The sequence below is a fragment of the Lentzea sp. NBRC 105346 genome (assembly GCF_030269605.1).
Lineage (GTDB): Bacteria > Actinomycetota > Actinomycetes > Mycobacteriales > Pseudonocardiaceae > Lentzea.
Genome location: NZ_BSTQ01000009.1, coordinates 57,672 through 115,342, shown reverse-complemented (window position 1 = coordinate 115,342; position 57,671 = coordinate 57,672). Strand labels below are relative to the sequence as shown.

47 protein-coding genes (2 of these 47 cut by a window edge) are annotated in these 57,671 nt (G+C 68.9%); 20 read left to right on the top strand and 27 right to left on the bottom strand.

Annotated features, from left to right (window positions below; genetic code table 11):
- Window positions 1-212, bottom strand: the 5' end (the start) of a protein-coding gene (locus tag QSK35_RS20440; RefSeq protein ID WP_285748496.1) for an acyltransferase family protein. It extends 838 nt beyond the left edge of the window; the window shows 212 of its 1,050 coding nt (coding positions 1-212); its start codon is at window positions 210-212; the stop codon falls past the left edge of the window.
- A 131-nt stretch (window positions 213-343) separates the two neighbouring features.
- Between QSK35_RS20440 and QSK35_RS20435 the strand changes: the two genes are divergently transcribed.
- From QSK35_RS20435 to QSK35_RS20425, 3 genes are read left to right on the top strand one after another with little or no spacing between them, the layout of a single operon-like run.
- Window positions 344-1,537, top strand: a complete 1,194-nt coding sequence (locus QSK35_RS20435) for a sensor histidine kinase (protein ID WP_285748488.1) — start codon at window positions 344-346, stop codon at window positions 1,535-1,537.
- Window positions 1,522-2,157 (top strand): response regulator transcription factor, encoded by a 636-nt coding sequence (locus QSK35_RS20430; RefSeq protein ID WP_285748486.1) that lies wholly within the window; start codon window positions 1,522-1,524, stop codon window positions 2,155-2,157. Before QSK35_RS20435 ends, QSK35_RS20430 begins: the two co-directional genes overlap by 16 nt.
- A gap of 5 nt (window positions 2,158-2,162) precedes the next feature.
- The gene (locus QSK35_RS20425) at window positions 2,163-2,783 is read left to right on the top strand and encodes a hypothetical protein (RefSeq protein WP_285748484.1); all 621 of its coding nucleotides are present in this window, start codon (window positions 2,163-2,165) and stop codon (window positions 2,781-2,783) included.
- Window positions 2,784-3,014: 231 nt separating this feature from the next.
- Here the strand turns inward: QSK35_RS20425 and QSK35_RS20420 are convergent, their stop codons facing one another.
- Window positions 3,015-4,241: an HNH endonuclease signature motif containing protein gene (locus QSK35_RS20420; RefSeq protein ID WP_285748482.1), complete on the bottom strand. Its 1,227-nt coding sequence runs from the start codon at window positions 4,239-4,241 to the stop codon at window positions 3,015-3,017.
- A 276-nt stretch (window positions 4,242-4,517) separates the two neighbouring features.
- Window positions 4,518-5,402, bottom strand: coding sequence for a GAF domain-containing protein (locus QSK35_RS20415; protein WP_285748480.1), 885 nt, complete (start codon window positions 5,400-5,402; stop codon window positions 4,518-4,520).
- Window positions 5,403-5,506: 104 nt separating this feature from the next.
- On the opposite strand from QSK35_RS20415, the gene QSK35_RS20410 reads away from it, so the two are divergent.
- The gene (locus QSK35_RS20410) at window positions 5,507-6,445 is read left to right on the top strand and encodes a beta-ketoacyl-ACP synthase III (protein ID WP_285748478.1); all 939 of its coding nucleotides are present in this window, start codon (window positions 5,507-5,509) and stop codon (window positions 6,443-6,445) included.
- Window positions 6,446-6,478: 33 nt separating this feature from the next.
- Complete coding sequence (locus tag QSK35_RS20405) at window positions 6,479-8,053, top strand: hypothetical protein (protein WP_285748476.1); 1,575 nt, start codon at window positions 6,479-6,481, stop codon at window positions 8,051-8,053.
- Here the strand turns inward: QSK35_RS20405 and QSK35_RS20400 are convergent.
- The 3 genes from QSK35_RS20400 to QSK35_RS20390 form a co-directional block, all read right to left on the bottom strand.
- The gene (locus QSK35_RS20400) at window positions 8,011-9,954 is read right to left on the bottom strand and encodes an NB-ARC domain-containing protein (protein WP_285748474.1); all 1,944 of its coding nucleotides are present in this window, start codon (window positions 9,952-9,954) and stop codon (window positions 8,011-8,013) included. The two genes, QSK35_RS20405 and QSK35_RS20400, sit on opposite strands and share 43 nt — an antisense overlap.
- Before the next feature lie 100 nt (window positions 9,955-10,054).
- Entirely contained in the window at window positions 10,055-10,630 is a 576-nt protein-coding gene (locus QSK35_RS20395; protein WP_285748472.1) for a hypothetical protein, read from the bottom strand.
- 117 nt (window positions 10,631-10,747) lie between these two features.
- Window positions 10,748-13,459 carry an nSTAND1 domain-containing NTPase gene (locus QSK35_RS20390; protein ID WP_285748470.1) on the bottom strand — a complete coding sequence of 904 codons (2,712 nt, stop codon included), beginning with the start codon at window positions 13,457-13,459 and terminating at the stop codon, window positions 10,748-10,750.
- Window positions 13,460-13,669: 210 nt separating this feature from the next.
- Between QSK35_RS20390 and QSK35_RS20385 the strand changes: the two genes are divergently transcribed.
- Complete coding sequence (locus tag QSK35_RS20385; protein WP_285748468.1) at window positions 13,670-14,611, top strand: helix-turn-helix transcriptional regulator; 942 nt, start codon at window positions 13,670-13,672, stop codon at window positions 14,609-14,611.
- Here QSK35_RS20385 and QSK35_RS20380 read toward each other — a convergent pair.
- From QSK35_RS20380 to QSK35_RS20365, 4 genes are all read right to left on the bottom strand, one after another.
- Window positions 14,608-16,140, bottom strand: coding sequence for a helix-turn-helix domain-containing protein (locus QSK35_RS20380; protein WP_285748466.1), 1,533 nt, complete (start codon window positions 16,138-16,140; stop codon window positions 14,608-14,610). The genes QSK35_RS20385 and QSK35_RS20380 overlap by 4 nt on opposite strands.
- Window positions 16,137-17,201 carry a DUF917 domain-containing protein gene (locus QSK35_RS20375; RefSeq protein ID WP_285748463.1) on the bottom strand — a complete coding sequence of 355 codons (1,065 nt, stop codon included), beginning with the start codon at window positions 17,199-17,201 and terminating at the stop codon, window positions 16,137-16,139. The genes QSK35_RS20380 and QSK35_RS20375 overlap by 4 nt, the downstream gene beginning before the upstream one ends.
- 152 nt (window positions 17,202-17,353) lie before the next feature.
- Window positions 17,354-18,913, bottom strand: coding sequence for a hydantoinase/oxoprolinase N-terminal domain-containing protein (locus QSK35_RS20370; RefSeq protein ID WP_285748461.1), 1,560 nt, complete (start codon window positions 18,911-18,913; stop codon window positions 17,354-17,356).
- Window positions 18,914-18,923: 10 nt separating this feature from the next.
- Entirely contained in the window at window positions 18,924-20,243 is a 1,320-nt protein-coding gene (locus QSK35_RS20365) for a purine-cytosine permease family protein (RefSeq protein ID WP_285748459.1), read from the bottom strand.
- Between the two features lie 306 nt (window positions 20,244-20,549).
- Here QSK35_RS20365 and QSK35_RS20360 point away from each other — a divergent pair, with 306 nt between their 5' ends.
- A complete protein-coding gene (locus QSK35_RS20360; protein WP_285748457.1) occupies window positions 20,550-22,679 on the top strand; it encodes an ATP-binding protein in 2,130 nt (709 codons plus the stop codon).
- Here QSK35_RS20360 and QSK35_RS20355 read toward each other — a convergent pair.
- Window positions 22,608-22,853 carry a hypothetical protein gene (locus QSK35_RS20355; protein WP_285748456.1) on the bottom strand — a complete coding sequence of 82 codons (246 nt, stop codon included), beginning with the start codon at window positions 22,851-22,853 and terminating at the stop codon, window positions 22,608-22,610. The two genes, QSK35_RS20360 and QSK35_RS20355, sit on opposite strands and share 72 nt — an antisense overlap.
- Complete coding sequence (locus QSK35_RS20350; RefSeq protein ID WP_285748454.1) at window positions 22,850-24,040, bottom strand: CDP-glycerol glycerophosphotransferase family protein; 1,191 nt, start codon at window positions 24,038-24,040, stop codon at window positions 22,850-22,852. Before QSK35_RS20350 ends, QSK35_RS20355 begins: the two co-directional genes overlap by 4 nt.
- A gap of 197 nt (window positions 24,041-24,237) precedes the next feature.
- On the opposite strand from QSK35_RS20350, the gene QSK35_RS20345 reads away from it, so the two are divergent.
- Window positions 24,238-27,216 (top strand): AfsR/SARP family transcriptional regulator, encoded by a 2,979-nt coding sequence (locus tag QSK35_RS20345; RefSeq protein WP_285748453.1) that lies wholly within the window; start codon window positions 24,238-24,240, stop codon window positions 27,214-27,216.
- Between the two features lie 407 nt (window positions 27,217-27,623).
- Here QSK35_RS20345 and QSK35_RS20340 read toward each other — a convergent pair whose 3' ends face one another.
- Both QSK35_RS20340 and QSK35_RS20335 read right to left on the bottom strand, forming a co-directional pair.
- Window positions 27,624-28,259 carry a hypothetical protein gene (locus QSK35_RS20340; protein ID WP_285748452.1) on the bottom strand — a complete coding sequence of 212 codons (636 nt, stop codon included), beginning with the start codon at window positions 28,257-28,259 and terminating at the stop codon, window positions 27,624-27,626.
- Window positions 28,260-28,279: 20 nt separating this feature from the next.
- Window positions 28,280-29,239 (bottom strand): plasmid pRiA4b ORF-3 family protein, encoded by a 960-nt coding sequence (locus QSK35_RS20335; RefSeq protein WP_285748451.1) that lies wholly within the window; start codon window positions 29,237-29,239, stop codon window positions 28,280-28,282.
- Between the two features lie 51 nt (window positions 29,240-29,290).
- Between QSK35_RS20335 and QSK35_RS20330 the strand changes: the two genes are divergently transcribed.
- The gene (locus QSK35_RS20330; RefSeq protein WP_285748450.1) at window positions 29,291-30,289 is read left to right on the top strand and encodes a hypothetical protein; all 999 of its coding nucleotides are present in this window, start codon (window positions 29,291-29,293) and stop codon (window positions 30,287-30,289) included.
- On the opposite strand, the gene QSK35_RS20325 is transcribed toward QSK35_RS20330, so the two are convergent.
- From QSK35_RS20325 to QSK35_RS20300, 6 genes are all read right to left on the bottom strand, one after another.
- Window positions 30,253-30,708 (bottom strand): hypothetical protein, encoded by a 456-nt coding sequence (locus tag QSK35_RS20325; RefSeq protein ID WP_285748449.1) that lies wholly within the window; start codon window positions 30,706-30,708, stop codon window positions 30,253-30,255. The genes QSK35_RS20330 and QSK35_RS20325 overlap by 37 nt on opposite strands.
- Before the next feature lie 10 nt (window positions 30,709-30,718).
- Window positions 30,719-32,971: a fibronectin type III domain-containing protein gene (locus tag QSK35_RS20320; RefSeq protein WP_285748447.1), complete on the bottom strand. Its 2,253-nt coding sequence runs from the start codon at window positions 32,969-32,971 to the stop codon at window positions 30,719-30,721.
- 292 nt (window positions 32,972-33,263) lie between these two features.
- Window positions 33,264-34,208, bottom strand: a complete 945-nt coding sequence (locus tag QSK35_RS20315; RefSeq protein ID WP_285748445.1) for a DUF6346 domain-containing protein — start codon at window positions 34,206-34,208, stop codon at window positions 33,264-33,266.
- Window positions 34,205-35,317 (bottom strand): hypothetical protein, encoded by a 1,113-nt coding sequence (locus tag QSK35_RS20310; RefSeq protein WP_285748443.1) that lies wholly within the window; start codon window positions 35,315-35,317, stop codon window positions 34,205-34,207. Before QSK35_RS20310 ends, QSK35_RS20315 begins: the two co-directional genes overlap by 4 nt.
- The gene (locus tag QSK35_RS20305) at window positions 35,314-35,616 is read right to left on the bottom strand and encodes a hypothetical protein (RefSeq protein ID WP_285748441.1); all 303 of its coding nucleotides are present in this window, start codon (window positions 35,614-35,616) and stop codon (window positions 35,314-35,316) included. The genes QSK35_RS20310 and QSK35_RS20305 overlap by 4 nt, the downstream gene beginning before the upstream one ends.
- Window positions 35,613-36,134, bottom strand: a complete 522-nt coding sequence (locus QSK35_RS20300; protein WP_285748439.1) for a YbaB/EbfC family nucleoid-associated protein — start codon at window positions 36,132-36,134, stop codon at window positions 35,613-35,615. Before QSK35_RS20300 ends, QSK35_RS20305 begins: the two co-directional genes overlap by 4 nt.
- A 403-nt stretch (window positions 36,135-36,537) precedes the next feature.
- On the opposite strand from QSK35_RS20300, the gene QSK35_RS20295 reads away from it, so the two are divergent.
- From QSK35_RS20295 to QSK35_RS20280, 4 genes are all read left to right on the top strand, one after another.
- Window positions 36,538-36,723, top strand: coding sequence for a hypothetical protein (locus QSK35_RS20295; RefSeq protein ID WP_285748437.1), 186 nt, complete (start codon window positions 36,538-36,540; stop codon window positions 36,721-36,723).
- A gap of 276 nt (window positions 36,724-36,999) precedes the next feature.
- Window positions 37,000-37,524, top strand: coding sequence for a DUF2397 family protein (locus QSK35_RS20290; protein ID WP_285748435.1), 525 nt, complete (start codon window positions 37,000-37,002; stop codon window positions 37,522-37,524).
- Complete coding sequence (locus tag QSK35_RS20285) at window positions 37,521-38,342, top strand: DUF2398 family protein (RefSeq protein WP_285748433.1); 822 nt, start codon at window positions 37,521-37,523, stop codon at window positions 38,340-38,342. The genes QSK35_RS20290 and QSK35_RS20285 overlap by 4 nt, the downstream gene beginning before the upstream one ends.
- Window positions 38,339-41,596, top strand: a complete 3,258-nt coding sequence (locus QSK35_RS20280) for an SbcC/MukB-like Walker B domain-containing protein (RefSeq protein WP_285748431.1) — start codon at window positions 38,339-38,341, stop codon at window positions 41,594-41,596. Before QSK35_RS20285 ends, QSK35_RS20280 begins: the two co-directional genes overlap by 4 nt.
- On the opposite strand, the gene QSK35_RS20275 is transcribed toward QSK35_RS20280, so the two are convergent.
- Both QSK35_RS20275 and QSK35_RS20270 read right to left on the bottom strand, forming a co-directional pair.
- On the bottom strand, window positions 41,574-42,500 hold the full coding sequence (locus tag QSK35_RS20275) for an alpha/beta fold hydrolase (protein WP_285748429.1): 927 nt from the start codon (window positions 42,498-42,500) through the stop codon (window positions 41,574-41,576). The two genes, QSK35_RS20280 and QSK35_RS20275, sit on opposite strands and share 23 nt — an antisense overlap.
- Before the next feature lie 35 nt (window positions 42,501-42,535).
- Window positions 42,536-44,833, bottom strand: a complete 2,298-nt coding sequence (locus QSK35_RS20270; protein WP_285748426.1) for a LuxR C-terminal-related transcriptional regulator — start codon at window positions 44,831-44,833, stop codon at window positions 42,536-42,538.
- A gap of 85 nt (window positions 44,834-44,918) precedes the next feature.
- On the opposite strand from QSK35_RS20270, the gene QSK35_RS20265 reads away from it, so the two are divergent.
- Window positions 44,919-46,013, top strand: a complete 1,095-nt coding sequence (locus QSK35_RS20265; protein WP_285748424.1) for a cytochrome P450 family protein — start codon at window positions 44,919-44,921, stop codon at window positions 46,011-46,013.
- On the opposite strand, the gene QSK35_RS20260 is transcribed toward QSK35_RS20265, so the two are convergent.
- The 3 genes from QSK35_RS20260 to folP are packed head-to-tail and all read right to left on the bottom strand — an operon-like array spanning window position 45,970 to window position 48,062.
- Complete coding sequence (locus QSK35_RS20260) at window positions 45,970-46,254, bottom strand: hypothetical protein (RefSeq protein ID WP_285748422.1); 285 nt, start codon at window positions 46,252-46,254, stop codon at window positions 45,970-45,972. The two genes, QSK35_RS20265 and QSK35_RS20260, sit on opposite strands and share 44 nt — an antisense overlap.
- A 48-nt stretch (window positions 46,255-46,302) precedes the next feature.
- A complete protein-coding gene (locus QSK35_RS20255; RefSeq protein ID WP_285748420.1) occupies window positions 46,303-47,232 on the bottom strand; it encodes a hypothetical protein in 930 nt (309 codons plus the stop codon).
- A complete protein-coding gene (gene folP, locus QSK35_RS20250; protein WP_285748416.1) occupies window positions 47,229-48,062 on the bottom strand; it encodes a dihydropteroate synthase in 834 nt (277 codons plus the stop codon). The genes QSK35_RS20255 and folP overlap by 4 nt, the downstream gene beginning before the upstream one ends.
- Before the next feature lie 85 nt (window positions 48,063-48,147).
- On the opposite strand from folP, the gene QSK35_RS20245 reads away from it, so the two are divergent.
- The 4 genes from QSK35_RS20245 (at window position 48,148) to QSK35_RS20230 (ending at window position 51,313) form a co-directional block, all read left to right on the top strand.
- Entirely contained in the window at window positions 48,148-49,188 is a 1,041-nt protein-coding gene (locus QSK35_RS20245; protein ID WP_285748415.1) for a DUF2786 domain-containing protein, read from the top strand.
- 42 nt (window positions 49,189-49,230) lie between these two features.
- A complete protein-coding gene (locus QSK35_RS20240; protein WP_285748414.1) occupies window positions 49,231-50,460 on the top strand; it encodes a TolB family protein in 1,230 nt (409 codons plus the stop codon).
- A gap of 32 nt (window positions 50,461-50,492) precedes the next feature.
- The gene (locus QSK35_RS20235) at window positions 50,493-50,978 is read left to right on the top strand and encodes a hypothetical protein (RefSeq protein WP_285748413.1); all 486 of its coding nucleotides are present in this window, start codon (window positions 50,493-50,495) and stop codon (window positions 50,976-50,978) included.
- A 62-nt stretch (window positions 50,979-51,040) separates the two neighbouring features.
- Complete coding sequence (locus QSK35_RS20230) at window positions 51,041-51,313, top strand: GlsB/YeaQ/YmgE family stress response membrane protein (RefSeq protein WP_285748412.1); 273 nt, start codon at window positions 51,041-51,043, stop codon at window positions 51,311-51,313.
- Window positions 51,314-52,145: 832 nt separating this feature from the next.
- Here QSK35_RS20230 and QSK35_RS20225 read toward each other — a convergent pair.
- Window positions 52,146-52,553, bottom strand: a complete 408-nt coding sequence (locus QSK35_RS20225; RefSeq protein WP_285748411.1) for a MarR family winged helix-turn-helix transcriptional regulator — start codon at window positions 52,551-52,553, stop codon at window positions 52,146-52,148.
- Window positions 52,554-52,651: 98 nt separating this feature from the next.
- Here QSK35_RS20225 and QSK35_RS20220 point away from each other — a divergent pair, with 98 nt between their 5' ends.
- Window positions 52,652-53,635 (top strand): aldo/keto reductase, encoded by a 984-nt coding sequence (locus tag QSK35_RS20220; RefSeq protein WP_285748410.1) that lies wholly within the window; start codon window positions 52,652-52,654, stop codon window positions 53,633-53,635.
- Window positions 53,636-53,649: 14 nt separating this feature from the next.
- Here the strand turns inward: QSK35_RS20220 and QSK35_RS20215 are convergent, their stop codons facing one another.
- Complete coding sequence (locus QSK35_RS20215) at window positions 53,650-55,122, bottom strand: aromatic amino acid ammonia-lyase (RefSeq protein ID WP_285748408.1); 1,473 nt, start codon at window positions 55,120-55,122, stop codon at window positions 53,650-53,652.
- A 70-nt stretch (window positions 55,123-55,192) separates the two neighbouring features.
- Between QSK35_RS20215 and QSK35_RS20210 the strand changes: the two genes are divergently transcribed.
- Window positions 55,193-57,671, top strand: partial view of a DEAD/DEAH box helicase gene (locus tag QSK35_RS20210; protein ID WP_285748406.1) — the 5' portion only. Its footprint extends 503 nt past the window's final position; only the first 2,479 of its 2,982 coding nucleotides appear in the window; the start codon lies at window positions 55,193-55,195; its stop codon lies off the right edge, out of view.

Sequence of the window (57,671 nt, the reverse complement as noted above, 5' to 3'; positions counted from 1 at the left end):
GTGAAGTGGCCGGACAGCAGGAAGAACGCACCCATGAACCACGCCTGGTTCACCAACATGAAGACCGTCAGCAGCAACCCCGTGATCCCGCTGGTGGGTTGCTCGGTGTAGTACCAGGCGGGCAGCCCGCTGTACGTGGCCGCCACGTGGTGCAGAACCACCAGTGCGGTCAGCAAGATCCGCAGGTTGTCGACGAACCACAGCCTTCGCATGTTCCCCTCATTTCGTCCGATGTGGACTCGAAGTTAGGGAGTGCGCCGGTGCGCCGGTACGGGTCTGACCCCACGGAACGGTGTGGCTGGACCCACTGTCCGCAGGCGCCGCATGGTGCACAGTGGACGTCATGAAGTGGCTGAAGAACGCCTGTGTGGGGTTTTGGCGGGCGTGCGTCCTGGCGGTCGTCACGATGCCGGTCCCGGCCGTGTGGGCGGCCGCGATGGCGTTGTGGCTCTGGTGGGGCGGCAACCCGTGGTCGGCGATCGCGCCGCTCGTGTGGGCGTGCATCGGCACGTTCGCCCTGTCTCGTCCGGTGTGCCGGATGATCCGCGCCCTCGTCGCGAGCTGGACCGGCACCGTGATCACCGCCGGATACCGGCAGGCTGTGCCGGTCACCCGGATGTCGACCGGGTACTGGTGGAACGGCTTCTCCTACGAGCGCAGCAGCCGGGACGCGGTGCGCGACCAGCGGATGCGGCTGTGGTTTCGCGATCCCGCCACGTGGCGCGACCTGCGGTTCGTCCTGATCGCGCCGGTGACCATCGGCGTGGCCGCCGCCGTTCCGCCAGCCGCGGTGGCCCTCGCGTTCGTCAACCCGGTGTTCTTGCTGGGGCTCGTGAGTGCTCCGTACGCGTGGCGAGTGGCCGAGCCGGTGGCCGTCCGGTTCCTGCGCGCGTCGCCGGCCATGGTGGTGGGCGAGCTGACGGCCCAGCGCGCGGACACGACGATCGCGCAGGCCGCCGAGATCCGGCGGATCGAACGGGACCTGCACGACGGGGCGCAGGCCCGCCTGGTCGGGCTCGGGCTTTCCCTGGCCACGGCTGAAAAACTGATGGAAACCGACCCGGAGGGGGCCAAGGCGCTGCTGCGGGAGGCGCGGGCCGGCGCCGCCACGTCGTTGAGCGAACTCCGCGACCTGGTCCGCGGCATCAGCCCGCCGGTGCTGACCGAACGCGGGCTCGTCGACGCCGTCCGCGCGCTCGCCCTGGACAGCCCGCTTGCGACCGTCGTCAGCGCCGAGGTCCGGCCCCTTTTGGATCCACCGATCGAGTCCGCGGTGTACTTCGGCATCGCCGAGCTGCTCACCAACGCGGTCAAGCACGCGCACGCTTCTACGGCGCGGATCTCCATCTCCCGCAACGACTCCGGTCTCGCCGTCGAGGTCGAGGACGACGGCCGGGGCGGAGCCGTCCTGCGCGCCGACGGCGGCCTAGCGGGTCTGCGCCGACGTCTCGCGGTCTTCGACGGCACGTGCGAGATCACCAGCCCGGCCGGCGGCCCGACCCGTGCGGTATTGGTGGTGCCATGCGAATCGTGGTAGCCGAGGACCTCTATCTCCTGCGGGACGGCATGGTCCGGCTCCTGGAGGCGTACGGGCACGACGTGGTGGCGACCGCGACCACCGGGCCCGAGACGCTCGACGCGCTGCTGACGTTGCGCCCGGAAGTCTCCATTGTGGACGTCCGCATGCCGCCGACCCAGTCGGACGAGGGTCTGCGCGCCGCGCTGGCCGCCCGCCGCGAGGTGCCCGGACTGCCGGTTCTGGTGCTGTCCCAGCACGTCGAGCAGTTGTACGCCCGCGAGCTGCTGGCCGACGGCGCCGGTGGCATCGGCTACTTCCTCAAGGAAAGCGTTTTCGACGCGGACCAGTTCATGGACGCCCTCGAACGCGTCGCCGGCGGCGGGACCGCGCTGGATCCGGCCGTCGTCACCAAACTGCTCTCCAGCCGGCCCACCGACCGGCTCACCGAGCGGGAGCACGAGGTGCTCGGGCTGATGGCGCAGGGACTGTCCAACCAGGCCATCGGCGAGCGACTCTTCCTGAGCCCGAGCGCCATCAGCAAGTACACCACCTCGTTGTTCGGCAAGCTCGGGATCACCGATGACGAGAACCACAACCGCCGCGTCCTCGCCGTGCTCACCTATCTTGGTAGCGTCTGAAGGTTGTGTCTCAACCGCACTTTCCACCCCAGCAGAATCCACAGCAGTGGCCCCAGCAGCAGTGGCAGCAGCAATGGGCGCCACCTCCGCCGGTCAAGAAGGGGCTGTCCCCCGCGGTCAAGGTCCTGATCGGGTTCGGCGCGCTGCTCCTCGTCGCCGCGGGTGTCGGCATCGCGATCAGGCTGCCCCATCCGGAGAAGCAGGCCGCCCAGCTCAACGTCGGCGACTGCGTGCAGCTGACCGGCGCCGGAGACGACGCGGACGCGGTGAAGACGGGCTGCGACACATCGCCGTACATGGTGTCGATCGCCGGTGTCGACAAGGGCGAGTGGAACTGCTCCGAGGGCTTCTACCGGGTGGCGATCAAGAGCCCGCGGAAGAACAACGTCGCGCTCTGCCTCGCGCTCAACGGCCACGTGGGCGACTGCTTCGACGACATCGACGCCAAGACGCCGCCGAAGCTCGTGGACTGCTCGAAGGCTCGGGTGAAGGTGACGAAGCTGCTCGACAAGGTGAGCGCCACCGGGCAGGAGTGCGGCGACGCCAAGCAGCACCTGTCCTACTTCACCGGCTCCGATGCGCGGTTCAAGCCGCCGGCGACGATCTGCTTCGGCGACCCGTCCTGACCGGTCGGGGCGTCTTGACTTTGTGCTTTAACGCGGCTGCGCCGCGACACGTTGGCATTTTCGTGCGGGCCAGGCGCTAGGGCGCCTGTCCCGCACGAAAATGCCAACGTACCGAGACGGTGGTTGGCCGCCGTCGTGGTCCCGATCCGTTGGCCGGGTTGCGTTTGTTCGGTGCGGTTGCGGGCGTGGTTGGGATGAGCTGGCTGGAGTTGGCACCGTTTTTCCCATGCGTCAGCTCACCATGTGCAGCGGGTTACGTCTCGGCTGCCGTAGCGGATCGAGGAACGCCGGTGGGATGAAGTACGGGATTCCGTTGAGCAGCTTCACTTCCCAGTCGCTGTGGTGGATCAGGTCGTGATGTCGTCGGCAGAGCAGCACGCCGTTGTGCAGGCTGGTTTTGCCGCCGTCGGCCCAGTGTTTGATGTGGTGGCCTTCGCAGTGCCGTGGCGGCCGGTCGCAGCCCGGGAAGGCACAGCCCCTGTCCCGCGCGACCAGCGCTCGGCGTAGGCCACTGTTGAACAACCGCGCCTTGCGGCCGACGTTGAGGGGCTGCGAGCGGCTGCCCATCACGATCGGGATGACGCCTGCCTCGCAGGCGAGTTTGCGCAGCTGCTTGACCGGGATGCGTTCCTGGTTGTCCAGCACCGCGTGACCGGTCTTCGCGGCCAGGTCGTCGTAGGACACGGTCACGGCGAGGGTGACGGTCTCGCCGCCGTGCTCGGGCAGGACGTCGGCGCGCAGCACCAGGTTGATCAGCTCGGCGAAGGCGTCGCCCTGCCGTTCGGCATAGGTGCGCGTGTCGGGGCCGTCCGGGCCGGTGGGGCGGGGCTTGGCCAGCGGGTCCAGCGCGCCCAGGAGCTTGGCGCCGGTCTCCGGGCCGAGATCGAAGCTGCCGCGGCAGCGGCCGCGTTCCATGCGGGCGATCAGCTGGTCACTCGGTGGCGCCGGATCCTTCTCGTCGGGTTCCTCGTCGTTCTGGAACATCCGATAGATGATCTTCTTGCCGAAGTCGCGGATCGCGCCCGGCTCGAACGTCCGGCCGAACTCCGCCAGCTCCCGCTCGACGAACGCCGTCTTGTCAGGCGCGGCATCGGCAGGCACGTTCTTCATCGCCCTGGCGATCGCGTCGACATGCTCCTCGGTCAACGCGCCCTCAGCAAGCGCCTCGGCGGTGGCCGGAAGTTCGGGCTCGATCGTCGCGCCGGACGGGCCCAGCTGATGCGTCAGCAGCCGCGCCCGGCGCAGCTTCGCCTTCGACACGCTCGGATCCCAGTGCACCCGGTCCTTCAACACCCCGACCAAGTCCTTGTAGCCCAGCTCGGCCGCCAGGCCACGCCGGTCCATCTCGGCGATCCAGCGCAGCAGCCGCTCATGACGCGCACGGATCTCACGCTCCATCTCGGCGAAGCCGTCAAGCAGCTCACCGCTGGAGAGGAGGGACAGATCCGTGTCGACCACGTGTTCGACACTACCGCAAGATCACCAGCAAACAGGCCGTGTACCAGCGAAAACAAGCCACACGAACGGGTGAACCTCGTTCAAAAAACGATCAAAACGCAAGCCACCTCATCCCAGCCACGCCCGCAACCACACCGAACGAACGCAAGTCTGGACAGGATCGGGACCACGACGGCAGCCAACCACCGTCTCGGTACGAGGCACGCCGACGAAGGAGGCATGCCTCGTGTCGCGGCCGCAGGCCGCGTCCAAAGCCAACAAGCGACAACACGAAAATCAGCCGCGACCGTCAGGCGAGACGACGCTGAGCGCCTGCGCCGCGGTGCGCGCGACGAGCTCCGGCCGTCCATCGCGCGGGCGCGTCGTGCGGTAGTGGAAGGACAACACGCCCAGCAGTTCGTCGCGGGCATCACGCAGCGGGTACGACCACACGGCCCTCGTGCCCGCCAGCATGAGGGCCTCGAACGTGGCGAGGTCCGCGAAGAGCGGGCTGGCAGCGATGTCGTCGACGAGGACGGATTCCCCGGTCGCGAGGACCGCGCCGCACGCGCTGGGGACGCCGGCGTCGACCGCCGCGAAGAAGTCGAGGAAGGCAGGGGAGAAGCCACGCTGCCGTTCGATGGTCAGCACGCCGGTCTTGGAGTGGTAAAGCTGCAGGTCACAGGCGTCGGCGTCGCCCACGACGACCGCGGCGACGATGATCGCGTCCAGCACGGTCCGCCGGTCGGCGACGCCGAGGAACTCGTCGTGGACCAAGGCCGACGGGTCGCCGCGCAGCCGGTCGCGGACGTCGGCCAGCAGGGCCAGGCGGGTGCTGTTGATCTCGGCGTCGACCACGCGTTGCTGCGCGGCGGACACCTTCATCAGACCGTGGATCTCCTGGTCGGTGTCGATGAGCGAGAACATGCACCCGGCCGCCAGCGCGGCCTGCCGCGCACGCAGCAGCACGCTCAGCGCCTTCGCACCGGCGAGCCCCATGTCACGTGTGTCGACGACCACCTTGCCGCCCCGGCCGGCGCTCTGCACCACGTCGGCCAGCGCCGTGTGCAGCGCCCCGGCGGCGTCGTCGTCGAACGTGCCGGAAAGCACCACGAAACCGGCGGCACCGGGTCTTTCGATCCGGGCCGTCCCCGTGCCGAGCTCATCGGACGTGTGGTTCACGGCCACCACTCCCGCTCGAGTTCCCCCGAGCAGTATCGCACTCCGGCCGCCCGATGAAGATCACCTTCGAGCCCGGCTCGCGCGGACTCTGCCATGCTGTTCCCATGACCGGGTCCCGCGTGCTCGCCGCCGGCCACTACCAGCCGGCGAAGGTGCTGACGAACAACGACATCGCCAAGATCGTCGACACGAGCGACGAGTGGATCCAGAGCCGGGTCGGCATCAAGACCAGACACATCGCCGACCCCACCGAGACGGTCGACTTCATGGCCGCGAAGGCCGCCGAACACGCCCTGAGCGGCTCCGGCCTGACCCCCGCGGACATCGACCTGGTCATCACGGCCACCACCACCGCGATCGACCGCTCCCCCAACGTCGCCGCCCGCGTCGCCGACACCCTCGGCCTCGGCTCCCCGGCCACCATCGACGTCAACGTCGCGTGCTCCGGCTTCTGCCACGCCCTGGCCACCGCCGACCACGCCATCCGCGCCGGCGCCGCCCGCAACGCCATCGTCATCGGCGCCGAACGCCTCACCGACTTCACCGACTGGACCGACCGCACCACCTGCGTCCTGACCGCCGACGGCGCCGGTGCCGTCGTCATCACCGCCGCCGACAAACCCGCCATCAGCCCCGTCGTCTGGGGCTCGGTGCCGTCGCTGGGCAGTGCGGTGCGCATCGAGGGCAACCCCGGCACCTTCGCCCAGGAAGGCCAGGCCGTCTTCCGCTGGGCCACCCAATCCCTGCCCGGCATCGCCCGCGAGGTCTGCAACCGCGCCGGCATCACCCCCGAAGACCTCGGCGCCGTGGTGTTCCACCAGGCCAACCTGCGCATCATCGAACCGCTGGCGCGCAAGCTCGGCGCCGTCAACGCCGTCATCGCCCAGGACGTCGTCACCTCCGGCAACACCTCCGCCGCCAGCGTCCCGCTCGCCCTGTCCAAACTCGCCGCCGACAAGGCCGTCCCGTCGGGCACCCCCACCCTGCTGTTCGGGTTCGGCGGCGGCCTGGCCTACGCCGGCCAGGTCATCGAGTTCCCCTGACAGTCCACTGTGGACAGTCTATGATCATCGTTCGTGTTCGACGCAGGCACGAGACGACCGCAGCGAACCGTGCTCGGCGTCGTGCACAACGTCACGTCGGCCACGCGGCTGCTGGACGTGCTGCCGCTGGTGGCGACCGACCCGCGGGTCGAGGTGGCCGTCACCTGCACGAACTCCTCGCCGTTCACCGCTGACGTCGACCCTTACCTGGCGGCCCACGGCTTCCGCACCGTGCCGTGGGACGAGCCGGGGCACGCCGACCTGGCGATCGCGGCCAGCCACGGCCGCCTGCACGAGCTCGGCACGCCGCTGGTCGTGCTGCCCCACGGGACCGGCTACAACAAGTTCCTGAACGGCTCGGTCTTCGGCATGGAACCGGCCTCGCTGCTGCACAACGGCCGCGTGATCGCGTCGTCGCTCGTGTTCTCACACGACGAGCAACTCGACCGGCTGCGCCGCTCGTGCCCCGAGGCGCTAGGCGCCGCGGTCGTCGCCGGCGACCCGTGCTTCGACCGAATGCTGGCGAGCCGGCCGCTGCGGCACACCTATCGCGACGCGGCGGGCGTGCGCCCCGACCAAAAACTCGTGTTCGTCTCGTCGACGTGGGGCCCGTCGTCGCTGTTCGACGCGACGCCGGACCTGGTCCGAACCCTGCGCGCGGAACTCCCGCTGGACGAGTACGCGATCGCGATCGCCCTGCACCCCAACGTGCAGGCGCTGCACTCACGCTGGCAGGTCGAACGCTGGTTAGACGCCTGCCTACGCGCCGGTGTCGCGCTCATCCCGCGGGCCGAGGGCTGGCGCGCGGGCCTGGTCAGCGCGGACCTCGTGGTCGGCGACCACGGCAGCGTCACGTTCTACGGCGCCGCGCTGGGCACACCGACGCTGCTGGCCACCTGGCCACACGACCGGCTCGACCCCGGATCCCCCGTCGGCCGCTTCGTCGCCGCGGCCGACCGGCTCGACCGCTCCACACCGCTGGAACCGCAGGTCCGCGCGGCGTTGCACGACCAACGCACGCACGACGACATCACCGGCCTCACCACGTCCGTGCCCGGTTCGTCGGCCCGGCTGCTGCGCACCGAGCTGTACCGGCTGCTCGACCTTCCCGAGCCCGCCGACGCCGCCCCCACACACGCCGTCCCGCTGCCCCAGTGGCGAGTCCGGCCGCCAACGGTCGAGGCCGTGCGGATCGAGTACACCGTGTCGGACAACTCCCTGAACGGCACCGTCGTCCGGCACGCCACCGACCCCCGCCCGCTGCCGGCACACACCTATCTCGTCGTGTCGACCGACGAACCCACCGCGACGGCACTGGAACTCGCGGACGCGGTCGTGCACGCCCGGCCCGGCGACGCCCACGCCTGGATCACCGGCACGCTCGCCGCGCTCCCCGGTGCGATGGTCGCGACCGCGCCCATCGACGACACCACGTGGCTCGTCGGCACCCGGACCGGCTGCATCGCGTTCACCTCACCGGACGGCGACGGCCGCGTGTGGGCTCCGCTGGTGCTGGCGTGGCTCGAACGCCACCCGCTCGAGGACTTTCCACACCGGGTGTGGCTTCAGTCCAGCCGCTCCTGGAGGGCCTTCGCGGCCCAGATCTGACCGCGCTCGGTGTAGATCTCCAACGCCTGCCGGTACTCGCCGAGCGCCACGAGGATCTCCGCGCGGTCGAGCTGCCGGTCGAGCTCGGTCATGATCGCGAGCGCCTCCAGCAACAACTCCCGGCGACCGCTCTTACGCCCTTGCCACAGCAGTACCTTCGCGAAGTTCACCGGCTCGGACGACTCGAACTCCGCTTTCGCGCGCTCCAGCAACTCCAGCGCCCGATCAGCCTCTTCGACCTTGGCGAGGTGCAGGCACGCCAATGCGCGGCGCCTCGGATCCTTGATGTCCTCGGCGAGTTCCAGGTTGTGCCGCAACAACCTCTGGGCCTCGGCCTCGTTCCCGGCGTCGAACGCCGCGAGCCCAGCACCCTCCACCGCGGTCGCTTTGAGCTCCGGGTCAACCGCCACCCCGGCAGCCTGCTCGAACAACTCCCGCGCCTCGGCCGGCCGATACCGGAACCTCATCGCGAACCCCTGCTGCACCAGCAACAACGCTTTGAGATCAGGCAGTTCGAGGTGCTCGGCGGCCGTGATCCCGAGCGGGTGCGTCGCGAGCACGTCGTCGGCGTACTTCTCCGACTCCAGCAACCACCACTGCGTCACGCACAGCCGCAGCACCGTTCGAGGCTCGTCCAGGTCGGCGGCCAGCTTCACCGCCGCGCGCAGGTTCAGCCGCTCGTCCCGCATCCACTGCGCCGCCACGTCCTTCGCAGCGAACGGTTCGTCCACAAGGGACTCCGGGAAGTAGCGCTTGCGCCACGGCCGCGCTCCCACAAGAGACTCGTCGGCGGCCACCGCCCTCGCCTCGTACCAGCGCAGCATCATCCGCCGCACCGCGGCGCGCACCTCCGGCGGGTCGACGGCTTCCGCGACCCGCCGGGCGTGCTCGTGCACAAGCTTGTTCACGGTCAGCCGCCCGGACCGCGGAAACTCGACGATCCGCATCACTTCGAGCTCCCGCAATGCCCGCCGATCGGCACCGAGAGCGGCGAGGGGCACATCCTCCCAGCGCGGATGCAGCCCGATGACGCGGTACCACCGCTGCGACTCGGTGCTCAACCGCTCGTAGCCGACGCCGAACACCTGGCCGAGCGATGGCTCGCCACCGACCGTCATGCCGGTGATGCCGACCTCGTCGAGCTCGTCCAAGAGATCCCGCACAGACATGCCCTGCGACTCGGCCAGCACCAGACCCGCCACGCACAGCGCCGCCGGCAGCCCGGCGCACTTCTCCACCAACACGTCCCGGCCCGGCTCGTCCGCCCGGTCGCCGATGATGGTCCGCAGCAGCTCAACCGCCATCTCCGGTTCGAGCGGCGCGATGTCGAGCTGCCGGGCGTTCTCCTGATGCAACGCGGCGAACGCACCGTGCCCGGTCACCAGCACCATCGACCCGCCACGACCAGGCAGCAACGGCCGTACCTGCGCGGGCGTCACCGCGTCGTCCAGCAGAACCTGGAACGACCGGCCGTCGGTCATCGACTTGAACAGTCCGGACCGGGCCCCCAGCCCGGCCGGAATCTGGTCGCGGCCCAGGCCGAGTGCGGCGATGAACTCGGCGAGCACCTCGCTGGGCGCCTCGGCCTCGTCGGTCCACGCGCCGAGATCCGCGTAGAGCTGGCCGTCCGGAAACTGCTCGCGGGTGTCGTCCAGCCACTTCACCGCGACCGTCGACTTCCCGCTGCCACGCTGCCCGCGCAGCACCCGGATCACCGGCTTGTCACCACGCAGGGCCAGCGCCTCGTCGAGTTCGCCCAGCACCCGCTTCTGGTTGACGAGCCGGTCGATCGCGGAGGGCAGCTGATGCGGCTTGGGTAGCTCGACCCCGTGGAAGTGGATCTCGCCGACCGACGCCGCCTGCACGACGTTGCCCGCCTGACCGCTCATCACGTTGTCCACGCCACGCCTCCCCGGCCCTTGATCAGTCGAGCGTATCGGCCGGGTAAAACGTGAAGGACAGCGTTTAACGGAAATCCACAGGCGCGATCACCCGCCTGGGTCAGACCGCCGCGAACTCCTTGGTGTCGTCAGTAGCGAGGTGCCCGTTCAGACTCGGCTCGTGCATCTCGTGCTTGGGCGCCGAAAGATCGGTCTCCGCGGCACTGTTGGCCAGCACACCGGCGAGCACCCCAAGCGTGATCACGCCGAGAATCGCGCCGGCGTTGCGGGCACCGGTGTCCACCGCCGGATAAGCGCCGTCGAACACGGTCGACTGCATCATCATGGCCCAGCACACGAACGCGGCCGGCGGGATGAGCATGCGCATGAAATCGCCTCTGTGGAACAGGTTCTGCCCGACTCTGCCGACGAGGTACACGCCGGACGCGAGCAGCAGCAGCGCCCAGAACACCCAGCCGAGCGTCGCCGCGTTCGCCTGGCTGATCACCGTGACGACCTCGCCCTGCGCGGTCATCGCCTTGGTGGTCAGCATCGGGATGATCAGGGCGTGGGCGGCGAGCACCTCCGCGGGCACGAGCGCCGCGACGGCGTCGAGGACCAGGGCCGGTCGCGACGTCTCGCCGGGTTTGGCGGTATAGCGGCTGACCGTGCGCTGCGCGTAGAGAATCGTGCTCATCGGGACGCCCCTTTCGTACCGGATCGACGCCCCAGAGAGTCCTCCTCCATTTGCGACAAATCGCTAACCCGATCAGGTGATCACAATGGCGTTGCGTTACGGCAAAGGGTGTAACGATCAGCGGCATTCCGTCTGGCGTGGCACACCGGGGAAGAACCGCTTCCACTGCTCGGCGTCCAACGGCCCCGCCCGGCAGACCTCTTCGGCGACCTTCGAGACGTCCGGTGTCCACGTCGTCGCGGTGCCCCGGCCATAGCCGCGAACGGTTCCGTCCGCGGGGAACGTCAGCATCGACATGTCGGCCGCGGACGCCGCCTCCAGCGGTGCGTCCAGGAGCTTGTCGTCTTCGACGCGCCACACCGTGGCGGACCGGTCGCCGTTCAACGCGCCGAGCACGTGCCCGTCCTTGCTGAACGAAGGCGCGTGGTAGCGGCCGGGATTGCGGTTGACCGTCATGAGGTTGCGCACACGCGTGGGATCCTTGGTGTCCCACAGGGAAAGCGTGCCGTCCGGGTTGGTGGTGGCGAACAGACCCGTCGGGCCGAACGCGCCGCCGTTGTCGCCGGTGCTCAGCCCGACGACGGCCACCCGCCGCGGTTCGGCCGGCGATGCCATGTCCCACAACGACACCGGCGACGTCTCGCTGCCGGTCGCGAGGACCGAGCCGTCCCGGTTGAACACCGCCCACTGCGCGTCGTACAGGAACACCTTGAGCTGCTTGGGGTTTCGCGGATCCTCGATGTCCCACAACCGGGTCGACCGGCCGCTCGACACGGCGAGCACGCGGTTGTCCGGCCGCAACGCCACCGCGTCGGCCTTGCCCTCGATCCGGCCGATCTCGCACGGCATCTCGCACGTCGCGTCCCACAGGCGGACGTCGTCTCCCGCGGTGACGATCCGGCGTTCGTCCGCACCGCGGACCACGACCGGATAGGTGCCGGTGAGGCTGAAGAGCTTGTGGTCCGGGTGCACGGCGTCGGCCGGCAACGCCGGCGAGGGCGCTGGGACACCCGGAAGCGGACCCGGTACCGGCAACGACGGCCCGTCCTGAAACCGCGAGTGCGTCGCGTGCGCGTTGACCAAGCCGTTGCGCGCCTCGGGACTCGGCGCGAGCCGGTACGCGGCGAGCGCCACCCGCGCCGCGAGCCGCGGGTCGTCACCGCGCAGGAGATCGGCGTCCTGAATCGCCTTGCGCGCCACGGCGACGTTGCGTTCACGCTCGGCCATCCGTTGCGCGTCGACCGCGACGAACACCGCGACCGCGAGCAGCGCGACAACGACGTTGAGCAGCGCGATGAGCTGCCGCAGCCGCCGCGTCCGCCGGCGTGCCCACGCCTCGTCGGCCTGCTGTTCGGTGAGGCTCGCGTCGAGGAACGCCTGCTCGGAAGCGTTGAGCCCCGTCTCGCATTCGCGCGCGACGGCGAGCCGGGTGCCACGGAACAACAGGCTGGGGTCGCGCCCCAGCGACTCCCACTGCCGCGCCGCCTCGGTGAGCTGCCGGTGTACGCGCAGGCCGTCGCGGTCGGCGTTCAGCCACTCCGTCAGCCGCGGCCACGCCCGGATCAACGCCTCGTGCGTGATCTCGACGCCGTCCTGGTCGCGCACGAGCAGGCGCGCGGACGTCAGGCGGTCCAGGACGACCGCGAGGTCCGGGTCGTCGTCGAGCTCGTCGATCCCGATGCGGCGCTTGGTGTCCTCGGTCCCGTCGCCGGGTGCCGTGAGTCGGCGGAAGAGGTTCCGCGCGAGCAACCGTTGCCGCACATCGAACTCGCCGTACACCGACTCCGCGGTCTTCGCGAGCGCGCCGTCGATGCCACCTGACGCGTGGAAGCCGGCGAGGGTCATCATGGTGCCCTGCCTGCGCCGCCACGTTTCGAGCAAAGCGTGTGACAGCAACGGAAGCACGCCCGCACTGCCGTGCACCTGTGCGACGAGGTGCGCCAGCAACGCGTTCTCCACCTTGCCGCCCGCGCCGAGCGCGGGCTTGGTGATCGCGCGGCGCAGCTCGTCCGGCGACATCGGCCCCACGGTCACGTGCGCGGACTCGACCAGCTCCGCGTACATCGAGCAGTGGGCGAAGAAATCCGCGCGGACCCCCAGGACCACGCGGACGTTCCCGGTCGCGGCGGCGGCGAGCGCGGCGATGAACCGGCCGCGCTCCTCCTCGCCGCACAGCGTGAAGACCTCCTCGAACTGGTCCACGATCAGCACGACCCCGCGGTCGATGGCCGCCTGCCGCAACAACAGGTGCAGGTCGCGCGGATCGTCGAGCTGAGCCTGCGGCAACCCGCTGACGCGTGCGATCTGCTGCGCACACCGTTCGAACGGCCGATCGCCCGGCGTGACGACCACGACCCGGCCGCGCAACCGCGGCGCCAGCCCGGCCCGCAGCAGCGACGACTTGCCTGACCCCGAGGCGCCGAACACCGTGATGAGGGATTCCTTGCGTGCCAGCAGATCCTCGGTCAGCCGCTCGCGGCCGAAGAACCGGTCCGCGTCGCCGGGCCCGAACGGCGCGAGCCCCGTGTACGGCGCGGGAGCGTGGTCGACGGCCGGCGCGGGACTGGCACCGGCCGCGATGGCGTGCCACCGGTTCTCCCACTCATCGGTGTCGCCGTCACACGCGCGCACGAACGCCAGCGTCACGTCGAGGCTCGGCAACCGCTTTCCGCCCGCCGCCTCGGACAACGTCGCCGCCGAGTAACCGGCGCGCCGGCCCAGCTCGCGGTACGGCGGTCCGCCCGCCCGTTGCCGCAACGACCGCAGGTCCGTCGCGAAGCCGCTGAGCGGTGTCCCGTCGTTCGGCAGCGGACGTTCTGACCTGGGCACATCCGCAGCGTGCCAGGCGTGGTGGGGGCGATCACGACGTTTCGCCGATCCTTGCACCATGCCTGTGGACAACTCCGCTCGACGCCCCCGAACTGTCGGTGTCATCTGGGAGAATTGAAATTAGGGGGTCCCCCTGCGCCGGGGACGCCTGTGCGAGCGCGGCCGCATAAGTGCGCAGCCGATGAGCACTTTGACTGCCACACTGGCCGCATGCGTGCTGACCGCCTCGTCGCCATGCTGCTGTACATGCAGACCCGCGACCGGGTCACGGCCGCGGAGCTGGCCGACGAGCTCGAGGTCTCCGTGGCCACGGCCCGCCGCGACCTCGAAGCGCTCTCCGCCGCGGGCGTGCCCGTGTACCCGCAACCCGGCCGCGGCGGCGGCTGGTCGTTGCTCGGCGGAGCCCGCACCGACCTCAGCGGCCTCACCGCGACGGAGGCACAGGCGTTGTTCCTGCTGGCGGGTCCGGCCGCCGCCGTGTCGAAGGAGGCGAAGTCCGCGCTGCGCAAGCTGGTCGGCGCCCTGCCGGGCACCTTCCGTGCGGACGCCGAGGCGGCCGCGGGCGCCGTCGTGATCGACCCCGCCGCGTGGGGCGCGCACACGAAGGACCGTCCGGAGCTCGTCGACGTGCTGCAGACCGCGGTGGTCCGCCGCCGCAAGGTCCGGATCGGCTACACCAACCGCGATCGGCAGACCACGCAACGCCTCGTCGACCCGTGGGGCCTCGTCGACAAGGACGACATCTGGTACTTCCTCGCCGGCACCGACCACGGCCAGCGCACCTTCCGCGTCGACCGCATCGCGACCGCCGACGTCACCGACCTGCCAGCCGAGCGTCCCGGCGACTTCGAGCTCGCGGAGGCGTGGGAACGGACGGTCGCCGAGGTGGAACGCAAGCGCTCGACCGTCGAGGCGACCGTGCTGATCGCGCAGCGGCACGTGTGGGTGCTGCGCGACCAGTTCGGCCGTCAGTGCGAGGTCGGCGAAACCCGGCCGGATGGGCGGGTCGAGGTCAGGCTCGCCGCCCCGGCCCCGGTGATGATCGCGCAGTGGCTCGCGGGCTGGGGCAGTGCGATCGAGGTGGTCGACTCCGAACCCGTGCGCCAAGAACTGGCCCGCATCGCCGGAGAACTCAGCGCGCTGTACGGCTAGTCGTCGGCGGCACGCGCGGCCCGGCAGGCCAGGTGCACCGCCAGCCGCTCGTCGGCGTTCTCCAGACTCACCCCGAGCAACTGCTCCGCCCGGCTGATCCGCTGCGACACCGTGTTCCGGTGCACCCCAAGGCGTGCGGCCGCGGCGGACGTTACCGACTCCTCGTCGAGATACACCGCGAGCGTCCGCAACAGCTGGCCGTCCTCCACCCCGGCCAGCGGGTCGAGCAACCGCGAAGCCTGTTCGACCAGGGCCGGTGTCTCGGCGGCCAGCGACAGCAACCGCCGGACGCCGAGCTCGTCGATGTGCACGACCTGCGCCGGTCCGGCCATCCCGGCGGCTTCCCTTGCCTCGCCGAGGGTTCGGGCGATGCCGCGCGCGCCGGGATGCGGCCGGCCGACACCCGCGACGAGGTCGCACATGGCCACCGCCTGTTGCAGCCGCAGGGTCAGCTCGCGGTGCTGCGACTGCGGCGGTTCGCCGTCGTTGGTGAGCCAGAACGACCAGCCGTCGGCGCCCTCGACGAGCTGACCGTGCAGGCCACGCCGGGCCAGCCCCGCGCGCAGGAACTCGGTTCGGTTGGTGTCCAACGCGATCCGGTGGTCCGGGGTCTGCGGCACCGCGTAGACCCCGGTGTGCCAGCCGTCCAGCCGCCAGCCCGCGAGCACGGCCTGCTGCACGAGGTGCGGCGGCACGTCGTCACCGCACGCCAGCAGCTCGGCGAGCAGGGATCCTCGCGACCGCGCCCGGCGTTCCACGTCGAGCCGCTCCTCGGCGACCCACTTGCCCAGCGCCCACGACGCGACCTGGCTGACCTGCGTGACGGTCTCGATCCACCGGCCGCCACCGGACCGCACGTGCGAGACCAGCCACAGCCGCACGTGCCCGGTCCGGTCGCTCTCGACCGGCACGGCGACGGCCCAGCCCTCGTCGACCTCCGCGGCCCCGGCGACGCTGCCCGCGAGCAGGGACTGCGGCAGTCCCGGCGGGGTGGTGCCCTCGATCGCGGTGCCGTCCGCACTCACGACGGCGGCCGTCACCCCGAGTTCGTCGGCCAGGATCGGCAGCACGGACGCCGGGTCCGGTTTGCGCCGCCGCATCCGCGCGGTCACGGCGTTGAGCAACCGGGCCGCGGACAGGTCGGGGCGGCGGACCGCGGTGCGCAGCGCGTCGGCGACGAGCAACGGATCGCCCGCCTGGGTCTGCAGCAGGGGCACGCCGAGCCGGTTGGCGAACGACAACGTTGCCGCGGACGGCGGCTGGTACGAACCCGCTTCCGGCCGGACGAGCACGACGGCGCGCACGTCCGCGCTGTACGCCCGGCGCAACGCCACCTCGACCAGGTAGGGCGCATGACCGGTGAGGATCACCAGGTCGCCCGCCGAACAGGCCTCGACGGCCCCGATGTCCGCGGCGAGCCGGACGTCGAGCACCTCGGTGTCGATGCCGCGCGCGCCGGCGAGCACCTCGCAGTCCGGGAGTGCCCCGACGCCGAGCAGATCGCGGACGGTCAGCGAGTCGGCCGTCACGACTGTCCAAAGGGGAGGTAGTCGAGGTCGTACCCGAACGCACGCGGGTCGACCCGGCCGAGCATCCGCGGTCGCACCCACTGCGGTGGTGCGGGCAGCGCCACGATGTCGATCACGGTGCCGTAGCTGAGCCGTTCGGTGCCGATGGCCCGGCCCGACTCCGCGTCCAGGCAGCAGATCAGGTCCGGTGTCGTCACCAGCGGCTCGCCGTCGGCCAGCACGACGAGGTACTCGCCCTGCATCTCCAGCCGCACGTACGAGTCGTCCTCGTCGAGTCGCCGCACCGCGACGGTTCCGCGCGGGAACTCGCCGGTCGACTCGCGCCACACCTCGACCACCTTTCCGCGCGCTACCAGGAATCCCCCCGAGGCCTCCGCACGTCCGCGTGTGCCGTGCGACTCCTGCGGCGACGCCCAGATTCCGCCGAGCTCCAACGCTCGGGCCAGGGTTCCCGGAATGCCGGCTTTGGCAGCGTCTCCGATGCGCAACGGCCGGGCGACCATCATCGCCCAGCCGCCGAAGTCGACCATGACCGTGCGCGCGAGCTTCTCGATGGCCGAGGAGTCGAGCAGCGCCCGGTTCCCGCTCGGCTCGGTGATCGCGAGCGGCGTGATCGGCAGGCCGGCGGCGTCGTACGTGGTCTGGTCGATGCGCGGGAACGCGCGGCCCATGCCGTCGACGTCCACGTACGGCAGGCCGAGCTGTGCGGCGAGCAGCAACGGGAACAGGCCGTTGCAGCCACCGATCTCCCAGCCGATCACCGCGCTCACCGGCGGTTCGCCCTCCGGCCGGACGGCCCGCAGCGCCTCGGCGGCCTCGTTCCCGGACGGCAGCTTCTCGATCATCACGGTCGGCGCGCCGATCAGGCCGGCGCGCACGCCGAGCGCGTCCGGGTCGATCTCCTCGACGTCGAGCACGCGGACCGGCCCGTTGGTCCGGATCGCGTGGCGGAGCATGGTCGTGACGACGTGAACGTCCTGCTCACCGCCGCCGCCCCCGCTGCCCAACATGATCACGCCGACCGCCAGCCGGTCGACGTCGTCGGGGGTGATCAGGCGCATGCCGGAGAGGCTAACGGGCGACCGGCACCACGTCATGAGGCACAAATGAGGACGTTTTCGCTGTTCAGCTACCCGCAGGACGCGAAATCCCTTCAGAAACGTGGTCGAACGCCTCGGCCGTTCGGCGCACGACTCGCTACCAACGGTCCGTCTCAGGCGCGCGCCCGTCTCGCCACGTCCTCGAACGCGAGGTCGCCGACGGCCCGCGCGCGGATCCGGCTCGCGTTGCCGGGCAGGTACGCCAGCGGGATCTCCTGCACCTCGACGATCCGCACGGTGTCCGCGCGCGCCCCCGCCGCGACCGCCTTGTCGACGGCCTCCTGTTGTGCCGCGTCAAGGGTTTCGTCACGCCGCCGTGCGTCCACCGGGAAGACGCGGTCGACCTCGCCGCCGACCTGGGCGATGGCCGCGCCGATGGCGTTGGCGACATCGTGCTGGTAGGGCCGCACGATGGTCGTCACGCCGTCCAGTTCGTCGGGCAGCAGCACGCTGCCGCCGCCGACGAGTACGACCGGCAGCGGCTCCGGGCTGGTGCGCATGCGGTCGACGACACCCGCGACGCGACCGGCGATCCGTTTCAGCACCGTCGACGCCAGCGACCGGTCGACGTGCGCGACGCGGCCCGCGTCACCGATGTCCGCGCGACCGGCGGCCACGGCGAGATCGGTGACGGTGAGCGTGTCGCCGCCGAACACCAAAGCCTTGCGCGACAACAGCCTCCCGACGCTGTCCGGCCCGATCACGTCCCCGCGCACGACGCTGCCGCCGCCGAGCGGAAGCGACGTCACGTCGGGCATCCGGAAGTTCGTGCGCACCCCGCCGATCGACACCTCGGACGGCGCCTCGCGCGGGAAGCCGTTGTGCAGAACGCCGATGTCGGTCGTCGTGCCGCCGACGTCCACGACCACGCACTCGTCGAGCCCGGACAGGAAAGCGCCGCCGCGCATGGAGTTCGTCGGCCCCGAGGCGAAGGTGGCGACCGGGTAGCAACGCGCGTACTCGAGGTCCATCAGCGTGCCGTCGTTCTGGCTGAGGTACACCGGCGCGTGGATGCCGTACGACGTCAGCGACGCCACCAGCCCGTCCGCGATCTGCTCGGCCGGCTCGCGCAGCGCGGCGTTGACGATGGTGGCGTTCTCCCGCTCCAGCAAGCCGATCCGGCCGATCTCGTGCGAGAAGCTGACCATCAGGCCGGGCACCTCGGCGGTCAGGATCTCGGCCGCCTGGCGTTCGAAGTCGGAGTTCACCAGCGAGAAGACGGACGAGATCGCGACGCTGCGCACGCCCTGGTCCGCGATGTCCCTGGCGACGCCGCGCAGTTCGTCCTCGTTCAGCGGCGAGATCACCCGGCCGTCGTACTCGTGGCCGCCGTGGCACAGGTAGGCGTGCCCGCCGATGGCGTCCCGCAGCCCGTCGGGCCAGTCGACGAACGGCGGAAGTGCCCCGGTGGCAGGCAGTCCGAGCCGCACGGCGGCCGTGCGCGCCAGCCCGGTGCCGTCGGCGAGCGCGTTGACGAAGTGCGTCGTGCCGATCATCACCGCCCGGATGTCCTCGGGCCGGAAGGCGCGGGTGATCTGCAACTTCTGGATCGCCAGGACGATTCCGCTGGTGACGTCCAGCGTCGTCTCGACCTTGGCCGTCGCGAGCACGCGGCGGCCATCGACGAGCACGGCGTCGGTGTTCGTGCCACCGACGTCGATTCCGATGTGCATGGTCCCTTCCTCAGGCGGCCGTCGGCTCCACCCTGCGGTTGGTCGCCCTCCGGCACCGCATGCGCAGGAGGTCCAGCCGGCCCGCCGAGACGTAGAGCACGAACGCGAGCACCAGCGCGTTGATGCTCGACTGTCCGAACGGAAGTTTCTCACCGACGATCGCGGCCACGGGCCAGATGACGACGGTCACCGGCACCCAGGCCGGCGCGGATCTCGGCACGTGCGGCCGGGTCCCGACGATCTCGCGGCGCCAGCGGCGCACCACGAAGTACTCGGCCAGCATGATGCCGGGCACGGCCGGGAACACGACTCCGAGCATCGACAGGTAGCCGGTGAACTCGGCGAGGATGCCCGCCGCGGCGAGGAACGTGCCCGTCGCGCCGATCAGAATCGACACCTGCGCCCGGCTGACGCGGATGTCGAAGACGGCGTCGAAGAAGTTCACCAGTCCGAGCGACGCCGAGTAGAGGTTCCAGTCGTTGATCTTCATCACGGCGGTGATCACCACGAGCCCGCCCAGCCATCCCGCCTGGTCGGTGACGACGGCAACGATGTCGTTGCTCCGCAACGCGTGCGCGAGCACGATGCCCGAGCAGCCGACGACCCATTCACCGAACGTGATGCCGATGACCGTCTGCTTGACCACGTCCCACGACGACCGGTTGAACCGCGTCATGTCCGGCGCGATCGCCGCCCCGACGATGAACGACCCGGTCACCAACGTGATCGCGGTGAGCATGCTGATCTTCGGTCCCGGCGGCGACTCGCTGAACAGCGTGCCGATCCCGTGGTTGTCGATGACCTTGATGAGGACCCAGGTGGTCACGATCAGGAACAGCGGCACGGCGATGTACGCCGTCCAAGCCATCCACCGGAAGCCGTAGGCCGCGATGATGGTGACAAGCGCCCCGAGCACCACCGACCACACGGCAGGGTGATTGAAGCCGGTGACCCCCGCGAGCGTCGCGCCCGCGAGCCCGGTCTGAATGCCGAACCACCCGGTCGCACTGAGCGCGACGATCAGCCCGAGCATGGCGCTGCCGGCGTGCCCGAACCCGGTCCAGCGGGCGAGCATCGCGGTGGCGAGCCCCTCCCGCTGCCCGATGATGCCGACGGCGATCGCGAGGAGGTCGAGCAGGATCGCGCCGAGGCTGAGCGCGATGAAGGCGTCCCAGAACGTCATGCCGAACCCGAGTGTCGCGCCCAGCAGCAACTGGCTCAGCGCGGACGACTGCCCGAAGCGCTGGGTCGCAACCGACACCCAGGGGTAGCGCGCCTGGTCAGGGACACGCGTGAGGGCTTGGTCGTCATGCCCGAGGAGAGCGGCCATGATCGTCCCTCCGCCTGTGATCGACATATCGGACAGTAACCAAACAAACACGTTCGAGCTACAGCCAAAGTGCACAGTTCGCCGAATCACCACAAGGCGGTTCGCACATACGTTACGGATTGTCGCAATAGGTCCGTCGACCGGTGATCACCCACAAGGGGGTGACTCCCCGTCACGGACCTGGCCGGATCCCGCGGCGGCCTAGGCATCACGGGTGGTTTCGACTCCGAACCGCACTGATGGAGAGCGTCCTTACCGTACGTTTGTCATGTTTACGCAGCTGCGAGCGCACGGCGGGGGTGTGCCATGGACGCGGGGGACTCGAGCACGCCCGGCGAGGTCCGCAACGAGATGGCCGGCACGATCCACGGCGGCGTCGTCCAGGCCGGTGCGGTTCATGGCGACATCCATTTCCACACCGGGATTCCCCAGGCCCCGGTCCCGAGGCAGCTGCTGCCCGCACCCGCGCACTTCACCGATCGTGAGTCGGAGCTCGCGGAGCTCGACGAGCTGGCCCGTTCGGGCGAACGGATGCTCGCGGTGCTCACCGGTCCGGGCGGAGTCGGCAAGACGGCGCTGGCGATGCAGTGGGCGCACCGGGTCCACGACCGATATCCCGACGGGCAGATGTACGTGGACCTCGGCGGGTTCGGCGGCGAGCCGCCGATGAGCCCCCAGGAGGCGCTGGGACTGTTCCTCCGCGGGCTCGGGCTGGCACCTCAGCACGTTCCGGTCGATCTCGCCGAGCAGGCGGCGCTGTACCGCTCGCTCACCGCCCGGAGGTCGCTGATCCTGTTGCTCGACAACGCCTCCGACGCGCTGCAGGTCCGCCCGCTGCTGCCGAACTCGTCGACCAGTGCCGTGGTCGTCACCAGCCGCACGCGCCTGACCGGACTGTTCGCGGACGGCGCTCGCCTGCTCGACATCCGCCCACTGGTGGCGTCATCGGCGGTCGCACTGCTGGCGAAGGCGGTGGGCGATGACCGGATCGGTGCGGAGCCCGACGGCGCCGAAGCTCTGGCCGGGCTGTGCGGCGGGCTGCCGATCGCCGTGCGCATGGCGGCCGCACGGCTCGCCTCACACCCGAAGTGGCCGGTACGCCGAGTCGTCAGCGAACTCGCCGACGAGCAGTTCCGGCTCGCGACGCTGTCGCCGTCCACGGAACTGTCGATCCAGACGACCTTCGACCTTTCCTATCGCGCGCTCGACCACCACGTCGCGACGGCCTATCGAACGCTCGCGCTGCACCCCGGTCAGACGTTCGGCCCCGCGGTGGCCGCCTCGGTGCTGGGATGCGGCCTCGCGGGTGCACGCCGAGTGCTGGATCAGCTGATCGACAACAGTCTGCTGGAGGAGGTGGCCGAAGACCGCTATCGGTACCACGACCTCGTGAAACTGCACGCACGACAACAGATCGAGGACCGCGAGGCACCGCTCAGGCATGTGCTCGAGTGGTACCTGGCCGGTGCCATGGCCGCCGACCGGATCGTGACGCCACATCGGCGGCGGCTCGACTACGCGTTTCACAGCGCCCCCGCGGAACTCCCCCGGTTCGACTCCCGTGAGGACGCGCTGGCCTGGCTCGAGCTGGAACGCGCGAACCTCATCGCGGCCGGGCAGGCCGCGATGGCATCGGGGTGGGCCGAGCTGACCTGGCACCTGTCGGACGTGATGTGGCCGTTGTTGTTGCACCGCAAGCACTATCGTGACCGACTGGCCATCGACCAGCGCGGTGTCGACGCCGCCCGGCGTTGGGGAAACCGGTTCGCCGAGGCGGACATGCTCAAGCGGCTCGGCCGGGTCAGCACGACGCTCGGCCTGCACCACGAGGCCGAACAGCACCTCCGGGCTTCCATGGAGCTCGCCACCGCCAACGGCGACCAGCGAGGTGCCGCCGACGCGCGCGAAGCGCTGGCGTTGTTGTACGCGGAAACCGGCCGGACCGCCGAAGCGGTCACGGAGTTCTCGGCGCTGGTGGACGCCAACCAGATGCTGGGCGCACACCGGAGCCTGGGGTTGAGCCTCATCCACCTCGGCACCGCGATGAGCCACGTCGGCCAGTTCACCGAGGCACAGACCAGCTTGGCGCGTGCGCTGGCCATATTCGACGCACTGCCGGAGCCTGATCCGTACAACCGAGCCAGAGTGCTGGTGACACAGGCGGAAGTGCACTGCCGCGCGCGGGAGTTCGATCGTGCGGACGACATCGCCGGGGAAACGCTCGGGTTGATGCGTGAGCTCGGTTCGCCCGAAGGTGCCGCCCGTTCGCACGAGGTGCTCGCCCTGGTCGCCCGGAACCGCGGTGACGACACCGAGGCGGTGGAACACCTGCGCGCGGCCGCCCACCTGTTCACCTCGCTCGGGTCACCCAGGGCGCGAGCCGTGTCCGACCTGCTCGACAACCTCGTCGGCGCTGACCCGCAGCCGCCCACATGAAGTGCGCGACCCGGCCGCCCGGTGCTCCGCGCACCACACCGGCAAACCGTGTCGCACCAGCAGGTTCAGGTTGAGGCCGGCCGTGACCCAGGCCTGCAGCGACATGGCCACAGAATCGCGCACCTGGTCCGGCGTGCAGCACGCGGCGACGGGATCCTCCCAGTGCACGATCATCGGTCCACCTCCGCGGTGATGGTCACCGGCTCGGGGGCGCGATGCTTCCCAGGGACGGAAAGGCCCAGCAGCCGGTACATGGCCTCCCGGATCAGGGCGGTCGAACGTCCGGGACACGACGTGAGAAGACCCGCGACCAGGTCGCGCAGATCCTCGGCGCGGTCGTGCGCCTCCTCCAGCTGACCGCGCAACGGCCGGTCCATCCGACAGGTGACCGCGTTGCGGCGCAACACGTCCTGCGCCGACCCGCCCGAGGTCACCGCGTGCGGAGCCGGCTCGGCCAGCAGCACGGGCCGGCCGATCGCCGCGGCGTAGACACCTACCGAGCCGTGATCGGCCACGACGTGGTCGGCGGCGACGAGGACCGCCCGCCAGTCGACATGCGGGCCGATCACCTTGAGACCCGCGTCGGCGCTGTCGGCGAGCCACGCCCTGACCTGGCGCTCGCCGTGCCCGAACCACACAGCCGGATGCATCAGTGCGGCCACGCAGTGCCGCGACGGCAACTCGTCGAGCAGCCGCGGGACGAGGTCCGCGAAGCGCGCGAACAAGGACTGCGTCCCCCAGGTCGAACTCACCACCACGAGGTTCTCACCGGGGCCCACACCGAGGTCGGCCCGGTATCGATCGCGGTGCGGCAGGCTGGCGATCATCCGGTCGTAGCAAGGGTCTCCAGCGACGACAGCGGCATCGACCGCTGACGGACACTGCGCGCGCAACACGTCCAGCTGGTGCTCGTGCGACAGAACAACTGCCTCGGCGAGCAGCTTTCCGTTGTGCGTCAGCCGTTGCGCGTCGAGGCCGTAGACGACCGCGCCGTCCCCGCTGGTCTTGCCGTACCCCGCCCCGTGCGGCATCACGACCAACGGCGCGTGGAGTTGCGGCAGTCCGCCGTAAGCGGCCGCGACGGCCAGGTCGAACCGCTCCCGGATCGCCTGTTCCCATGACAGGACAACGCCTTTGGTCGCGTCGAGGAAGTCGTCGACACCGTTGGCGAACACGTCCGGAGCCCTGGTGTAGACGACCTGAACCCTGGCGTCGCGCTCGACGAGCTCGATCGCCTCCAGCAGGCGCTGACCACTGGTGACCGTGTGCACGACCACCAGCACGGTGAGCAGGCCGGGTCGCGTCACCCACCGCGGCGCGTCCAGCCCGACCGGCACCTGCAACCACTCCGCCTTCGTCATGAACGTCCCCCTTGCTCGACTGCCCGATGAGCAAAGGATGGGAACGTTGTTTGCGGTGGACTTGCCACCGGCTTGCTCCCCTCCGCAAGCACCCTCACCACTCACCGAATGGAGCAATTGCGAACAGTTCTCTCCGGGAATTGCGTTCGTAAGGTGCACACTGGAACGCCTGTGGACGGGGAGGACCAGCGAAGGGTGTGACGCTGGTGGTGGAATTCAAGATCTTGGGGCGGACTCGCCTGTTGATCGACGGTGCCGACATCCATCTCGGCACTGCGAAGCAACGTGGCGTTCTCACTTTGCTGTTACACGACGTCGGCCGCCCGGTATCGATTGAACTGATCGTCAGCGAACTCTGGCGCGGAGAAACCTTCAATACCGTACGAGGGCGGCTTCAACCCATCATCAGCAAGATACGCAAGGCGCTCACCGATGCCGGAACCGAAGCCGACCTGGTCAAAGAGGGGGGCTCCTACCGCCTGCAGCTGGACCCGATGCTCGTTGACCTGCACCGCTTCCGCCATCTCGTGACGACCGCGAGGCACGCGTCGCAGGCGGACGACTACTTCCTGGCCAAAACGCTGCTTCAAGAAGCGCTGGCATTATGGCAGGGCACACCCCTCGACGACGTGCAGGGAACCTGGTCGGACCACTGTCGTGCACAAATGGAGCAATTCGATCGCCTTCCCGCCTACTACCTGTTGTTCGACAGTCAGCTCCAGCTCGGCGAATATCACGAGGTAATGAGCGCGGTTGGCCGATTGACGGAGGAGCACGCTACCGAGGAGACGTTCGTCCGCCAGTACATGGAGTCGCTCGACGGAGTGGGAAAGTACCCGAAAGCCCTTGAGGTCTACGAGGACTTCTGCGCTCTTCTCGACCAGGAGCTCGGCGCCGAGCCGGGGCCGGAAATGCGCACGCTTTACCAAGCCATACTGCGCAAGCAGGCGGGCACCGGAGTCGTCGCCAAGGCCGATTTCGAGCCGCCCGAGCTGCAGCAGCGGGATGTCCACAACTTCACCGGCCGCAAGGAGCTGCTCGCCCAGCTCGACGCACTACTCGACACGGCGCGCGGGCAAGTGGTCCTGTTACATGGAATGCCCGGCGCGGGTAAAACGAGTCTCGCCACCCGATGGGCACATTTCCGGAAGAAGCGCTTCCCGGACGGTCAGCTCTTCCTCGATCTTCGCGGTTTCGGACCGGAGAAGCCCATGGCGGCGGAGGACGCCATCGCCATCTTGCTGGCGTCGCTGGGGGTGCGGCTCGCCGCGGTGCCGCAGCCGACGATCGACGAGCAGCGGGTGCGACTGCACAAGTTATTGCGAGACAAGAAGATTCTGCTCATTCTCGACAATGTCCGGGAGACCGCACAGGTGCGCCCCGTGCTTGCCGCGACCGCGGGCTGCTGCTGTCTGGTGACCGCCAGGAGCCAGCTCGCGGGACTCACCATCCGCGAGGGCGTGCAAACGCTCAGGGTCGACCCGATGACCGCCCCCGAGTCGATCGCTCTGCTGCAGGCCGAACTTCTGGGCACGGGACGAAACGACGAGGCCGGCGGGCTCGCCGCCCTGACCCGGATCGCGGCGGGTCTGCCACTCGGACTCAAGATCATCGCGCAACACGTCGTCGAACGGCCCTACACCCCGCTGACGGAACTCGCCGAAGAGTTCCGGCAACGCGGCCTCGACGCGCTCGACGCGCCCCACAGCGACGACGAAGGCGCGACCTTGTCCGGGGTGTTCTCGTGGTCGTTGCAGGCCCTGCCGCCGGCCACCGTGCGGGCCTTCCGCCTGCTGGGCCTGCATCCGGGGGCCGAGTTCGACGTGATAGCCGCGTGCGCAGCGCTCGGCGAGGACTACCGCGGGGGCGCCGACCATCTGCGCGTGCTCGCGAAGGCGAATCTGGTCCGGCAGAGCTCATCCAGCCGCTACCGGCTGCACGATCTCCTGCACGACTACGCCGTGGATCTGGCGCAGCGCAAGGAAAACGAGCACGACCGGGAGTCCGCTCTGCGCCGTTTGCTCGACTGGTACCTGAAGTCGGCGGCCAACGCGGCGTTCCGCGTCACCCCGGACCGAACCCAGGTTCCCGCGTTGAGCGGCATCTCGTCGGTGCACGCGAGGGAGTTCGCGACGTTAGAAGAGGCTCTCGAGTGGTTCGAACTGGAGCAGCCGAATCTCGCCGCAGCCGTCTCCCGCGCCGCCGAGAACGACTTCCACGACCACGCCTGGCGGATCTCGGCGAACATGCACGAGGCTTTCGACCGGCTGGGCTACTACCCGGATCTCCTGTCCAGCCACGAGATCGCCCTGCGGTCGGCCCGCTCGCTGGGCGACCGGGAAGCCCAGTGCGGCACGTTGAACAACATCGGAGTCGTCCAGCACTGGCTCGGCCGGTTCGACGACGCGGAGCAAAGCCTCCGCGCGGGAGCGGCGCTGGCCGACGAGATGGGACACCTGGAACTCAGCGCCGTGTGCCGGCACAACCTGGCGAGCGTGCACCTCCGGATCGGGCAGGCACGCATTGCCATCGAGGTATACGAACAGGTTCTGGAACTGTTAAAAAGAATGAACGACCGCAGCATCGAGGCGTACACGCTGGACCAGATCGCCAATGCGCATCACCGGCTGGAACGGGACGACATCGCACTCCAGTACCACGCTCAGGCCCTCGAGATGCGCAAACAGGTCGGCGATCATCGAGGTCAAGGAAATACGCTCACGGAGCTGGCGCGGATCAACCACGAGCACGGGCAGAGCGCGAAAGCGCTGGAGTGCGCGCGAAACGCACTCGAAGCCCACAGCCACAGCGGCGACAAGGCCGGGATGGGCGATGCGCTGCTGATAATGGCCGAGACCCTGTTCGACCTGGGCTCGTTCACCGAGGCGGCCGAGGCGGCGGAGAAATCGGCGCGGCTTTGCCGCGATCCCCACAAGCGGTCCCGCGGCCTGCACGTGCTCGGCCACACGTTCGCCGTCCAGAACGATCCGGCGGCGGCGGATCGCTGCTGGCAGCAGGCAGTTGCCGAGCTGCGCGCCTCCGGGGCCCACGAGAACGATGTGCTGCTCATCCACCTCCATGACCACGGCGCATCCCATCAGGAAATTCCCGGCCCTCGAACCGACGGAACGATTGCGCGGAGCGCGCCGGATCTACCTGTGCGTGATCAGACTTGATTGAACCTTCACTCGATCGAATGACGCAAACCTCATTCGCGTCGGATGTACATACACAGGCGAGGACAACCCCTCCCCCTTAGAAGGGCTCCACCACCGAGTGGGGTACCGTGCCACGCCATGACGAATAAGCTCACTCTTGCGGTGATGCTCGCCGTGACAGCGCTTTGGGGCGGGCTCATCAATTCGGTCGACTCACACGAGCAGGAGGCGACCTCCTACACCATCACGAGGGACGCAAGCAAGGCTTGACAAAGCACGGCTCACGGGGGAGCTGGGGAAATGGCGAACGTAAACAAACTTAACAAAAACCTGCGCCGCTCACCGATTCGAAATAGTTCGAATCTGAACGTCGAACGGGCGCCATGAACGACGCCGGGTGACCACTTCGCCATGGTCGCCCGGCGTCAGCGCAACGCGAGGCCGATCCGCCGCCTCGCGACCAGCCGGGTGTGGTGCACGTCGACGCTGACACCCAGGCCAGGCCGCCTCTCGAAGCGGTCGTAGCTCCTGCCGAGCAGCCAGTGCGCCGCCTCGGCACTGATCGAGTGCAGCTGCACCTGTTCGGCCAACCGGACCCGCGTGTCCTCGACCTCACGGGTGAGGAAGGCGTGCCGGACGATGCTGCCGCTGATCTCGTCGATCATGAACACCATGGCGTGCGGCTCGTCGTAGGCGTAGGTCGTGAACAGGACGAGGTACCCGGCCTCGACAGACCGGTCGCCGATCCAGCACTCTCCAAAGGTCAGCTTCCCGAGGTCCCATGGCGGCTCGTTGGCGCCGGCCGTGTCGGCCGCGTGCGCGGCCCACTCACTGGGCCGGCCGGGCAACAGTCCCTGCAGCGCCCGCAGCAGCGCCTGGCTGCGCCGGCTGGGCACGGTCGCGAGGTGCCGCACGACGGCGTCCCACAGCTGCTCGTCGGCGGCGAGCTTGTTCAGGCACGCGCTGATGGTCAGCTCGACCTCCAGCGGGTCCTTGAGCTGAGGGAGCGAGCGGCCGGTGTCCACCACCGCCTGCTGGATCGGCGTCAACCTGGTCCGCACGCGCGGGAGGCTGACACGCGTTAGCCCGAACGGCGCAACGCCACGCCGAGGTTGATCTCCAATTCAGGCTTCGGTGTCAGCCAGGCGAGCTCGCGGTTCACGTCGTCGAGGTCGCACGGCGACGCGCTGGCGACGCAGTACGGGTACTGCTGCCCCGGCACCGCCTCCTCGACCCGTTCGAGCGTGATCTCGTGCCGGTACTCGGCACCGAAGTCGTAGACCACGGTCCGCCGCGCCACGGTGAACGCCTCGCCGATGGAGATGTCGTCGTGGCCGGTGGCGTCGAACTGCCTGCGCCCCACGGTGAACACGTGCGGGGCGTCCTCGTCCCACGACATCGCGACCTGGACGATCTGGTGCACGTACCCGAGCGTGAACGTCGCGGGCACCAGGATCTTCCGCCAGCAGCTCGGCCGCACATACCGCAGGGTGATGCGCAGCAGGCAGATCCGGTGCGCGGGCACGAGATCCACCGCGTGGTATGGCATTAAGTGCTCGGCGGCCACGGTGCCCAGCGACGTGAGCCGGGCTTCCTCGTCGATCGCGCCGAAGTCGTGCAGAAGATCGAGCAACGCGGGGTCGAACCGGCACGCCGGCGCCCCGTCGTCCAGCTCGTGGAGTGTCCGCCGGCAGATCCTCGTGGCGTCGTCGCCTTCCTCGTCGTCGAGGAGGTCGCCCGCGACGGCCGCGAGTGCAACGAGCCAGTCGCGCTCGTCGAGCTCGGCGTCGAAGCCGCGGGTCGCCCTGCCCTCGCGAATCCGGATGACGCCCAGCGCGAGCGCGGCGGTCCACGGCGCGTGCAGCTCGGGCAGTTCGGCGGCACTGCGGATCCGCATCGGCACGCCGATCCCGAGGGCGTCCGCGGCCTGGGGCACGTCCGCGGGCCGCAGGACCGCACGAGCGGTCACCGCTCTGCCCGCCCCGACCCAGCCGGCGAGCAGGCGGACGCGGTCGAAAACTGTGCAGTCCTGGGCACGCACGGCCGACATCAAACCGTACGGGTGCCCGGCGCGCTCGTTAGCCTGGTTCTTGTGGACGGCACACTGCTGGTCCAGTGCACGGTCAAGGACGCGGACCAGGCCGCGGAGCTGGCGGGCGGACTCGTCATCTCGGGACCCCGCGCGGTCACGAAAGCCCAGGAACTACGGGCACGCGGCTACGAGCGGCCGGTGTTGTGCGACGCCCAGCTGTACGCCGGCAACCACCGCAAACCGGCGCGCGCGGCGTTCGACCGGACATGGCTGCTGTGCCAGCAAGGCCGAGTTCTCACCGATTCGGGTTACGTAGCCAAACTCGACATCCGCGGCCTGCAAACGATCCTGCACCGCACGATGCGGCTGGGTCCGGGCTTCATCGCGACGCTGCCGCTGCACGCCGACTGGCTGAAAGTCCAGCAGGACCGGGAGATCCTGCTCCACGAGGTGGCGTTCGCCGAGGTCCCGATCGCGGTCGCGTTGGAACATGCCGCTGACCCGCTGGGCGTCCGCGCGGTCGTGACCGGCCTGCTCGAACTGTTGTCGGTGGGCGTCCCGGTCGTCCTGCTGCGGTCCGATGTCTCCGCCCTCGGCGCGCTGTGCCACGGCGCCATGGCCGCCGCGGTCGGCACCACGACGGGGTTGCGCCACATCTACCCGGTGTCCACCGGCGGCGGGTTCCACCGACCGGCCGTGGCCGCCTTCTCGCCGCACTTCCTGAGCTACGTGTCGGTGGACAAGCTGGCCGCCGCCGTCCAGCTGACGCCGGATCTCAGCCACCTGTGGGAGTGCGAGTGCACGACGTGCAACGGCCGCACCCTCGACTGGCTGGCCACGGCACCCTCCGTCGCGTTCCGGCATTCCCTTGAACTCATGGGATTGCTGCGCGATCAGCTGCTCAGCGTGCCGGAGCGGGCGCTGGCGTGGCGGGAGCGTTGCAACATGGCCGCGGCCCTGCACACCGAGATCCAGGCCGAGCTCCCTGACTGGCGCACGCCGCCGTTCCTCAACGCGTGGCGCTACGCGAGCACCCCGTCGTCGATCAACCTGCCGTAGGCCAGCTCCTCGACCCACCGGTCGAGCGTCCTGCGTCGCGCCCGCGGTGCCCTCTCGGCACTACCGGCTTGGATCAGCTCGCCGTCGGCGTCGAGGATGCTCACCCCGAAGTACGCGCACTCCAACCGGCACGCCTCGTCGTCCCGGCCGACGATCGCCCCGGCGCAGAAGCCGCGCATCCGGCCCACGGCCCTGAGTCCCTTGCGCCAGTCGGGTTCCCGGCTCAGCACGCCGACCAGCTTCGTCACACTGGGCGCAGCGCTGCCCGGCCACTCCCACATCGCGAGGGTGTCGTGGTCCAGCATCGGCTCGCCCCGCCGCGCGTGCGCCTGCTCGTCGATCTCCACCACCGCGTCGACCTGGACGCCGAGCACGCGGAACCCCCGCACGAGGGTTCCGCGCCAGCCCAGGACATCCACGCGGGCGAATCTACCCCGCCGCGCCCGGCCCGGTCCCCGCCTCATTGGTCGCCGTGACGGTGAACTTCGTGCCGCTGGGGACACCGCTGATCACCACGAAGGTGTCCTTCTTCCGCAGCAACACCTTGCGCCCGACCACCTGCTGACCGTCGATCCCGGTGACCGTGTAGGCGATCACCGGACTGCCACCGTCCTTGGCGGGCGGCGAGAAGTAGACCGTCGCCTTGCCGTCGCCGTAGTTCACGTGCACGTTCTCCGGCGCCCCCGGCACCGTCACGGTCTTGGCGGCCGGCTTCACGGACGTCACCGCCGGAATGCCCGCGCCCTTCCCGTTGTTCGGCGTGACCTTCACGTCGTAGCTGGTGCCGTTCGTCAGTCCGGGCACCTTGACGTACCCGAGCTTGTCGATGTCGGTCACGGTGAGCCGCTTACCCGCCACCTCGACCGTGTACGACGTGATGTCGCTCCCGCCGTCGTACACCGGCCTGGTCCACGCCACGTAGGCGAACCCGTCGCCGCCGTACGCCGACACCCGGTCGATCGCCGCTGGGACGCCCGGCTTGCCGATATCGCGGCTCAGCACCTCCTTGTGCTGCACACCAGCGTTGTCCACAATGGACTTCGGCGCGTCCTTGATCGTGGCGATGATGCGGTTGCCCTTGATCGTGGCACCCTTGACGGCCTTGTCGGGATCGCCCTGCTGCCAGTAGTTGTCGACGATGTTCATCGGCCAGTACGAGCCGTCGTTGTCGCGGTAGTTCTTGCGCAGCCCGGCCCAGTCGTGCGCGTTGCCGACGAGGACGTTGCCCTTGATGGTGATGTTGCTCGACCCGTTGTCGGTGTAGATCCCGTGCCCAGGCCCGCGCTGGTCGCGCACGACGTTGCCGCTGATCTCGGTACCACCGGTCGCGCCGTTGTTGTAGATCCCGGCCCCGTCGGACAGCACGAGCATGTGGTCGAAGATGAGGTTGTCCGCGATCTTGTTGTCGCCGCTGATGTTCGGCTGACCGGGCTCCTTCACCTTGTCGAGCCAGCCACCCCACCCGGTGGAGATGCCGCTGTACGCCGTGTGGTCGATCTGGTTGTGCGCGATCGTCGTGTGCTGCGTGTACCCGTTGAAGATCGCCACCCCGCCGCGGAACTCCACCGGCAGCGCGTAAAGGTGGTTGTTGTTCACGTCGATGTGGTGCGTGATGTCCTTGGGGTCCTTCGGTTCCGGTTGGTCGACGTCACCGATCTGCACCCCGTTGCCCGAGATGTCGGTGAAGACGCTGTCCCGCACCGTGATGTTGCTGGCGCCGTGCCCGAGGTCGAGCCCAGCCGCCCCAAGGTGCACGAAGTCGTCGTTCAGGAACCTCACTTTGTCGGCGTGCTCAACCGACACGTTGCCGGGCCCCTTGGTCCACGCGCCGAACGGACACGTCCCGCCGGCGATGCGGTGACACAACCCTTGTGTGTCATACGCTTTCGCGCCGGTGAGCGAGATGGTCGCCTGAATCTCCGACAACCCTTCACCGCTACTGGGCCGCAACCACGTGGCGTAGGCGAACCGCAGTCCGTCGAACGTGAGGTTCTTACTCCCGTTGACGTTCACCAGCTTTTCCAGCACCGGCACCTCGACGTCGGCCTTCGCGAGATCCTCACCGGGCCGAGGCAGGTAGTAGATCCTTCGGGCCTTTCGATCGAAGTACCACTCACCTGGCTCGTCCAGGAACTCGAACGCGTTCTCCACATACGCGGGCTTCCGGCCGGCGTGGAGGTCACCGGGCCCAACCTCGTGAATGGACCGCGTCGGATGATCCGGATCGAGCGGCCGCTTGGTCGAGTTGTCCCAGCACGGCTGCGCCATCGTGATCTTCCGTTGATCGACGCTCTGCACCGGACAGCGCGCCTCGGTCCAGGGCCCAAGCCCGTACCAGTTGGCCCACAACCCGTCGCCGCCGGTGTACACGAACTCGACGTCACTCGGGTTGCGCCACTGGACATCACCTTCGTACCCGGTAGCGGTAGCCGTGACCGCCACCTGCCCCCTGGCCCGCTGCGCCCGCGCCCCGTCGACGTAGAGCTGCCGCGTGTTCTTCAGCTGCTTCGGCGCGGGCGCCGACCACAGGTCGCCGTCCTTCCGCCAACCGGTGACCCGCACACCGCCACTGATCAGCGGCCGCTCCCCCGGTGCCGCCTGGTACGTGACGTCGTGGTCGCGCGCGTCCAGCTCCAGTGGTGCCGTCAGCCGGTAGGTGCCGCCAGCGATCTCCACAGTCATCGGAGCACTGCGGGTTCTCGCCAGGTCACGAGCTTTGACCAACGTTTTCACCGGCTGCGCCTTCGTGCCCGGTGCAGCGTCGTTCCCACTAGGCGAAACGTAGATAGTCGCTGGACCGCCAGCCCCAACGGGCATCAGTCCGCCAACCACGAGAGTCACCGCAAGCATCACCGCCGGAGCCGCCATACCTCGGATGTCTAGAGTCCAGCGTCCAGCCTGTCAACCTTCTGTAGCCGATCGGCCAAGCGGCGGGTACCCGTGCTGGCTTGCGAGTTATGGCCCACCATGACGCTCAGGTGACCGGTACGGAGCCATCCTCACGCGTGTACGGAACGCGGCTGAAATGCCCCATCGCCACATGTATACGAGTCGCTTGCTCGGCGCCGAACCTGCCGATCCGCACCACTTCACCGATGTGCGGCTGGATCGACAGCACGTTCTTCGCTGACAGGTGCACCCACTGCACTTCGGACCAGGTCAGCTTCTTCTTGCCCCAGGCCAGCCCCTCCGGCGAGATCCCGATGTCCGGGGCGAAAACGAAACGGCGCAACCCGTTGGCGATGAGCAGAACCGGCACACAGGCAAACGTCAGGAAGATGATCAAACTGATGTCGTTGTGCCACTTGAACGCTGATTCCGCGAAGTTCACTGCGACGAAAGCGGAGAACGTCATGACGAGCCACAGCCACGGCCCCTTCAACCAGCGTTTGCGGCCGCCCCAGACGAATACCTCACGACTGGGTTCCTCCTCGACCTCCGGCTGCGGTTCCGGTGGCTCGACTCGATCGCCCGGCTTCGGGACGTACTTCCTCAGCAACGGGTTCGCCACGTAAGCGATCACGAAGAGCCACAGGATGCCGAACGGGATGAGGAGAAACCCTCCCAGCCCCTGGTACGGGCGCTCCTCCGGAACGATCTCGCGGCCGGCACGAGTGGTATTGACGGCCACCTTCTTCCCGATGTGCTCGGGCCTGAGAAACCCGCGAGTGCTCATCGTCCGGGTGACGTTTTCGGCCACCCTCGTGACGTCTGCCCGACACTCCCACCAGTAGCCGAATCCGCGCAGTGTCAGCGGGCCCTGCCGCTCACAACTCCTCGCGACCGCGACGTACTCGGCGTTGGCGAGATCACCGGTCTCGATCTCGTCGTAGAACTGGATGAAGATCGTCGCACCGACCAGGTACCCGAGTAGGGGGACGATCAGGAAGGCGATCAGCTTGTGGAGGAGCTTGATCACTTTTGCTCCCGCTCTCGGCGTCGTGCCTCGGTTTGCTGAGCCTCAACGCGCTTTTCAGCGTCCTTCTGCAACTCCTCCTGCTTCAGTTCGCGCCAGGTCTTCCACGGCGAGCCGGACTCCTGCCACTGGTCGAATCCCTTGGCGACTTCCTTGCCGAACTCAAGCCCTTCCTTGCGGAGGAACTGTCCGGGCAGACCGGTAGTGCCATCGATGACGACCTGCTTGGCCTCCTTGACCGCGTCTCGGCCGATCATGCCGAACGGAATACCCGTGTCGCCACGGTTGACATAGTCGTTAACCCGTCGAGCATCAGCGGCCTGAGTAGCTTTGAACGTGGCGGCAAGGTTGTCGCCACTCTTCGTCAGGAACTTCTGCGCCCGTTCGAGGAGGCTGTCGAGGTGTTTGAACAAGCCTCCCGCTTTGCCGAACGCCTTGGTGAGCTTGCGACACCAGTCCAGCGCTTTGTTGGCGTACTTGATCGCGGTCGGCACCGCCTCGGCGATCGCGCCGGCCACACCCGCGCCGAACGCGGCCACCGCGGGCGCCCAGCGGATGCAAATGCTGATCAGCTTCGCAACCGCCTCACTGATGAGGTCACGCACGATGTCGCGGACCACCTTGAGGATCGTCTTGCACAGCGTGATCAGCATCGACATGCCGCGGGCGACTGTGGACACCGTGCCGTAGACATCGGCACGCTCGACGCCGAACTCCCGGTAATTCTCAGAGTCCTTACCCTGCCAGGACGCGGTGTCCCTCTGGACCGCATCCTTGAGCAGGGTGGCGGTCTCCTCCATGTAACTGGAGACCGAGGACCAGGTCTTCGACATGCCGTCGAGGGTCTGCTGGTCGCCGGTGAGCCAGTCGAGCGGCTCACGCAGGAAGTCGACGTGCTCGATCAGCCAGCCGAAGCCGGCGCTGATCAGGCCCGCGATCGGGTCCACCATGAACCCGGCGACGCCGGCGATCGCTCCGCCCGCGTTGAGCAAGCCTTCGGCCCAATGGCCTTCCGAGAAACCCTTCACCGCTTCGGTGGCATCGTGGAAGAGCCCCGCGCCCTCGGTAGCGGCTGTTTCCTCGCCCTTGCGGACGAGAGGATTCGAGCTCATTCGTTGTACATCCCGTCGAACACGGCGGTCTGGGTTTCCTCGTTGTTCTTGACGTCCTCGCGCCAGGCGTCAACCCGCTTCACGTGGTCGAGCGCGGCCTCAGCCGCATCACGGAGCACATTCATCGCCATGAACTGCGCGGCCGAGCAAATCCCCATCAACGGGATGCCGAGCAGGCCGAATGCCTCCGGGTGTGAGGATGCCTCGCCGGCCCCCAACGCCGTGTTGACGCGGTCACCGACGTCGCTCAGCTTCTTCGAGTGGGCTTCCATCTCCTCGGGACTGATCCGGTAGTTCATCGCAGGAAGCCCTCGTCGCTGAAGTCACCGTCATCGTCGCCCCGATGTGGTCGCGGCGGGCGAGCCCGTGGCGGCGGAGGTGGAGGCGGCGCATCGTCCTCAAGCGAGCCGAGCCGGGGCTGGCCAGAGCCGTACCCACCGCCGCCCGCAACGTACTGCGGCGGAGGAGGTGGCTGTGCGCTGCGCAGCTTGTCCACCATGAAATGCATCGCCTCTGAGTCACCGCCCAACACCGGTGACAGGGCCTCCTGCACTGCAGTCGCGACGCGACTCTGTGCGGCCTGCACGACGCGCAACACTTCCTGGCCGACGGTGTCGCCGTCCTTGCGCTGCAACGCATTGCCGAGCTTCAGGTCCACGAGATTGCCCGCGTCGTTCACCGTGACGGTGATCTGCCCGTCCGCACTGCGCTCGGTCACGCGCAGGTTCGCGAGGCTCTCGCGGATCGCATCACTCTTGCGCTGCGCCTCGGCCAGCTTGCCCTCGTACTGGCTGAGGATCTGGTCGGGATCGGTCATCGGCCCCCCTGGTCGTTCTCACCCAACGTCACCAGACGGTAGCGGACCGTTCGATCCGATACTGGCCGAATGACCAACTCGGGGCCTCGCACGCGGACTCGGTGACAAGACCCCTGTTGAGCCTCACCGCACTCTTCGGACAAGCACTCGATTCAGCGCCGATATCGAGAAATCGAATGCGTGCACATGGATGAACAACTGATCCACACGAGTGACGGTTTTGCCTGATCAAACTGACCGAGACACCAACAAAAGACGCCCAACTAAACCATACCAGTTAATCACATCGTTGAAATTTTGTGACGTTCGAGTGGCAAAGCAATCTACATCATCCATTGCTTGACTTGCATAACCGATCGCAACGAGTCTCGAAAGAACGTCGATCTAGTCGGGAGGCCGCTCGATGAAGCCATTGAAGGCACACTCGCTCCCCACGACCAACATCGACGAATTCGCGGCCGCGATCGCCGAGTACGGGTCATCGCTCGGACCACGGATGCGCGGCGACGGCCGGATAGAGGATCGGTTGCGCCTGCCGATCAACAAGCTGGTGTGGAACCCGTACAGGCCTCGCTGCTGGAACACGTGATCTCAGGTCCGCTGGTCACGGTCGCCGACCTCGAGCGGGAAGGTGTTCTCCCAGTTCCGCCGGTCTTCCATAAACCACCGCGGCAAGGCGAGACCTTGCTCTGACGCCTCCTGCGCAAGCGACTTCTCTACCGCATGGACTGAACACAGTCACGCTATGTGACCCGAACAGACCAATCGATCGTGACCGACTTCCGGGCCCACGCGCGACCAGTACGCGCGATATAGCTCCTCCCGATAGCGCCAGCTACGGTGACGCCCGGACAGGAGGTGACACGTGACGGACTTCAGGGCGCTCGCCCGCCGCTTCGCGACCGCAGCGACCGACGAGGACGCGCACCGCCTGTTCAACGAGACCTTCGGCCTGCAGCCGGCCCGCCACGCGCACCTGGCCCACCCCGACGAGGAGCTCATCCCCAGCACCACGAGCTGGCACGACGCACCACCGGTAAAGGTGCCGCCCCGCCTCAAACGGACGGACAAGGAGTACCTCGGCACGATCGGCAAGGTCCCGCCTGTCCGCCGCAAGCACCAGAACGAGCAGCCCAGAGCGGACTTCACCACCAACGGCCCGATCAGAATCTCCCGGCTGAAGGAACTCGACGAGAGCACCTTCCAGGAACTCCTCGACCTCATCGCCAGAGCACTGAGCGCGAAACCGGACGAAACCGGCACGAGAACCGCGAACAACGGACGCACCCACATCACGCTGCGCGACGCCCGCGGCAACGCCACGATCGAGACGCCGAAAGGCACCTTCACCGGACCCGACTTCCTGATCGACGTGCGCGGTGCGCGGTGAACGAAGGCATCCGGCTGCTGCTGGCCAACCCGCTGCTCACCAGCGATCATGACGGGTTCGATCTGGTCGTCAGGAACGCACAAGAGATACGAACGTGGTTCGAGGAGCACTGCGGCTGGCCCCTCTACGTCGAGAAGCGGTACGTCCTGCTGCGAAAGACGAGCAACAGCAAGGCACCCGCGCTGACAGCCGAGAACAAGCCGTTCGACCGGCGGCGCTACGAACTGCTGTGCCTCGCGCTCGCGGAACTCCAGCACACACCGGTCACCACGAAGGCGGTGCTCCAGAACAGAGTCCAAGGCGACGAGACGTTCGACGACGTCTTCGAGTTCCTCGAGCGGCATGCGATCCTGCGGCCGTATGAAGGCAAGTACCTGGTCGACCGCGAGTTGATCAGCCGGCTCACCCGGAAAGCGGACAAAGAGAAAGAGCTCATGCGCGCGCTCGTCGACGAACCCGTCGTGTACACCAACCAGAGGGTGCCCAAAGAACCCCTCGAAGAAGCGGGTTTCGTTGTCGAGCAACGCAAGGAGGGTGTCCTTCTCGTCGACCCCGAAGGGCTGGCCACCCAGGAGAGGTTCCCCGGCGACGGCCACGCCGAGACGGTCGCGCTCGCCCTGCTGAACCGGCTCCCGGCGACCACACAAGAGCTGCACGACGACGTGCGAACCCTCAGCCAGAAGTACCGGGCTTACCGGGAGACGAGCGTAGAAGAGCTGACGCAAGCAGCCATCGACGTCCTGACCCGGTTCGGGCTGGTCGAACAAGAAGGCCACACCACAAAGGCACTTCCCGCCGCGGCCAGGTACAGAGCATGACCAGATGGCGTCCCACCCGCGCCGGGATTCTCAACGTCTGGCGCTTCCACGACGAGACCTTCACGTTCCACGACGGCAGGCTGCTGATCAGAGGGCCGAACGGGTCGGGCAAGTCCAAGGCGCTCGAACTGCTGGTGCCTCATCTGCTCGCGGCAAAAATGCCCGAGGCAATGCACTGGAACCTCGTCGGCGACACCACCGAGGGCATTCGCGCCGGCTTCGTGTGGCTGGAGTTCGAGCGCGACGGCGAGTTCCTCACGTGTGGCGCACGGCTGCAGGCGTCCACGAGCACCACTGAAGTGCAGGTCAGCTACTTCACCACCACCCTAAGGATCGGCGACCTCGTCCTGGTCAACGAGGCGGCGCGCCCGATCACGCGCGTGAACCTGGCGAGGGCCATCGGACCAAACGGCGAGGTGCACGGCGACCCGCACGACTACAAAGCCGTATTGCGCGCCACGCTCTTCGACGGCATGAGCGAGGACCGGTACGAGTCGTTGCTCAGGCTGCTCACCTCGGCAGAACTCGACCTCACGAAGCCGCCGCTCGAGCTGGCGAAGACCGGCCGGGAACGCCTTGAGCGGCAACAGGAGAAGCGCGATCGCATCGACGACGCCATCGCGGTCGTCACCACGTTGCTGGAGCGGCGCAACGACCACGCCCGGCTCGTCGCCCGCGAGGCCGCGGCCGAGTTGCGCACCGCCACCGAGAAGCTCGCTGGGCTCTCCCAAGACACCGACCCCGAGTACGACGTGACCAGGCAGGCATTGAGTGAGGCCACTCGGGACGAACAACGCCTCACGCAGGAAGCGGCCGAGATCGACGCCCGCCTCCACAGTGCCCCCACCAGCGAACGGGCGCGGGCGCGCGCCGAGGAGGCGGCGCAGCTCGCCGCGGCGCTGAAGGCACGCGCCGACGCGGACGACGAGCTGGCGAGAACCGCCGCACAGCAAGCGGAACGCGCGGCCGAAGCAGCCCGCAAAGCCAAGGTGGAAAACGAGGTTCCCGGCGACGAGACCAGGATTCGCGCGCAGCGCAACGCCGTTGTCCGGTATGACAACGCCGTCATGGCACGGGACGCCGCGCGGGCCCTCCTCGACGCCGAACGCGCGGAGCTCGAACAGGCCGAGGCCGCGGAAGCCCGAGCGGCGGAGGAACTCCAAGCGGCACAGGCGAAGCAGGACGAGGATCTCGCCGCTTGGGCGGCGGGCTGCCGAGAGCTGATCGTCGTCGACATCACCGAGATCGACGATGCCGTCGCAGGGGCCCGGGCTGAGCTGAGCCGCCAGGAACAGCAGCTCGAGGAAACCCGTACGGCACAACGAAACCAGCTCCCGCAGTACACGGCGTTGCGCGAGAAGCTCGCCAACCAGGTCGACGTGCCGCCGCCCGCGCCGTACACGCGCGACACCGAACGGGCCACCGCGAAGGGTGCACCGCTGTGGCGGCTCGTCGAGTTCCGGCCGCACATGCCGCTCGGCCTCTGCGCGTCGATCGAGGCCGCGCTGGAAGCGTCCGGCCTGCTCGACGCGTGGGTGACGCCCGACAGCCCGAACCTGCTGGACCACGACACGTTCGCCGAAGAGGTGCTCGCGACCCCGGCGCCGGGCGCCAGCCTGCTGGACATGCTCGTCGCCGAAGCGCCTGCGGTACAACGGTTGCTCGGCGGCATCGCGTTCGGTGAGTCCGCGCCCGACCACCCCGCCGCGGTCGGCGCGGACGGCACCTGGCGGCTCGGCAGCCTGCGCGGGCGCTGGACGAAGCCCGAGCCCACCTACATCGGTGCCGATGCGCGCGAGCTGGCCGCACAACGGCGCGTCGGCGAGCTGACGACGTTGATCGACCAGCTGAAGGCCGACCTGGACGAACTCCAGGAGACCGAGCAACGGATCGCCGCGCGCAAAGAAGCGCTCGCGAACGACCTCGCCACCCGTCCCGGCCGACACGACTTGGATATGACCGCGCACATCCGGGCACAGGCGCGCACAGCCGCGCTGCGCGCCACGGTCGCGAGGGCGCAACAGGTCAGCGATGACGCGGAAGCCCAAGTGGCACAAGCGATACCGGACAACGACCTGCCGTCGACCGAACAGGAACTCGACGAGCTGCTCGACGCGATCAGCGCGTTCCGGCAGGCCGAGGCGGCATGGCTCGACCGCAAGCGCGAGGCCGAACAGGCCGAACGCACGGCCACCGAGGCCAGGGCCCGCGCGGCGACCAGCCGTGAGCACGCCGTCGAGGCCGAGCGGACGGCGATCCTGCAGGCACAGGAGCTCGGCGTCGCCACCGACGAGGCCGAGCTGACCCGGCTTCGCGCCCGGCGGACGGAGATCACGACGGAGCTCGCGGACCTGCGCGAACGCCGGAGCACGCTGGAACGCGCGGTCGGGACACTGGCCGAGAAACACGCGGCCCGCGTAGCGGAACGCGAGGCTGTGATCGCCGCCAGGGACGCGGCCGAGAAACGCGTTCGCGACCTGCACGACGATGGGCTGGAAGCACGGTCCAAGACGGTCGCCGACGCGGAACTCCTGCTGACCCACGCCGTCCAGGACGCCCGGCTGATCCTCGGCAACCGCATCGGGCTGACCCTGGAGCCCGATCTTGTCGTGACGCTCGACCGCAGGCCGGTGACGCCGGCCGAGCTGATCGACTGGCTGCACGAACAGCGCGATGTCGTGAACGACCACATCGCGACGGCCGAGCGTGAGCTGTTTGACCGGACGTTCACGGACACCGTCCGCGAGACCATGGCCGATCGGGTTCGCGCCGACGAGGAGCTGGCGGCGACCGTCAACCCGCGGCTCGAGGGCTTCGGCATGCGGTTGCGGCCGGAGGTCGCTCCCGACGCCGAAGCCTTGCTGTTCCAGGATCCATCGGCACCGTGGCACCGGCTCGTCCTGGAGATCGACCGCGGCAAGGCCTGGCAGCCGCTCACGAAGCGCGCCCAAAAAGCGCTTTCCCGCGGCGAACAGGCGATGTTCCGGTATGTCCCGCTGATCGCCGTCATCGCAGCGCACTACCCGGCGACCGCGCCACGACTGGTCGTCCTCGACGACGCGCTGTCCGGAATGGACAGTGCGAACCGGAGCGGACTGCTGGAGCTGCTCGTGTCGTGCGATCTCGACCTGGTGCTCACCTCGGACTCCGACTGGGGCGACTACCGCGAACTGCCGGGCATCGCGATCCACCAGCTCGTGACCAGTGACGACGCGGTCACGAGCGTGCGGTTCACCTGGACCGGCCGCGGATGAACCTCAGCACCGCCGGGTTGAAGACGTCCGACCGCTCCCAGTGCGGGTTGTGCCCGCACTCGTTCGCGACCACGGTCTCGACGCGCGGGAAGTGTCCGGCCAGCACCCGCTGCACGGGTGGTGGCGTGTAGAGGTCGGCGTCGCCCCACATCAACAGGGTCGGCACCCGGAACGCCTCGATCGTCGCCCAGGTGATGGTGTTCGCGTTGGGCTGCGAGACGTTGGTGCCGACGGCGCGTTTCTGAATCTCCAGCCACCGGGCGGTGCCGTCCGGGTCCGCTGCGCGGTAGGCCGGTCCCAGTTCGCGGAACTCCGCGGGCAGAGCGTTGAACCCCGCGGGCCGCAGCCTGCCGATCAGCGCGGTGTAGTCCGGGGCCGAGATGCCGGTGAGGCTGCCCGCGAGCACGAGGCTCAGCACGCGATCCGGATGGGACACGGCGTAGTCGAGCGCGACGCCGCCACCCGCCGCGGCGCCGATGACGTGCAACTTCGAGAGGCCAAGGGCTTCGACGAGGCGGTGCAGGTCTCCGGAGCCGGTACCCGGATTACCCGCCGGTCCCGCGTCGGACCGGTAGTGCCCACGCCGCGAATAGCCGATCACCCGGTACCCGGCCTTCGCGAAGAACGGCTGCTGGTAAGGCCAGCTCTGTCCGCTCCCGGAAGCGGGATGCAGCAACACGATCGGCGTTCCGTTGCCACCGGTGTCCCAGTACCACAGCCGCGCACCGCCGACGTCGACGAAGCCCTCGGCCGCCTTCACCTGCTCCGGCACCGCGATGGGACGGACCGGGCTGTCGTTCCCTTTGGCGTTCGCCTGGGAGACGCCACTGGCGAGTACCGCGGTGCCGGCGGCGAGTCCGGCACCTCCCCGAAGGAGTCCACGACGGCTCACGAATCTGCTCATCGTTCGCTTATAGCGAGAAGCCGTCGCGGTCGCCTCTATCGAACGATTCCCGTCACGAAACCCATCGCGTCGGTGAGCTCGCTCCTGGCTCCAATGCCCAACTTCGCGTAGACGCTCGACAGGTGGTTGTCGATGGTCCGCACGGAAGTCACCAGGGACTCCGCGATCTCCCGGTTGGTCAGCCCGCGGGCCGCGAGCGAAGCGACCTCCAGCTCCCGCTTCGTCAGCCGCGGCACCGTGAACCTCGCCAACGCGGGCGTGCGCGCACTCTGACAGCGCGCCACCAGCCGGGCGAACAGCGCACGGTTCCCTGACGCCGCAGCGGCTTCGGCCGCGTGCAGCATGACCCCTGCCTCCTCGAACCCTGAGGCCACCCGTTCGAGCGACGCGTTGTCGTTGCGCACCAACGCCAACGCGTGATCGCCGTACAGCGGCACGAGCCGCCCGTGCACGAACGACGCGAGTTCGACCAGCCGGTCGACTGCCTCGCCGGCGTGACCGAGCCGCACGGCCTCGTGCAACAGCATCGCCTCCACGGCGTGCTCCCCGTGTGCGCGGGCGTCGTCGGCGAACTCGAGCGGCGACGCGCCACCCGCCCAGATCCGCGCCTGCCACAGCCCGCATCGGTACGGCCGTTGCCCCTGTGGCACCAAAGCTTCCGCGGCGGCGAGCAGATCGCGGGCGTCGTTGCCGCGCAACGCCTCCACGTGCGCGAGCTCGCACAGCCGGAAGAACGGACGGACCGGCTGGGCCTCCCGCAGCAGCACCATCGCATCGTCGAGCCGCCCGCGCGCCCGCGCGAGACCGGCCCGCACGATGGCCCAGTGGGAACGCATGGAGTCCCATTCGCTCCTGGACCGATGGGCCTCGACCGCGATCTCCTCCACGCCCTGCAAATCGCCGTACATGGTGCGAATGAAAACCTTCGCCGAAGTGAACATCTCGGCGCCGAGCGGCACCGCCTCCCACGTCTCCAACTCCGGAATCTCGCGCGGCTCGCGGCCCTGAACGGCGTTGATCAACGCCTCGATCACGGCCTCCGCCGGTTCGGCGCCGGGTAACACCGCCAGCGCTTCGGCGTACTTTCCCGCGTCGAACAACAGGTTCGCCTGCACCAGTGGCGTGTCCACCATGGCCGCCGCCTCCGCGCTGCGGCCGAGCCCCCAGCCGATGTTCATGGCCCGCATGGCGACGATCTCGACCGGGTCGTCGGCGGAAGCGACCATCGCGAAGACCTCTTCGGCCTCCTCGGAACGGTCGGTGAACGCCAGCACCTGCGCCAGCAGATGCGCCGCCGGCGGTCCGCCACCCAGAGCCCAGGCGGCGCGGGCCAGGCGTTCGGCCAGCACGACGTCTCCGAGGAGACACGCCCGCCCGGCCGCGGTCAGCAACAGCTCGGGGTCGTCCGCCGAGCCGCTGTCCAGGCGCAGCACGGCGACGCGCAACGGGTCGTCCAGCACCGACGCCAGGTAGCGCTGATGGGTGTGCGTCCGCAGCGGCGGGCAGCCCGCGCGCAACGCCTCGCCGTACAACGGATGCGCCAGCCGCAGCCCTTCCTCGGACGCGGTGACGAAGTCGTCCAACGACTCCAGCACACCGGGATCGAACAGCTCGAAGCCGAGTGGTTCGCCGAACGCGAGCAGCTCGAGCACCCGGCGTTGCTCCGGCGCCAGCGCACCCAGCCGGTGGTCGATCAGCTCGGCCAGCCGTGGCGACATGGGCAGCGGACCGTCCAGGCGCCACAGGCCGTCGACCTCGGCCAGCGGAGCCGCGAGGAGCAACTCCCGCAACAACAACAAGTTGCCCGCGGTGGCGGTCCAGAGCCGGTCGGCCGCCCGGCTGTCCACCGGCCCGCCCAGCACCTCGGTCAGCACCGACGTGAAGTCCGCGAACCCCAGCGGTTCCAGGTCGAGCCGGTCCAGCAACTGGTCCTTCCACAGGGCCACCACTGGGGCCGGCGCCGGCGTGCCGGACCGGATCGTGGCCACCACGACCGCCTCGCGATGTTGCGCCAGCTGATGCAGCAGCACGGCGCTGGTGTCGTCGAGCAGGTGCGCGTCGTCCACGCCGATCACCTTGCCGCGCAACGAGTCCCGTGCCGCGTGCAACATCGCGAGCGGGCCTTCGGGGATGTCCGGCGGCAACCAAGGCGCGAGCACGCCGAGTGGAATCGACGCCGTGGCGGTGGTCGCGCGGACCAACGGCACGCCGGCCGCCTCCAGCAGACGCGTCTTGCCCACCCCGGCCGGCCCCGCCACGATCAGCCCAGCGCCCCGCAGCGCGCGGCGGACGTCGGCGAGCTCGGCCGCCCTCCCCACGAACGGCCACCCCATGCACCCCAGGCTAGGTGATCGGGCCGTCGAACATGGGTGATCGCCTACTCAGGTGCCCGATCGGCGGCACCGACACGCTCGACACATGCGAATCGACGAAGTCTTCCACCAGGATCCGTTCCCGTTCTACGACCTGTGCCGCGAGCAGGGACCGGTCCGGGTCGCGATGCCGGACGGCAGCGCGCCGTGGCTGCTGACCCGCTACGACGACGTCGTCAGCGCGCTGAACCATCCCGGACTGAGCAGCGCGATCGCCCCGATGATCGGGATGATGAACCACACCGATCCACCGGACCACACCCGGTTGCGCAAGCTCGTCGTCAGAGCGTTCAGCGCGCGTCGCGTCGATGCGCTGCGACCGCGAATCCAGCAGATCGCCGACGAGCTGCTCGACGACTGGACGGGCGCGCCGGTCGTCGACGTCATCGACACGTTCGCGGTCCCGTTGCCCATCACGGTGATCTGCGAACTGCTGGGCGTGCCCGCCGAGGATCGTTCGCTGTTGCGTGAGCTCAGCGCGGGCCTCACGCGGCCGAACGACATGATCGAGTCGTATGGCCGGCTGATCACCTATCTGAATGGCTTTGTCGCCGGGAAACAGCCTGGTGACGACCTGGCCACCGAGCTCATTCAGGCTCAGCGTGATGAACGGCTGAGTGTTGACGAACTGATCGGAATGCTGATCACGTTGATCGTCGCGGGGCACGAGACGACGGTGCAGCTGATCGGAAACGGAACCCTGGCGTTGCTCCGGAATCCGGAGCGGCTCGCGGCGCTGAAAGCCGATCCGGACCTGGTACCGGCCGCGGTCGACGAGCTCCTGCGGTTCGACGGGCCGCTCAGTCCAGGAATGATGCGCATAGCGGTGGACGACGTTGTCATCGGAGGCACCGAGATCGCCGAGGGCGACCTGGTGCTGGTGTCCATCGCCGCGGCGAACCGGGATCCGGCCCGGTACGAGAACCCGGATGTCCTGCTCTTCGATCGCGGTCCGAACCTGGCGTTCGGCCATGGGATCCACCACTGCCTCGGCGCACGGCTGGCCAGGCTGGAGGGTGAGATCGCCTTCGCGACGTTGCTGCGGCGTTATCCGGATCTCGCGCTCGTCACCGACGAGGTCACGTGGAGGGTGTCGTTCACCCGCGGGCTGACAGGACTTCTCGTGCGACCGAGGCCCTGAGCGCCGCACGTGCGGCGGCGATGTCGTCGACGGCGAACACTTCTGGCCCCGTCGCCAGAACAAGATCTTTGTCCGATGCCACCGCGAGCAGAGAATGTTTCTCGGTCAACGATTTGGCTTGCCGGACAACTCCCTTGGCATCAACGCGGATCAGCGTGACGTCCGTCTCCGACCAGGGAAAATCTTCGACGGTACTGGATTTTCGCAGTCCGTCCACGTCGAACAGAGCAAATCTTGGCATGCCACCAACTTAGCGAGGAAAGGTTACCGAAACCCAAAGATCACCCTTTCACCGCAATGCGGCCAGCAGATGAGACAGGTTGACACCAACGGCGTCAGCCAATCGGCGGACGTGTTCTGGTGCGGGCGCCAGCGGGTGTGTGTCCCGAGTGGGCGGCAGCCCTTCGCCACCTGAGAACTTCGACTGTGGCGTCACCGGAGCCTTGATCTGATAAACCCGCCAACGGGGAATCTTCGAGTCCGCCATCGCGAGCGTGCCGCCGTGCCACAGCAGCACGACGGACTGCCGGTCGTTGCGCGCGAGTACGCAGCTCTCACCGATCAACGTGGCGGCGCGGGCGGCGGCGCGCAGCGGGTTGCGGAACTCGCCGTCGATCACCCACACGCCGTTCATCAGTTCGGCGGCGAAGCCCTCCGCCTCCAGCGCGGCGAGCAGCTCGGCGTCCTGGTCGTCGGCCGCGGCCATCGCCAGTTCGACGACCTCCTGCACCTCGCCCGCCGTCACGACCCGCGCGCCGGCCTCGGTCGAGTTCTGCAGGAACCGCTCGACGTGCGCGTCGTCGGCGAACGCGGCCCACTCCTGCGCGCGCTCCCAGGCGGCCTTCGCGACCAGGTCGGCCTCCGAACCGCCGCGCAGCCGGGCGTCCTGCAGCAGCTGGGCGAGGCAGACCGCGATCAGCGAGCTGAGCAGGCCGTCGTCCTGGCTCTCATCCTCCTGGGGGACGAGCGATGTCGTAACGTCACGCAGGTCCGCGCGCCAGCTCTCGTCACCCGCCCACACGCCGACGGCCAGCGTGTTCAGGTACCGGTACGCGAGCGCCATCCGTTGGAGCAAGGGCGTCTCGGCGACATCCCTCGCGTCGCGGCGCAACGCCGCCTTGTGTCCCGCGCGGTCGGCGGGCTCCACCCGTTCGACGCGAATCGTTCCGAGATCTTCCGAGAAGTCCTGCCACCGGGTGAAGACCTCGCCCACCGTCATACCTCCTGCAACCGTGCCACTGTCTCGAGCACTCTTCTGGTGCGCGCCACCTCGTGCGCGCGGAACACGGCGGCCCCCTGCACCGCCGCGATCGCCGTTGCGACGAGGGTGCCCTCGACGCGTTCGTGCAGCTCGACGCCGAGGGTCTCCCCGACGAAATCCTTGTTGGACAACGCCATCAGCACGGGCCATCCGCTCGCGGCCAGCTCGCTCGCGCGGCGCAGCAGCTCCAGGCCGTGCCAGGTGTTCTTGCCGAAGTCGTGGGTCGGGTCGATGAGGATGCCCTTGCGCGGCACGCCCAGTCGTGCGACCTCTTCGGCCTTGGTAGTCGTCTCTGCCAGAACGGATCCGACGATATCCGGGAACGTCACGCGGTGCGGCCGAGTTCGAGGTGTGATGCCGCCCGTGTGCGAGCAGACGTAGCCCGCCTGGAACTCGGCGGCGACCTCGGCGAGCTTCGGGTCCGTGCCCGCCCACGTGTCGTTGAGCAGGTCGGCGCCCTCCGCGCAGGCCAGGCGGCCGACCTCGGAACGCCAGGTGTCGCTGCTGATGATCAGGTCCGGGTAGGCGGCGCGCACCCGTGCGATGAACGGGACGACGCGGCGGATCTCCTCCTCGGCGTCCACGAGGTTGCCGGGGCCGGCCTTCACACCGCCGATGTCAACGATGTCCGCACCTTCGTCGACGACCCGGTGCACGGCCTCCATCGCCTCGTCCTCGGCGTAGGTCGCGCCCTTGTCGTAGAACGAGTCGGGGGTGCGGTTGATGATCGCCATCACCAGCGGGCGGTCCCGGAGGATGGTCCGGCCACGAAACTGGAGCTCGATCACAACCCCTGTCTATCAGGCCACGCGCCCGTGCGGCACATGGCGGGCGTCTCAATGACTGTCGGTGCCCGTCGGCATACTGCCGGACGTGGACGAGAACCTGCTGGGAGAGGCCGTCGAGGCGCTGTGGCGCGGCGGGTGGCTGCCCTACGACGTGCACCAGGTGGTGTCGCGCAACCTCACCGAGTCGGAGGTGTCCCTGGTCGTGGACGCCATCACGGCGTCGTGCGCACGTCATCACCCGTCGACGATGCACCCGCGGTGGCTGCAGCAGCTGACGGAGATCGGCGCCGAGGTGTGGTGGGATCGCTCCCGGCCCCTGCTTCCGCAGTGGGCGGTCCGGCACATCGAGACGCCGGAGTACACCGCGCGGACGCTTGCGCGTCTGCTGAAGTTCTTGGGCTCGTTGGGCGTGCTGCCGCGAATTCTGCCGCTGCCGGGCACCGCTACGGGCTCCGCGGTTCCGCTCGGTGTCGACCAGAAGGTGCTGAACCGGGTGCGCGGGCTGCTCGCGAAGGCGGAGTCGACGCAGTTCCCCGAGGAGGCCGAGGCGCTGTCCGCCAAGGCACAGGAGCTGATGAACCGCCACGCCCTCGAACGGGCGATGCTGGACGCCGGCGCGCCGCAGGTGGCGACGTCGCGCCGGATGTGGCTCGAGAAGAGCTACTTCAAGGCGAAGGCGCAGCTCGTGGGTGCGGTCGCGGACGCGCACCGGTCGCGCGCCGTGGTCTACGGCAACGTCGGGTTCGTGGCGCTGGTCGGTGAGGACCTCGACCTGGAGATCACCGAGCTGTTGTCGACGTCCCTGCTGGTGCAGGCGACCAGGGCGATGGTGCAGGCGGGCGCGGGTGGTGGCGAGGCGCGCAGCCGCGGGTTCCGGCAGTCGTTCCTGATCTCCTACGCGCATCGGATCGGCGAACGGCTGACCGCTGCTCCGGTGTCCGATGAACGGCTGCTGCCGGTGCTCGTCGAACGCAAGCAGGCCGTGGACGAGCTGTACGACCAGATGTTCACCCGGACGAAGACGATGCGCGTGTCCGTCGGCAGCGCGGCCGGGTGGCACGCGGGGCGGACCGCCGCCGATCTCGCGGACATCGAGGTTGGCCGATCCTCGGTCACGTCGGGCTAGGATTCGCGCGTCGCCGCCCGTGACATTGGGTGGTGCACGTCCATGTTCATCAGATCCCTCTTCGTCGCCGGGCTGCTGGTTCTCGCTTCTGCTGCGCCCGCCTCCGCGTCGTCGCTCAGACAGGTGACGTCCGGCGACGGCGACTCGTTGACTCCGGTGATCAGCGCTTCCGGCCGTTACGTCGCGTTCCCCTCCGAGGCGTCCGATCTGGTGCACGGCGAACGCAACGGCGTGTCCGACGTGTTCGTGCGGGACCTGTGGACCGGGTCCGTGCGCAGCGCCTCGCGTGGTGGCGACGGGCCGTCGTTCGACCCGCCGGCCATCTCGGCCGATGGACGTTATGTGGCTTTCGTTTCGTCCGCCACGAACCTGGTGGCGGGTGATACCAACGGTGTCGACGACGTCTTCCTGACCGACATGTGGACCGGTCGCGTGCGGCGGGTCTCCGGTGGTGACGGTCCCGCTTACGGATCGCCCGCACTGTCCGCCGACGGACGGTACGTCGCGTTCCGGTCGGATGCCACCACTTTGGTTCCCGGTGACACCAACGGGGTCGCGGACGTGTTCGTGCGGGACATGGAGTCCGGTGTGACCACTCGCGTGAGTGTCGCGGCCGACGGGACGCAGGGCGACAAACTCGTGCACCACGGCATCGCCATGTCGGCGTCCGGGCAGTTCGTGGTCTTCCCTTCCGCGGCAACGAATCTCGTGCCCGGTGACACGAACGGCTCGGTCGACATGTTCGTCAAGGACATCCGGTCCGGGTCGATCGAACGTGTGAATGTTTCCTTTGATGGCACGCAATCGTCGTCGTTCACGTTGATGCCGGCCATCACGGCGGACGGCGGACTGGTCGCGTTCGTCGCGTGGGGCGACAACCTGGTGCCCGGCGACACCGAGGACACGCCGGACATCTTCGTGAAAGACTTGCGCACCAAGGAGATCCGCCGGGTCAACACGCGTATGGATGGGACCGTCTCCGACGCACAGCCGTACCAACCCTCCCTGTCGCCGGACGGCCGATATGTGGTTTTCAGTTCGCTGGCAGCGAACCTGGTCCCAGGCGACACCAACAACCTCGACGACGTGTTCCTGAAGGACCTCCGCACGGGTTCGATCAAGCGCCTCAGCGAGCGATTCGGCAAGCAGGGCAACGGTTTCTCCGTTGCGCCGACGATCTCCCGCACGGGCCGCGTGGCCTTCGCGTCGTCGGCCTCGAACCTGTCGTTCATGGACCGCAACGGCAAGTCGGACGTGTTCGTGAAGAACTAAAACTGTCAGACCCCCGGTCTAACGTCCTCCCCATGACATCCACCTACGCAAGCGAACTCCAACTGGGCGACGTGACCTACTCCCTGCGCGCCACCACGGCCCCCAAGGAAGGCCTCGTGCTGGACCTCCTGGGCGCCGACGCGGCGGGCACCGTGATAGCCGACGGCCGCCTGAGACTGCCGGTCTCGGGCGGCATCGCGGTCGGCCGGCTGGTCGCCCGCGTCCTGGACGCCCACACGCGCCTCAACGGCCGCGGCAAACGCCTACCGGCCAACGCGAACCAGCGCTGGTCGTCCGAACTGGACACCGCGCTGCGCGACGCGTGGCTGACCGCGTCCGACGACTCGGCAGTGGAACGGATCCGCGCTCTGGCCCGCTCGATGCAACGATCCCCGACGGCGATCCGCGCCCGGCTCCCGCGCGTGGGCTGCGATCCGGACATACCGGGCCGCCCCCTGTCCGAGGAAGCCGCGCGCGTATTGGGGGTGAGGTCAGGGACATCTCAGGGTGAAGCCTGATTCGCCCTGCGCGCGCCGAGCGGATTCTGGAGACACAAGTCTTCGAACCGCAGGGGGCAATCGTGGAGATCACCGGTCTCATCTCGGCAATCATCATCGGGGCGATCATCGGTGGCCTGGGCCGCCTCGTGGTGCCGGGCAAGCAGCACGTGTCGTTGCTGGCGACCATCCTCGTCGGCATCGTCTCGGCCCTGCTCGGCACCGCGGCGGCGACCGTACTCGGCGTCGCCGACACGAGCGGCATCGACTGGATCGAACTGGCCCTCCAGGTCGGTCTGGCCGGAGCGGGCGTCTCGGTCCTGGCGGGCCGCTCGCGCGCCAAGCTCCACCGCTGACCTCCCTCGAGCCGCTGTGCCCGACCGAACCCCCAGTCGGCGGGCACAGCACCCAGCCCGTGCGGGCCCAACCAATCCCGCACGCCTGCCCGGCCCCGCGGCCGGGTTGAGCGCGAGCCTCGACCAGGTCTCCGGACCCGAGCGCCCCGGCACCGTCCAGGTGCACCAGGCGGCGCCGTCCCGGACCCGGTCACACTCAGACGCCGCGGCACCTCCCGAGGTGCACGAAGCAGCGCCCGCCGTACCGCGAATGTCCAACCGCAGACAAGCGCCAGGCCCCCGAGGCACACCAACGACGCAGCCACCGCCCCTGGACCAACTGCGGTCAGCCACAGCAACAACTGCGGCCCCGGTCGCAGCGCCGCGGCACCACCCCAGGTGCACCAAACGGCGCCCCAACCGCCAGCCCGCGCATCCCCCAACCACTCACCACCATCAGCGCACCCCGGCACCCCAACGCCGCGGCACCCACGCAAGGCGCACCAACCGGCGCCACCGACACCAGCCACGCCCCGAACCACCGCAACAGCGCCCGATCCCCACCGCCGCGGCAGCACCGCAGGCGCACCAAACAGCGCCCCAACCGCCAGCCCGCGCATCCCCCGACCACCCACCACCAGCACACCCCGGCACCCCACCGCCGCGGCACCACCCCAGGTGCACCAAACAGCGCCCCAACCGCCAGCCCGCGCATCCCCCGACCACCCACCACCAGCACACCCCGGCACCCCAACGCCGCGGCACCCACGCAAGGTGCACCAACCGGCGCCACCGACACCACGCCGGCCGCGCGAAACCCGACAGCCGAAGCCGAGACCGTCGACGCAGGCCGCTAGGACTCCGCCATCAGGTGGAGCAGGTCACGGAGGGCACGGCGCTGAGGTTCGGTGAGCGCGACGAGCGGGTCGCTCGCGAACCGGAGGTGGCCGCGCAGATCCGCAGCGGCGGACTTCCCGGCGTCGGTCGTGGCGATGAGCTTGATACGCCGGTCGGTTGGGTCGGCCTGCCGTTCGACGAGTCCACGCGTCTGCAGCCGGTCGACGATGCCCGTGATGTTGGACGGTTCGACCCCCACGCGTTCGGCGACGCGCCGCATCGGCAGCGGCTCCTCTAGGGCGAGCAACGCCTTGGCCTGCTGCGGCGTGATCCCGTGCCGCGCGGCCGCCGTCTCGTATTCGCGGATGTAGCGGTCCGTGATGCGCCCGAGCAGGGCCACCACCTCGGCGGAGAGCGCGTCCATGGCAACCATCGTAGGTGAGGTTGGTAACTACAACCATTATTGACAGTAATAGTTATAGTTCATAAGCTTCTCTCGACGACAAGCTAAGGAGTTCAGGCATGAAGCAGCGCACGCTCGGCACGAGCGGGCCATCGGTCTCGGCCCTGGGGCTCGGCCTCATGGGCATGTCCGAGTTCTACGGCGCCACGGACGACGAGCAGTCCATCGCGACGATCCACCGCGCTCTCGATCTCGGGGTGAACCTCCTCGACACCGCGGACGTCTACGGCGGCGGCCACAACGAGCAGCTCCTGGGCCGCGCTCTGGCCGGACGGCGCCGCGACGAGGCCGTCGTGGCCACCAAGTTCGGCGTCCGGCCGCAGGACGGCGTCGCGACGGTGGACTCGACGCCGGAGTACGCCCGGCAGGCCGTTGACGCGTCCCTGGCCCGGCTCGGAATCGACCACATCGACGTGTACTACCTGCACCGGCGTGATCCCGAGGTGCCGATCGAAGACACCGTCGGCGCGCTCGCCGACCTGGTCGCCCTGGGCAAGATCCGGCACATCGGGCTGTCGGAGGTCAGCGCCGACACACTGCGGCGGGCCCACGCCGTGCATCCGATCGCCGCGCTGCAGAGCGAGTACTCGCTGTGGGAACGCGGGCTGGAGGCCGAGGTGCTGCCCGCCGCACGCGAGCTCGGCGTCGCCGTGGTGCCGTACTCGCCGGTCGGCCGTGGCTTCCTGACCGGCACGGTGACGGATCTCGACTCGCTCGCACCGGACGACTACCGCCGTGTCGACCCGCGCTTCCAGGGCGACAACCTGACGCGGAACCTCGCGCTGGCGGAGCGAGTCAAGACGCTGGCCGAGCAGGTCGGCGCCACCCCGACGCAGCTCGCGCTCGCGTGGCTGCTGCACCAGGGTCCGGACGTGATCCCGATTCCCGGCACGAAGCGCATCAGCTACCTGGAACAGAACGCCGCGGCCGCCGACGTGAACCTCGACGCCGACATCCTGACCGCCTTGGACGCGGCGGTCCCGCGGGGCGCGGCTGCCGGTGATCGCTACCCCGAGCAGCTGATGTCCCGCCTCAACGACTAGGTCCCGAACACGCGTCAGCAGAGGGCGAAGTCGTCCAGCAACGCTGACGCGGCCTCGACGTCCGGACTGAGCTGCCGGTCCGCCATATCCGGGTTCAACTTGGACTCGGCCAGCTCGAACGCCGCCCGCAACGAAGGCGTCCCAGGCACCACCCGGCGCAACCGCAAGGCACGCACGGCAGCGACGAGCTCGCAGGCGAGCACGAGCCGGAACGCCGACAGCGAGCGCAACGCCTGGCTCGCCGACTGGAAAGCGAAGCTGGAGTGCTCCTCCAGCCCGCGCGACACGACAGCGTTGCCCAGGCTGGCGGGTTCGGCGAGGGTGCGCACCTCGGCGAGCGCGGAGGCCGCGCTGTACTCGAGGATCATCACCCCCGAGCTGCCGCTGACGCCTTCCGCCAGGAACGGCCTGAGCCCCGTGAAGCTCGGCTCCACGAGGGTGGCGAGCCGCGCGGTCGACAGGTGACCGGTGTGCAGCAGGGCGAGCCGGACCCGGTCGAGCGTCTGGCCGAGGTAGGCGCAGTGGAACGCGCCGTGGTGGTACACGGCGTCGTCCTCGGCCCACACGAGCGGGTTCTCGGCGGCGGCGTTGATCTCGACCTCGAGTACGCGTCCGAGGTCGGTGACGGCGTCGATCGCGGGGCCGTGGATCTGCGGGAAACAGCGGTACCCGAACGGATCCTGGATCCGCGCACCGGATCCGGGAGAACCGAGCAACCTCCGCATCTCGGCCGCGACCGCGACCTGACCGGGGTGCGGCCGGCCCTGGTGGACACGCTCGGCGTAGGCCTCCGTCGAGCCGTTCACGGCGAGGAAGGAGAACGCGGTCACGACGTGCGCCGCCTGCAGCAGCTGGCGGGCGGTGTGCCACGCGAGGCCGGCCATGCCGATGGTGAGCGCGTTGCTGCTGATCAGCGCCAGCGCGTCGCCGGAGTCCAGTTCGATCGGGGAAGGGGTGGTTGTCGAACCGAGCCAGAAACGTTCGCCGATGAGGGTGAGACCGGTCTCGGCGAGTGCGGTGAGGTCACCGGTACCGATCGCGCCGTACTCGTGGACGCCCGGATAGCAGCTGTTGTTCAACGCGTCCGTCAGCGCGTCGACCACGGCGGGGCGCAGACCGGCGCCGCCCGCGAGGAGCTGGTTGAGCCGGACGACCAGCATCGCGCGAACCTGCTCCTCCGGGAGCATGCCGCCGAGCCCGCCCGCGTGGCTGCGCAGCAGGCGCAGACCGTGATCGGCCTCGCCGAACGCGTCGACGACCTCGCTGCGGTTGGCGCCGACACCCGTGTTGCGGCCGTAGATCAACTGCTGCGTGACGAGCCGGCGGGTGGCATGCCACGACGCTTCGACGCGGTGGCGTCCGTCGGCGTGCACGGTGACGGGGACGTGGAACCGGGCGACGCGGACAACGTCCTCGCCGCCGAGCGACCGGCCGTCCAGGACGACCGGTTCGTCCGACGGGCCCAGGTCCAGCGGTGCTTCGGGCATGGGGATATGTGAACACACGTGAGGAGGTGCTACCGACCACTGGGAATCGACAACCGAATAGGGTTCTGGGGTGCTGGTGTTGCATGGACTCTGCACCGCCGACGGGCGACCGGTCCTGTGGGCGGAGGACTCCGAGCTGCCCGCACGCACGGACAGCAAGCGCCGGGACGTGCCGCACCCGTTCGCGGCGGGCGCGGACGCGCTCGCTGACGCCGTCGGCCTCGACGAGGTCAAGGCGACCACGCGGACGTTGCTGCTGCCGTCGTTCGCGAGCGGACCCGCTGCGTCGCCGGAGCTCGTCCGCGATCCGCTCACGGCCGGGCGCGCGCCGCGCGGAACCGTGAAGCTGCGGCCGTGGGGTGTCCCCACGATCCCGTTGCGGCCGGACGCCGCACCGGTGGACGAGGTGCGCCTGAGCGACTCGGCGCGGTTCGTGTTCGAGGTGGCGTCGTTCGCGAAGGACCTCGTCGCCCGCGGACGCGTGCTGCCGTCGATCGCGGCCGACCGGCCGGTGGCGTGCTGGGTGCCCGCGCTGACTGGAGCGGACACCGCACGGTTCGCGTCGCTGCAGGCGGCGATGCCACCGGCGTGCCGGTGCGAGGAGATCGTGAGCAGTCCGGCCGACCTGGTGCGCGCCGCGCTCGCCACCGCGGTGGACGAGGAGGTGCGGACGCGGCTCGGCCCGCTGAAGATCGCGCCGAAACGCCGCGGCCGGGCGACCACGGTCGAGACGTGGCTCGACGCGCTCACGGGTGAGCCCGCGTTCGAGGCCGACCCGGTCGAGCTGTACGAGCTGCGCGAGCACCTCGAGCGGTGGCATGCGAGCGGAGTGCGCAACAGTCCGGTGCGCACGTGCTTCCGCCTGCGCTCCCCCGGTCAGGGCGACGAGTTCCAGGACGAGTGGGCCGTCGAGTTCCTGCTGCAGTCGGTCGACGACCCCAGTGTGCTCGTGACCGCCGAGCAGGTGTGGTTCGCCGACGACAGCGTGCTGCGGCGGTGGGTGCCGTCGCCGCAGGAGTTCCTGCTGACCGACCTCGGGCGGGCCGGCCGGCTGTGCCCGGACCTGGACCAGGCGCTGCACAGTTCGCATCCCGCGGAGTTGGAGGTCGACGCCGAGGGCGCGTACCGCTTCCTGCAGAGCGCGCCGCTGCTGACGCAGGCCGGGTTCGGCGTGCTGCTGCCCTCGTGGTGGCAGCACCCGGCCAAGCTCGGCCTGAAGCTCACCACGTCGAGCCGCGGCACCGCGGGCGCGGTGGCCAAGGAGAGCGAGATCGGCCTGAAGTCGATCGTCGACTACAAGTGGGAGCTCGCGCTCGGCGAGGACACGCTGACCGAGGCCGAACTCGCGGCGCTAGCCGCTGCGAAGGTGCCGCTGGTCAAGGTGCGCGGACAGTGGGTGCAGGTCGACCAGAAACGCCTGGCGGCCGGCTTGGCGTTCCTCAAGCGTGGCGGCGGCCAGATGACCGCTGCACAAGCCATGCTCCACAGTGGACTGCACCCGGAGGACGAAAGCCTTCCGTTGCCGCTCAACGCCGTCACCGGCGACGGCTGGCTCGGCGACCTGTTGTCCGGCAAGGTCGAGCAGAGCCTGGAACCGGTCGAGCCGCCGGAGGGTTTCGGCGCGACGCTGCGCCCATACCAGCGACGCGGGCTGGCCTGGCTGGCGTTCCTGGACAAGCTCGGGCTCGGCGCGTGCCTGGCCGACGACATGGGTCTCGGCAAGACCGTGCAGCTGCTGGCGTTGGAAGCCCTCAACCGCGCCAACGAAAAGCTGCCGCCGACGTTGCTGATCTGCCCGATGTCGGTAGTCGGCAACTGGCAGCGCGAAGCGGTCCGCTTCACCCCCGAGCTGTCCGTGCATGTGCATCACGGCGCGGACCGCTTCAACGGCGACGCGCTACGCGAGGCGGTCGAGGAGCACGACCTCGTGCTGACCACGTACGCGTTGGCAGCGCGAGACGCCGACGCGCTGGGCGAGATCACCTGGGAACGCGTCGTGCTCGACGAGGCGCAGAACATCAAGAACAGCAACACGAGACAGTCCCAGGCGGTGCGCCAACTTTCCGCACGCCACCGCGTAGCGCTGACGGGCACTCCGATCGAGAACCGTCTGGCGGAACTCTGGTCCATCATGGACTTCGCGAACCCCGGCGTCCTGGGCACGGTCAACACATTCCGCGCACGCTTCGCGGTGCCGGTGGAACGCCACAACGACGAGGACGCCGCAGCCCGCCTGCGCAAGATCACCACACCGTTCGTGCTGCGCCGCGTGAAGACCGATCCGCGCATCATCACCGACCTGCCGGACAAGGTGGAGATGCGCCAGCTGTGCAACCTCACCCCAGAGCAGGCGTCGCTGTACCAAGCCGTGGTCAACGACATGCTGCAACGCATCGACGACAGCGAAGGCATTCAGCGCAAGGGCTTGGTGCTGGCGACGATGTCGAAGCTCAAGCAGGTCTGCAACCACCCGGCCCACTTCCTGAGCGACGGCTCCCGCGTAGCGGGACGTTCGGGAAAGCTGACGCGGCTGGAGGAAATCCTCGACG

Coding starts and splice junctions, on each gene's coding strand:
- QSK35_RS20435 (WP_285748488.1), top strand. CDS start 344: ATGAAGTGGCTGAAGAACGCCTGTGTGGGGTTTTGGCGGGCGTGCGTC.
- QSK35_RS20430 (WP_285748486.1), top strand. CDS start 1,522: ATGCGAATCGTGGTAGCCGAGGACCTCTATCTCCTGCGGGACGGCATG.
- QSK35_RS20410 (WP_285748478.1), top strand. CDS start 5,507: ATGACCGGGTCCCGCGTGCTCGCCGCCGGCCACTACCAGCCGGCGAAG.
- QSK35_RS20395 (WP_285748472.1), bottom strand. CDS start 10,630: ATGAGCACGATTCTCTACGCGCAGCGCACGGTCAGCCGCTATACCGCC.
- QSK35_RS20385 (WP_285748468.1), top strand. CDS start 13,670: ATGCGTGCTGACCGCCTCGTCGCCATGCTGCTGTACATGCAGACCCGC.
- QSK35_RS20375 (WP_285748463.1), bottom strand. CDS start 17,201: ATGCGCCTGATCACCCCCGACGACGTCGACCGGCTGGCGGTCGGCGTG.
- QSK35_RS20370 (WP_285748461.1), bottom strand. CDS start 18,913: ATGCACATCGGAATCGACGTCGGTGGCACGAACACCGACGCCGTGCTC.
- QSK35_RS20365 (WP_285748459.1), bottom strand. CDS start 20,243: ATGGCCGCTCTCCTCGGGCATGACGACCAAGCCCTCACGCGTGTCCCT.
- QSK35_RS20360 (WP_285748457.1), top strand. CDS start 20,550: ATGGACGCGGGGGACTCGAGCACGCCCGGCGAGGTCCGCAACGAGATG.
- QSK35_RS20355 (WP_285748456.1), bottom strand. CDS start 22,853: ATGATCGTGCACTGGGAGGATCCCGTCGCCGCGTGCTGCACGCCGGAC.
- QSK35_RS20350 (WP_285748454.1), bottom strand. CDS start 24,040: ATGACGAAGGCGGAGTGGTTGCAGGTGCCGGTCGGGCTGGACGCGCCG.
- QSK35_RS20320 (WP_285748447.1), bottom strand. CDS start 32,971: ATGACTGTGGAGATCGCTGGCGGCACCTACCGGCTGACGGCACCACTG.
- QSK35_RS20310 (WP_285748443.1), bottom strand. CDS start 35,317: ATGAGCTCGAATCCTCTCGTCCGCAAGGGCGAGGAAACAGCCGCTACC.
- QSK35_RS20305 (WP_285748441.1), bottom strand. CDS start 35,616: ATGAACTACCGGATCAGTCCCGAGGAGATGGAAGCCCACTCGAAGAAG.
- QSK35_RS20300 (WP_285748439.1), bottom strand. CDS start 36,134: ATGACCGATCCCGACCAGATCCTCAGCCAGTACGAGGGCAAGCTGGCC.
- QSK35_RS20295 (WP_285748437.1), top strand. CDS start 36,538: ATGAAGCCATTGAAGGCACACTCGCTCCCCACGACCAACATCGACGAA.
- QSK35_RS20280 (WP_285748431.1), top strand. CDS start 38,339: ATGACCAGATGGCGTCCCACCCGCGCCGGGATTCTCAACGTCTGGCGC.
- QSK35_RS20275 (WP_285748429.1), bottom strand. CDS start 42,500: ATGAGCAGATTCGTGAGCCGTCGTGGACTCCTTCGGGGAGGTGCCGGA.
- QSK35_RS20270 (WP_285748426.1), bottom strand. CDS start 44,833: ATGGGGTGGCCGTTCGTGGGGAGGGCGGCCGAGCTCGCCGACGTCCGC.
- QSK35_RS20265 (WP_285748424.1), top strand. CDS start 44,919: ATGCGAATCGACGAAGTCTTCCACCAGGATCCGTTCCCGTTCTACGAC.
- QSK35_RS20260 (WP_285748422.1), bottom strand. CDS start 46,254: ATGCCAAGATTTGCTCTGTTCGACGTGGACGGACTGCGAAAATCCAGT.
- QSK35_RS20255 (WP_285748420.1), bottom strand. CDS start 47,232: ATGACGGTGGGCGAGGTCTTCACCCGGTGGCAGGACTTCTCGGAAGAT.
- QSK35_RS20240 (WP_285748414.1), top strand. CDS start 49,231: ATGTTCATCAGATCCCTCTTCGTCGCCGGGCTGCTGGTTCTCGCTTCT.
- QSK35_RS20235 (WP_285748413.1), top strand. CDS start 50,493: ATGACATCCACCTACGCAAGCGAACTCCAACTGGGCGACGTGACCTAC.
- QSK35_RS20225 (WP_285748411.1), bottom strand. CDS start 52,553: ATGGACGCGCTCTCCGCCGAGGTGGTGGCCCTGCTCGGGCGCATCACG.
- QSK35_RS20220 (WP_285748410.1), top strand. CDS start 52,652: ATGAAGCAGCGCACGCTCGGCACGAGCGGGCCATCGGTCTCGGCCCTG.
- QSK35_RS20215 (WP_285748408.1), bottom strand. CDS start 55,122: ATGCCCGAAGCACCGCTGGACCTGGGCCCGTCGGACGAACCGGTCGTC.